Annotated in this window: 54 protein-coding genes; 38 read left to right on the top strand and 16 right to left on the bottom strand. The window is 69.5% G+C overall.

Translation table 11 applies throughout. The features are described 5' to 3' along the window. From HYZ11_03645 to HYZ11_03620, 6 genes are all read left to right on the top strand, one after another. The coding region (locus HYZ11_03645; GenBank protein ID MBI3126680.1) for an alanine--glyoxylate aminotransferase family protein at positions 1 to 726 on the top strand (726 nt) is incomplete at its 5' end. Next, on the top strand, positions 723 to 2315 hold the full coding sequence (locus tag HYZ11_03640; GenBank protein ID MBI3126679.1) for a phosphoglycerate dehydrogenase: 1593 nt from the start codon (positions 723 to 725) through the stop codon (positions 2313 to 2315). The genes HYZ11_03645 and HYZ11_03640, both read left to right, overlap by 4 nt. Then, positions 2290 to 3645: an ATP phosphoribosyltransferase regulatory subunit gene (gene hisZ, locus HYZ11_03635; protein MBI3126678.1), complete on the top strand. Its 1356-nt coding sequence runs from the start codon at positions 2290 to 2292 to the stop codon at positions 3643 to 3645. Before HYZ11_03640 ends, hisZ begins: the two co-directional genes overlap by 26 nt. Beyond that, the gene (locus HYZ11_03630) at positions 3642 to 4970 is read left to right on the top strand and encodes an adenylosuccinate synthase (protein ID MBI3126677.1); all 1329 of its coding nucleotides are present in this window, start codon (positions 3642 to 3644) and stop codon (positions 4968 to 4970) included. The genes hisZ and HYZ11_03630 overlap by 4 nt, the downstream gene beginning before the upstream one ends. Next, the gene (locus HYZ11_03625; GenBank protein MBI3126676.1) at positions 4967 to 5482 is read left to right on the top strand and encodes a hypothetical protein; all 516 of its coding nucleotides are present in this window, start codon (positions 4967 to 4969) and stop codon (positions 5480 to 5482) included. Before HYZ11_03630 ends, HYZ11_03625 begins: the two co-directional genes overlap by 4 nt. Positions 5483 to 5510: 28 nt before the next feature. Beyond that, entirely contained in the window at positions 5511 to 6404 is an 894-nt protein-coding gene (locus tag HYZ11_03620) for a cytochrome c biogenesis protein CcdA (protein ID MBI3126675.1), read from the top strand. Positions 6405 to 6457: 53 nt separating this feature from the next. Here the strand turns inward: HYZ11_03620 and HYZ11_03615 are convergent, their stop codons facing one another. The 3 genes from HYZ11_03615 to tatB are packed head-to-tail and all read right to left on the bottom strand — an operon-like array spanning position 6458 to position 7923. Next, positions 6458 to 6733, bottom strand: a complete 276-nt coding sequence (locus HYZ11_03615; protein MBI3126674.1) for an acylphosphatase — start codon at positions 6731 to 6733, stop codon at positions 6458 to 6460. Between the two features lie 60 nt (positions 6734 to 6793). Then, complete coding sequence (gene tatC, locus HYZ11_03610) at positions 6794 to 7552, bottom strand: twin-arginine translocase subunit TatC (protein MBI3126673.1); 759 nt, start codon at positions 7550 to 7552, stop codon at positions 6794 to 6796. Then, entirely contained in the window at positions 7549 to 7923 is a 375-nt protein-coding gene (tatB, locus tag HYZ11_03605) for a twin-arginine translocase subunit TatB (GenBank protein ID MBI3126672.1), read from the bottom strand. The genes tatC and tatB overlap by 4 nt, the downstream gene beginning before the upstream one ends. A gap of 190 nt (positions 7924 to 8113) precedes the next feature. Between tatB and HYZ11_03600 the strand changes: the two genes are divergently transcribed. The 14 genes from HYZ11_03600 to HYZ11_03535 all read left to right on the top strand — a co-directional run bounded on the left by HYZ11_03600 (position 8114) and on the right by HYZ11_03535 (position 25718). Further along, positions 8114 to 9982 carry a hypothetical protein gene (locus HYZ11_03600; GenBank protein ID MBI3126671.1) on the top strand — a complete coding sequence of 623 codons (1869 nt, stop codon included), beginning with the start codon at positions 8114 to 8116 and terminating at the stop codon, positions 9980 to 9982. Between the two features lie 278 nt (positions 9983 to 10260). Further along, positions 10261 to 11595 (top strand): phenylacetate--CoA ligase family protein, encoded by a 1335-nt coding sequence (locus tag HYZ11_03595; protein ID MBI3126670.1) that lies wholly within the window; start codon positions 10261 to 10263, stop codon positions 11593 to 11595. Positions 11596 to 11620: 25 nt separating this feature from the next. Continuing rightward, on the top strand, positions 11621 to 12985 hold the full coding sequence (locus HYZ11_03590) for a sigma-54-dependent Fis family transcriptional regulator (protein ID MBI3126669.1): 1365 nt from the start codon (positions 11621 to 11623) through the stop codon (positions 12983 to 12985). A 4-nt stretch (positions 12986 to 12989) separates the two neighbouring features. Further along, entirely contained in the window at positions 12990 to 13751 is a 762-nt protein-coding gene (locus HYZ11_03585; protein ID MBI3126668.1) for an NTP transferase domain-containing protein, read from the top strand. A 90-nt stretch (positions 13752 to 13841) separates the two neighbouring features. Continuing rightward, complete coding sequence (locus HYZ11_03580; protein ID MBI3126667.1) at positions 13842 to 15050, top strand: NTP transferase domain-containing protein; 1209 nt, start codon at positions 13842 to 13844, stop codon at positions 15048 to 15050. 1 nt (position 15051) lies between these two features. Beyond that, positions 15052 to 16872 carry a glutamine--fructose-6-phosphate transaminase (isomerizing) gene (glmS, locus tag HYZ11_03575; protein ID MBI3126666.1) on the top strand — a complete coding sequence of 607 codons (1821 nt, stop codon included), beginning with the start codon at positions 15052 to 15054 and terminating at the stop codon, positions 16870 to 16872. Next, positions 16872 to 18827: a hypothetical protein gene (locus HYZ11_03570; protein MBI3126665.1), complete on the top strand. Its 1956-nt coding sequence runs from the start codon at positions 16872 to 16874 to the stop codon at positions 18825 to 18827. The genes glmS and HYZ11_03570 overlap by 1 nt, the downstream gene beginning before the upstream one ends. Beyond that, positions 18824 to 19612, top strand: a complete 789-nt coding sequence (locus tag HYZ11_03565) for a hypothetical protein (GenBank protein ID MBI3126664.1) — start codon at positions 18824 to 18826, stop codon at positions 19610 to 19612. The genes HYZ11_03570 and HYZ11_03565 overlap by 4 nt, the downstream gene beginning before the upstream one ends. Continuing rightward, positions 19609 to 21918, top strand: a complete 2310-nt coding sequence (locus HYZ11_03560; protein ID MBI3126663.1) for a UvrD-helicase domain-containing protein — start codon at positions 19609 to 19611, stop codon at positions 21916 to 21918. Before HYZ11_03565 ends, HYZ11_03560 begins: the two co-directional genes overlap by 4 nt. Positions 21919 to 21945: 27 nt before the next feature. Further along, on the top strand, positions 21946 to 22230 hold the full coding sequence (gene gatC, locus HYZ11_03555; GenBank protein MBI3126662.1) for an Asp-tRNA(Asn)/Glu-tRNA(Gln) amidotransferase subunit GatC: 285 nt from the start codon (positions 21946 to 21948) through the stop codon (positions 22228 to 22230). 16 nt (positions 22231 to 22246) lie between these two features. Then, complete coding sequence (locus HYZ11_03550; GenBank protein MBI3126661.1) at positions 22247 to 23707, top strand: menaquinone biosynthesis decarboxylase; 1461 nt, start codon at positions 22247 to 22249, stop codon at positions 23705 to 23707. Between the two features lie 16 nt (positions 23708 to 23723). Continuing rightward, on the top strand, positions 23724 to 24584 hold the full coding sequence (locus HYZ11_03545; GenBank protein ID MBI3126660.1) for a UbiA family prenyltransferase: 861 nt from the start codon (positions 23724 to 23726) through the stop codon (positions 24582 to 24584). 1 nt (position 24585) lies between these two features. Beyond that, on the top strand, positions 24586 to 25323 hold the full coding sequence (locus HYZ11_03540; protein ID MBI3126659.1) for a ubiquinone/menaquinone biosynthesis methyltransferase: 738 nt from the start codon (positions 24586 to 24588) through the stop codon (positions 25321 to 25323). After that, positions 25320 to 25718, top strand: a complete 399-nt coding sequence (locus tag HYZ11_03535; protein ID MBI3126658.1) for a hypothetical protein — start codon at positions 25320 to 25322, stop codon at positions 25716 to 25718. Before HYZ11_03540 ends, HYZ11_03535 begins: the two co-directional genes overlap by 4 nt. 10 nt (positions 25719 to 25728) lie before the next feature. Here the strand turns inward: HYZ11_03535 and HYZ11_03530 are convergent, their stop codons facing one another. The 5 genes from HYZ11_03530 to HYZ11_03510 form a co-directional block, all read right to left on the bottom strand. After that, positions 25729 to 26217: a diguanylate cyclase gene (locus HYZ11_03530; protein MBI3126657.1), complete on the bottom strand. Its 489-nt coding sequence runs from the start codon at positions 26215 to 26217 to the stop codon at positions 25729 to 25731. A 236-nt stretch (positions 26218 to 26453) separates the two neighbouring features. After that, positions 26454 to 27050 carry a DJ-1/PfpI family protein gene (locus tag HYZ11_03525; protein MBI3126656.1) on the bottom strand — a complete coding sequence of 199 codons (597 nt, stop codon included), beginning with the start codon at positions 27048 to 27050 and terminating at the stop codon, positions 26454 to 26456. Positions 27051 to 27245: 195 nt separating this feature from the next. Beyond that, positions 27246 to 28715, bottom strand: a complete 1470-nt coding sequence (locus HYZ11_03520; GenBank protein ID MBI3126655.1) for a sulfatase-like hydrolase/transferase — start codon at positions 28713 to 28715, stop codon at positions 27246 to 27248. A 24-nt stretch (positions 28716 to 28739) separates the two neighbouring features. After that, positions 28740 to 29936, bottom strand: coding sequence for an acetyl-CoA acetyltransferase (locus HYZ11_03515; GenBank protein MBI3126654.1), 1197 nt, complete (start codon positions 29934 to 29936; stop codon positions 28740 to 28742). 75 nt (positions 29937 to 30011) lie between these two features. Beyond that, positions 30012 to 31412 carry an OB-fold domain-containing protein gene (locus tag HYZ11_03510; GenBank protein MBI3126653.1) on the bottom strand — a complete coding sequence of 467 codons (1401 nt, stop codon included), beginning with the start codon at positions 31410 to 31412 and terminating at the stop codon, positions 30012 to 30014. A 177-nt stretch (positions 31413 to 31589) separates the two neighbouring features. Here HYZ11_03510 and HYZ11_03505 point away from each other — a divergent pair, with 177 nt between their 5' ends. The 10 genes from HYZ11_03505 (at position 31590) to HYZ11_03460 (ending at position 40604) form a co-directional block, all read left to right on the top strand. Beyond that, a complete protein-coding gene (locus HYZ11_03505; protein ID MBI3126652.1) occupies positions 31590 to 32579 on the top strand; it encodes a chromate resistance protein in 990 nt (329 codons plus the stop codon). Between the two features lie 27 nt (positions 32580 to 32606). Continuing rightward, complete coding sequence (locus HYZ11_03500; GenBank protein ID MBI3126651.1) at positions 32607 to 33314, top strand: hypothetical protein; 708 nt, start codon at positions 32607 to 32609, stop codon at positions 33312 to 33314. Between the two features lie 3 nt (positions 33315 to 33317). After that, positions 33318 to 34508 carry an MFS transporter gene (locus HYZ11_03495; GenBank protein ID MBI3126650.1) on the top strand — a complete coding sequence of 397 codons (1191 nt, stop codon included), beginning with the start codon at positions 33318 to 33320 and terminating at the stop codon, positions 34506 to 34508. 48 nt (positions 34509 to 34556) lie between these two features. Next, positions 34557 to 35759, top strand: a complete 1203-nt coding sequence (locus HYZ11_03490; GenBank protein MBI3126649.1) for an MFS transporter — start codon at positions 34557 to 34559, stop codon at positions 35757 to 35759. Between the two features lie 67 nt (positions 35760 to 35826). Further along, the gene (locus tag HYZ11_03485) at positions 35827 to 36891 is read left to right on the top strand and encodes a DMT family transporter (GenBank protein MBI3126648.1); all 1065 of its coding nucleotides are present in this window, start codon (positions 35827 to 35829) and stop codon (positions 36889 to 36891) included. A 134-nt stretch (positions 36892 to 37025) separates the two neighbouring features. Next, positions 37026 to 37205, top strand: a complete 180-nt coding sequence (locus tag HYZ11_03480; GenBank protein MBI3126647.1) for a SelT/SelW/SelH family protein — start codon at positions 37026 to 37028, stop codon at positions 37203 to 37205. 12 nt (positions 37206 to 37217) lie between these two features. Further along, positions 37218 to 37697: an MOSC domain-containing protein gene (locus HYZ11_03475; GenBank protein MBI3126646.1), complete on the top strand. Its 480-nt coding sequence runs from the start codon at positions 37218 to 37220 to the stop codon at positions 37695 to 37697. A 3-nt stretch (positions 37698 to 37700) separates the two neighbouring features. Beyond that, positions 37701 to 38489, top strand: coding sequence for a PhzF family phenazine biosynthesis protein (locus tag HYZ11_03470; GenBank protein MBI3126645.1), 789 nt, complete (start codon positions 37701 to 37703; stop codon positions 38487 to 38489). A 488-nt stretch (positions 38490 to 38977) separates the two neighbouring features. Next, a complete protein-coding gene (locus HYZ11_03465) occupies positions 38978 to 40174 on the top strand; it encodes a pyridoxal phosphate-dependent aminotransferase (GenBank protein MBI3126644.1) in 1197 nt (398 codons plus the stop codon). 148 nt (positions 40175 to 40322) lie between these two features. Continuing rightward, a complete protein-coding gene (locus HYZ11_03460; GenBank protein ID MBI3126643.1) occupies positions 40323 to 40604 on the top strand; it encodes a GIY-YIG nuclease family protein in 282 nt (93 codons plus the stop codon). A gap of 170 nt (positions 40605 to 40774) precedes the next feature. Here the strand turns inward: HYZ11_03460 and HYZ11_03455 are convergent, their stop codons facing one another. From HYZ11_03455 to HYZ11_03420, 8 genes are all read right to left on the bottom strand, one after another. Then, positions 40775 to 41122, bottom strand: coding sequence for a DUF86 domain-containing protein (locus HYZ11_03455; protein MBI3126642.1), 348 nt, complete (start codon positions 41120 to 41122; stop codon positions 40775 to 40777). Next, positions 41119 to 41409 (bottom strand): nucleotidyltransferase domain-containing protein, encoded by a 291-nt coding sequence (locus HYZ11_03450; GenBank protein ID MBI3126641.1) that lies wholly within the window; start codon positions 41407 to 41409, stop codon positions 41119 to 41121. The genes HYZ11_03455 and HYZ11_03450 overlap by 4 nt, the downstream gene beginning before the upstream one ends. Positions 41410 to 41504: 95 nt before the next feature. Next, entirely contained in the window at positions 41505 to 41855 is a 351-nt protein-coding gene (locus tag HYZ11_03445) for a phosphomannose isomerase type II C-terminal cupin domain (protein MBI3126640.1), read from the bottom strand. An 11-nt stretch (positions 41856 to 41866) separates the two neighbouring features. Continuing rightward, positions 41867 to 42526 carry a CbtA family protein gene (locus HYZ11_03440; protein ID MBI3126639.1) on the bottom strand — a complete coding sequence of 220 codons (660 nt, stop codon included), beginning with the start codon at positions 42524 to 42526 and terminating at the stop codon, positions 41867 to 41869. Between the two features lie 16 nt (positions 42527 to 42542). Beyond that, positions 42543 to 42737, bottom strand: coding sequence for a CbtB-domain containing protein (locus tag HYZ11_03435; GenBank protein ID MBI3126638.1), 195 nt, complete (start codon positions 42735 to 42737; stop codon positions 42543 to 42545). A gap of 84 nt (positions 42738 to 42821) precedes the next feature. Continuing rightward, positions 42822 to 43595: a cyclase family protein gene (locus HYZ11_03430; protein MBI3126637.1), complete on the bottom strand. Its 774-nt coding sequence runs from the start codon at positions 43593 to 43595 to the stop codon at positions 42822 to 42824. Positions 43596 to 43656: 61 nt separating this feature from the next. After that, positions 43657 to 44184, bottom strand: coding sequence for a carboxymuconolactone decarboxylase family protein (locus HYZ11_03425; GenBank protein ID MBI3126636.1), 528 nt, complete (start codon positions 44182 to 44184; stop codon positions 43657 to 43659). Between the two features lie 36 nt (positions 44185 to 44220). Next, positions 44221 to 44592, bottom strand: a complete 372-nt coding sequence (locus HYZ11_03420) for a cupin domain-containing protein (GenBank protein ID MBI3126635.1) — start codon at positions 44590 to 44592, stop codon at positions 44221 to 44223. Between the two features lie 272 nt (positions 44593 to 44864). On the opposite strand from HYZ11_03420, the gene HYZ11_03415 reads away from it, so the two are divergent. From HYZ11_03415 to HYZ11_03380, 8 genes are all read left to right on the top strand, one after another. Next, positions 44865 to 45725, top strand: coding sequence for a hypothetical protein (locus HYZ11_03415; GenBank protein ID MBI3126634.1), 861 nt, complete (start codon positions 44865 to 44867; stop codon positions 45723 to 45725). A gap of 293 nt (positions 45726 to 46018) precedes the next feature. After that, complete coding sequence (locus tag HYZ11_03410; GenBank protein ID MBI3126633.1) at positions 46019 to 46783, top strand: c-type cytochrome; 765 nt, start codon at positions 46019 to 46021, stop codon at positions 46781 to 46783. Positions 46784 to 46954: 171 nt separating this feature from the next. Beyond that, positions 46955 to 48235 (top strand): carbohydrate porin, encoded by a 1281-nt coding sequence (locus HYZ11_03405; GenBank protein ID MBI3126632.1) that lies wholly within the window; start codon positions 46955 to 46957, stop codon positions 48233 to 48235. Positions 48236 to 48446: 211 nt separating this feature from the next. After that, positions 48447 to 49496, top strand: a complete 1050-nt coding sequence (locus HYZ11_03400) for a DUF481 domain-containing protein (protein MBI3126631.1) — start codon at positions 48447 to 48449, stop codon at positions 49494 to 49496. 789 nt (positions 49497 to 50285) lie between these two features. Further along, a complete protein-coding gene (locus tag HYZ11_03395) occupies positions 50286 to 50765 on the top strand; it encodes a purine-binding chemotaxis protein CheW (GenBank protein MBI3126630.1) in 480 nt (159 codons plus the stop codon). Next, entirely contained in the window at positions 50765 to 52213 is a 1449-nt protein-coding gene (locus HYZ11_03390) for a tetratricopeptide repeat protein (GenBank protein MBI3126629.1), read from the top strand. The genes HYZ11_03395 and HYZ11_03390 overlap by 1 nt, the downstream gene beginning before the upstream one ends. Then, complete coding sequence (locus HYZ11_03385; protein ID MBI3126628.1) at positions 52210 to 52839, top strand: purine-binding chemotaxis protein CheW; 630 nt, start codon at positions 52210 to 52212, stop codon at positions 52837 to 52839. Before HYZ11_03390 ends, HYZ11_03385 begins: the two co-directional genes overlap by 4 nt. Positions 52840 to 52860: 21 nt before the next feature. Further along, positions 52861 to 53800, top strand: a 940-nt coding sequence (locus HYZ11_03380) for a methyl-accepting chemotaxis protein (protein MBI3126627.1), incomplete at its 3' end; no start/stop codon positions are given.

The following is a 53800-nucleotide window of genomic DNA, read 5'->3' as shown; positions in this document are numbered from 1 at the left end:
TCGACGGGCGCCAAGCACGACGTCCAGGCCCTGGGCGCGCTCCTCCGGAAGAAGGCCCCGGACACCCTCCTCGCCGTGGACGCCATCACGGCCCTGGGGGTCTACGATCTCCGCCCGGCCGAATGGGGGATCGACGTGCTGGTGAGCGGCAGCCAGAAGGCCATGATGCTCCCGCCCGGCCTCGCCACCCTGTGGCTGAGCGAGCGCGGCTGGGCGGCCGCGGCGAAGTCCCGCAGCCCGCGCTATTATTTCGATCTGCGCATCGAGCGGAAGGTGCAGGCCAAGAACACGACGGCCTGGACTCCCGCCATCTCCTTGATCGTGGGCCTCAAGGTGGCCCTGGAGATGATGCGGGCGGAGGGGCTCCCGGACATCTTCAAGCGCCACTCCAGGCTGGCGGCGGGCGCCCGGGCCGCCGCCGAGGCGCTGGGGCTCGAGATATTCCCCAAGGACCTGCGCAGCGAGAGCGTCACCGCGATCAAGGTTCCCGAGGGGGTGAACGGCAAGGCCATTCCCGGCCGGATGCAGGACGTCTACGGCGTCACCATCGCCGGGGGGCAGGGGGAGCTCGCGGGCAAGATCTTCCGCATCGGCCACCTGGGCTACGTGGACGAATCCGACATGCTGACGGCCGTGGGCGCGCTGGAGAGCGTCCTGGCCGACCTGGGCCGCCGCGTGGAGCCGGGCGCCGGCGTGGCCGCCGCGCAGAAGGCGTTCCAGTCATGAGCGAGAGCTGCCGGATCCTGATCTCGGACCAGCTTTCCCCGCGGGCGGAGGATATCCTGCGCGCCCAGCCGGACTTCGAGGTCGTCAACAAGCCCGGCATCCCGCGCGGGGAGCTCCTCCGCCTCATGCCCGAGGTGGACGCGCTCCTCGTCCGCAGCGCCACCCAGGTGGACGCGGAGGTGCTGGGGGCGGGCGAGCGGCTCAAGGTGGTGGCGCGGGCGGGCATCGGGGTGGACAACGTGGACCTCGACTGCGCCAGCCGGAAGGGCATCCTCGTCGTGAACGCGCCGGACGGGAACGTCATCACCACGGCCGAGCACACCGTGGCCCTGCTGTTCGCCCTGGCGAGGAAGCTCCCGGCCGCCGTCTCCTCGGTGAAGGGCGGCAAGTGGGAGCGCAACCGCTTCGTCGGGAGCGAGCTCCACGGCAAGACGCTCGGGGTGGTGGGCCTGGGCCGCATCGGTTCCACCGTGGCTCAGCTCGCGCGCGGCATCGGGATGAACGTGATCGCGTACGACCCCTACATTTCCTCGGAGGCCGCGGCCAAGCGCGGGGTGAAGCTCCTGTCCTTCGGCGAGGTGCTCGCCCAGGCGGACTACGTCACCCTCCACGTGCCGAAATCCCCCGAGACCGAGAGCCTCATCGGGACGGAGGAGATCGCCCAGATGAAGAAGGGGGTGCGCATCATCAACTGCGCGCGGGGCGGGCTGGTGGACGAGGCGGCGCTCGCCGCGGCCCTCGATTCGGGCAAGGTGGCGGGGGCGGCGATGGACGTTTACACGAAGGAGCCTCCCGATCCGGGCAACCCGCTGGTCGGGCGCGAGAACGTGGTGTGCACGCCCCACCTCGGCGCCTCCACGGCCGAGGCGCAGGAGAATGTGGCCATCAGCGCGGCGGAGCAGGTGGTGGCCTATCTCACCAAGGGCGTGGTGCGCCACGCGGTCAACCTCCCGGCGCTGGGGCCCGACGTGCTGGAGCGCATCGGCCCCTACCTCCAGCTGGCGGACCGGCTGGGCTATTTCCTCGCCCAGTTGGTGGAGGGGGGCGTCCGGCGGCTCGAGGTGAGCTACGGCGGCGCGCTGGAGGTGCCCATCGGGCCCCTCTCGGCGTCCGCGCTCAAGGGCTTCCTGGGCAAGTTCCTGAGCGGGGCCCGCGTCAACCTCGTGAACGGCCCGCTGCTCGCCAAGGAGCGGGGCATCGAGGTGGTGTCCTCCACCCGGAGCGAGACGGAGAAGTACACCAACTTCATCGAGCTCCGGGCGGCGACGGACGACGGGGAGCGCTCGGCCGGGGGCGCCATCGTGGGGGAGGAGCCCCGCATCGTGCAGATCGACCATTTCAGCGTGGACGTCACGGCGGAGGGCTACAAGCTCGTCTTCACCAACGAGGACCGCCCCGGCATGATCGGCGTCATTGGCACCCTCCTCGGCAGCCACAACATCAACATCGCCGGGATGCAGCTCGGCCGCGCCAAGATGAGCGCGCGCGCCGTGGCCGTCCTCGCCCTCGATGACCCCATCCCGGACGAGGTGATGGAGAAGATCCGCTCCATCCCCAACATCTATGACGCCAAACTCGTCCGCCTCTAATAAGAAGTCCGGGTCCGGCGAGAGCCTGCGGGGAACCGAGCGCATCCTCGCCTACAAGGCGATGCCGGCCGGCTCGAAGGTGTTCCTTCCCGAGCAGGCGCGGCGCAAGCGCCTCCTAGAGGAGCGGCTTCTCGCGGTCTTCGGGCGGTGGGGCTTCAGCGAGATCGTCACGCCGGTCTTCGAGTTCTACGTCCCGAGCCCGGCGGGGGAGGGCCGGGACGCGGAAACCTTCCGCCAGGTGGATCGCGAGTCGGGCGAGCTGCTGGCGCTCCGGGCCGACATGACGCCCCAAATCGCCCGGGTGGCGGGCACCCTCCTGGCCGACCAGCCCCGCCCCCTCCGGCTGTGCTACATGACCAACGTCTTCCGCCACGCGCACGTGGCGGGGCTGCTGCAGCGGGAGTTCTGGCAGGCCGGGGTGGAGCTCATCGGCCTCATCTCGCTCGAGGCCGACGCCGAGACCATCGCCATCGCCGTGGAGTGCCTGCGGACGGCCGGGGTGGAGAACTTCCGGATATCCCTGAGCCACACGGCCTACCTGCGCGGCATCCTGGACGCGCTGGGACTCGAGGGAGCGCGCCGCCGCGAGGTGCTCGACGCCGTCGCGCGCCGGGACGCGGCGGGCCTCGACGCCCTGCTGCGCGGCCTTCCGGGGAAGCGGGAGGACGCCCGGCGGCTCCTCGATCTCCCCTCCCTATTCGGCGGGAAGGAGGTTCTGGACCGGGCGGCGAAGGGAGTGCGGAACGCCTCCTCCCGGCGCGCCCTCCGCGAGCTCGCGCGCGTTCTCCGGCTGCTGGATTTCTACGGGCTGGCCGACCGGGTGCTCCTGGATCTGAGCGATTTCCGGGATTTCGATTATTATACCGGGGTGATCTTCGAGGGCTTCGTCGAGGGTTCGGGCTATCCGATCTGCGGCGGGGGGCGCTATGATCGCCTCCTCGGCCTGTACGGGACCGACGGCCACGGCACGGGCTTCGCCCTGGACCTGGACCAGCTCCTGCGCATCGCGACGTTGAACGGCTCCGAGCCGGGCGGGGCCGACTTCCTGGTGATCGATTTCACCCAGGAGAAGCGCATCGGCGTCACCCTGGCCCGGGATTTGCGCGCGCGGGGCTGGCGCGTGGCCCGGGACATCATCCGCCGCGACCTCGCCGCCTCGCTCGACTACGCCCGGCGCGCGGGGGTCCACCGCTGCGTGGTGGTGGACGCGCAGGAGTCCCGGACCGGCCGCGTGCGGCTGCTGGATTCCTCGGGGAAGGAACTGGACCGGTGCAAGGCCTCCGAGCTGGCGGCCCGCATCGGGGAGCGGGATCGAGAGGAGCGCTCATGAGCGTGGTGGCGGTGCTCGGCGGCCAGTGGGGCGACGAGGGGAAGGGCAAGGTCATCGACTGGCTCGCCGAGCGCGCGGACGTCGTGGCCCGCTACCAGGGAGGCGCCAACGCGGGCCACACGGTGGTCGTGCGGGAGAAGCAGTACGTCCTGCACCTGGTTCCGACCGGGATCCTGCATCCCAACGTCCGCTGCATCATCGGCTCGGGCGTGGTGGTGGACCCGCTCGCCCTGGTCGAGGAGATCCAGTACCTGCGGTCGCAGGGCGTCGAGGTGAACGACAACCTGGCGGTGGGAAAGCGCGCCCACCTCATCATGCCCTACCACAAGGTGCTCGACGCCCACATGGAGGACCTCCTCGGCGTCAACCGCATCGGGACGACCGGCCGGGGCATCGGCCCGGCGTACTCCGACAAGGCCGCCCGCCTCGGGGTGCGCGTCTCGGACCTGCTGGACGAGAAGGTGCTGACCGAGCGCGTCCGGGTGAGCCTGGCCCTCAAGCGGCGCATCCTGGGCGACATCCCGCTGTCGAAGGAGGAGGCGCAGGCCCTCGACGAGGGCTACAACCTGGAGGTGTGCCGGAGGGTGCGCGAGATCCTGGCGCCCCACGTGCGGAACACCGACACCGAGATTCACGCCGCGCTGGAGCAGGGGAAGCGCATCCTGCTCGAGGGCGCCCAGGGCGTTCTCCTCGATCTCGACATGGGCACCTACCCCTACGTCACCTCGAGCAACACCGGGGTGGGCGGGGCCTTGAGCGGGCTGGGCCTGCCCTACGGGAAGCTGACCGCCGTCCTGGGGGTGATGAAGGTGTACTGCACCCGGGTGGGGCAGGGGCCCTTCCCGTCCGAGATCCACGGCGAGGAGGGCGAGCGCCTGCGCTCGGCGGGGGGCGAGTTCGGGGCGACCACCGGCCGCCCCCGGCGCTGCGGCTGGTTCGACGCCGTCGCGGCCCGGCACTGCGTCCAGGTGACCGGCCTGGACGGCCTGGTGATCACCAAGCTCGACATCCTCGACAACCAGAAGACCATCCGGGTCTGCGTGGGCTATGAGCTGGACGGGAAGCGGCTCGGCGCCTTCCCGGCCGAGACGGGCATCCTCGACCGCTGCAGGCCGGTCTATGAGGAATTCCCCGGGTGGCTGAGCGCGACCTCCGGGTGCCGGGACTGGAACGCCCTCCCCCAGGGCGCCCGGAACTACCTGGGGGCCCTGGAGCGCCTGGCCGGGCGCAGAATATGGCTCATCTCCACCGGCCCGGGCCGGGAGGACACCATTGAGATGCGGGACCCCTTCGCCGCCGGGGCTGGAAAGGAGTCCGGGTCTTGAAGAGGGGCACGGCGCGGAGAGGGAATATACGGTGCGGGCTGCTTGTTCTGGCATGGTGCGCGGCCGTCGCCTGGAGCGGCGCCGCCCTGGCCGCCGAGCGCTCGGGCTCCCCGAGCCTGAGGCCCCCGGCGGCCACGCGAACTCCCCCGCCGGCGGAGCGGCCGCCCGCGGACGCCCAGCTCCCGGGCTTCGGGAAGTTCCACGTGGTGCGGATCGACCGGGACGGCATCACCCCCCGCGAAGTCCGCGTCGAGAAGGGGAGCACGGTGATCTGGTTCAACGCGACGCCGGGCTACTCGTCCGTGATCTTCAACGAGGGAGAGACTCTCCTGAAGTCCACGCAGTCGCCCACGCTGTTCTTCCTCGCGCCGGACGGCACCTACGTGAGCGCCGCGTTCGGGCCGGGCGCCTCGGCCAGCACCGCTTTCACCCGCGCGGGGACCTACAACTTCTTCGTCACGGGCCTCCCCCTCGCGGAGCGGAACGCCTTCGCGCGGGTGGTGGTCGAATGATCCGCCGCCGGAATCAGGACGAGCCGTCATGACGGAAAGCGTCTCCCTGGGGCTGGCCTTCGGGGCCGGGCTGCTGAGCTTCCTCTCCCCCTGCGTGCTGCCCCTCTTCCCGAGCTATCTCTCGTACATCACGGGCCTCACCTACGAGGACATCCAGGCGCGCGGCCACACGCCCGGCATCCGGTCGGCCGTGATGCTCAACTCGCTTTTCTTCATCGCCGGCTTCACCGCCGTCTTCGTCGCGCTGGGCGCGAGCTTCTCCTACATCGGGAGGCTCCTCTTCGACTACCAGAACGTCATCCGCATCGCGGGGGGCGTCCTCATCACCATGTTCGGCCTCTACGTCGGGGACCGCGCCGTGGGCTTTAGGCTCCAGCAGAGCCTCCTCAAGCGCCCCGACTGGCTCGTGGGCGGGCTGGCCAGCCTGCTGCTCCTGGCCGGGCTGGCGGGCATCCGGGCGGGATCGCCGACGCTGGGCGGGGTGGCCTCGGCCGCGGCCCTCTACGCGCTGGCGGCCGTCTTCCTCCCCGCCCTCTCCCAGGAGCGGCGGTTCCACATCCGGAGCAAGCCCGCGGGCTGGGCCGGGAGCCTCCTCGTCGGCGTGACCTTCGCCGCCGGCTGGACCCCCTGCGTGGGGCCCATCCTGGGGAGCATCCTCCTCTACGCCGGCACCCAGCAGACGGCCGCGACGGGCATCTTCCTCCTCCTCGCGTACTCCCTCGGGCTGGGCGTCCCCTTCCTGCTGAGCGGCTTGGGGGTGGGCTACTTCTTCCGCTACTACCAGGGCTTCCGCGCCTGGTTCCGCACCATCGAGCTCGGCAGCAGCGCCATGCTCCTCGCCGTGGGCCTTCTCCTCATCTCCAACTACCTCAGCATCCTCTCCTCCTACCTGATCCAGTGGACGGGCTACACGGGGGTGTAAGCGGAATTCGGAAGGTTCTTGAATGGTTCGCCGGCGGCATATCCACCGAGCCCCTACCTCACCTCGAACCCCTCCGCCTCCCCCGTCGCCTCTCCCCGCTCGATCTGGATGTCGTCCACGCGGGCGAGGGTCGGCCCCTTCCAGCACCAGGCGATGAGGGCGTCGAGGGCCCCGGAGGGGCCTTCGGCCGCGAGCTCGACGGCGCCGTCCGGAAGGTTGCGCACCCAGCCGGAGAGGCCCAGGCGGCGGGCCTCCTTCCCGGCGCTTGCCCGGTACCAGACGCCCTGGACGCGGCCCCGGATGACGAGGTGGACCCGCTCGGCCGCCACGGGGGCCTCAGGGGGAGTTTTTCGAGGCGGCCCCGGCGTGGGGGAGGGAAGCGGGCGGGGTCACGGCGAGGCCTCCTGGCCCTGGGCCTCTTGCTCCGCCGCGCGCCGCGCCCTGCGCCGCTCGATGACCCGCCCGATGAGGATGCTGATCTCGAACAGGACCAGCAGGGGGCCCGCGAGCAGGATCTGGTTGAACATGTCGGGCGTGGGCGTCAGGACGGCGCCCATCACGAAGGCGGCGATGACGACGTAGCCCCGGTTCGAGGTGAGGGTCTTGGTCGAGAGCACCCCCATCTGGACGAGGAGGATGACGAGGATGGGCACCTCGAACACCAGGCCGAAGGCCAGCATGAGCTGGAACACGAAGGAGATGTAGTAGCCGATGGAGATCTGGGGCTCGAGGGTGGGGGAGCCGAAGCTCAGGAGGAACTCGAGCCCGAGGGGGAGGACGACGTAATAACAGAAGAAGGCCCCCACGGCGAAGCAGAGGCTCGAGGCGATGACGAACGGCGCCACATAGCGTTTCTCGGTTTCCAGCAGCCCGGGCGAGCAGAACTTCCATACCTGGTGGAACGTCACCGGCAGGCTCAGAAAGAACGCCACGTAGAAGGCCACCTTGAGGTGGGCGAAGAAGGCCTCCGTGGGGGACAGGAAGATCAGCTTGTGCGGGCCGATGGGCCGCTGCGCGAACGCCAGCAGGTAAGCCGAGAAATAATACGTAACGAGGAAGATGATCCCGATCGCCGAGAGGATGACGACGATGCGTTTTCGGAGCTCGGCGAGGTGCTCCGTGAGCGACATGCCCTGGTCTTGGCTCACGCGGGACGGCTCCCTTCGGGCGGTTCCGCCCTCTCCGCGGGCGCGGCGCCCTCCCCGTTCTTCGGGCTCTCACCGGCCGCTCCGGGGGCCTTCGCCTCGGCCTCAGCCGGCCCGGGCGCCCCGGGCCCCTCGGCCCCTTCCCGGTCCTTCGCCGCGTCCTTCTCGCTGACGGGGGCTTGGCCGGCGCGGGGCTCGGTTTCGAACTCCTCCTCCAGATTGAAGCTGCTCTGCAGATCCGAGGCCGTGCGCCGGAGCTCCCGGAGGGTGCGGCCCAGGGTGCGGGCCATCTCGGGCAAGCGCTGGGGCCCGAGAACCAGGAGGGCCACGATGAAAATGACGACCAGTTCGGGAAATCCGATACTTCCGAACAAGGGGGGCTCCCTCTTTCCAGCGGCACCTTGAAAGAGGGGTTATACCAGAAGCCCGGCGGGGGAAAAACCGGCTCCAAGGAGAGGGGATCGGCGATAGTCTTTGAAATATCCTTCGGATTTTGCTAGGATTCCGCCGCCCTGCCCAAAGACAACCTCCGGCCCTGCGGCCTGCGATGGAAAATTCGAGCTTATGGCACACAGCATGCATCGGCTGCAGGACGGGGACGGCAAGCCTCTTCCTTATTCCACGCTGGCCCGGCTTCTCCTCGACGCTGGCGGCCTGAGCGAGAAGCATTCCCAGACCATCCTCGATCCCCTTCTCGAGGCGAGCCCCCTGGCCCGCCGCGACCCCCTAGGGGTGTGGGAGATCCCCGAGACCTGCCTCTCCGGCAACTTCCTGCCTCAGGTCACCTTTGCCGTGGTGGACATCGAAACCACCGGAGGGCGCCCTCCCCAGCACCGGATCACCGAGCTGGCCGCGATCAAGGCGCAGGCCGGGAAGCTGACGGGGAAGTCCTCCGCCCTGGTGAACCCGGGCCGCGAGATTCCCTGGAGCGTGGTTCGCCTTACGGGCATCTCGGACGCCATGGTGGCCGACTGCCCGGACCTGATGGAGGTCCTGCCGGGATTTCTCGATTCCATCGAGGGCTGCGTGTTCGTGGGCCATTGCGCGAACTTCGATCTTCACTTCATCCGCTACTTCGCAGGGGAGTTCCTGGGCAGGGAGTTCAATCCCCCCGTCCTATGCACCTTTAAGCTGGCCCAGCAGCTGCTTCCCCAGGTCGAGCGCTACAACCTGGGCGAGCTGGCGGCCTACCTGGGCATTCCGAACGGGGCCGAGGAACGTCACCGGGCCCTGGGCGACGCGCGGGCGACGGCGGAGATCCTCCTGCGCCTGCTCCGGATGCTGCAGCTCCTCGGGGTGGAGACGCTGGAGGAGACGCTCGCCCGCCAGGAGGCCCCGCAGAAGGAGGCGCCCGCGCTGCTCGAGGGAGCCCTCATCGACCCGGGCGCCGTCGACGCGCTCCCTGCCGAGCGGGGCGTCTTCCGCCTGCTCGACGGCAAGGGCCGCACCGTGTACGCCGGCCGGGCGCCGGACATCCAGCGAGCCGTGCGCGACCTGTTCTTCCCGCGCAGTCGCTCGGCCGCCCGCTTTTCCCAGCGTCTGAGGAGCGTGACGGGAGTCGAGGCGCAGGCCCTCGAGAGCGAGCTCGGCATGAACCTCCGCGCGGCGCGCCTTGCCCGGGACTGCTACATCGTGAACGGGACGGCCGCCGCTGGCGGGGCGGGCTTCCTGAAGGTCGGCACGGCCAGCCGGTTCCCGCGCGTTTACCCGGTGAGCCGGCTCCAGGCCGACGGATGCGCCTATTACGGTCCCTTCCGGAAACAGGCCCACCTGCAGGACCTGGTCGGGGCCATCCACTCGGTGTTCCCTCTGCGGCGGCTGGCGAAGATGCGGGAGGACGAGCCCGCGGCCGAGGAACTTCCGCCTCCGCCCGATCTCTCGCCTCGCCTGTACGGTCAGTTGATTCAAGGCCTTCAGGCGATGCTGGAGGGCCGCCTGGCCGCGGAGGAAGAACAGGGCCTGCTGGGGCTCATCGAGCAGGCCTGGAACGGCAACGGCCCGGCGGCTTCCCGGCTGCGGCGCCAATTCGGGCGCCTGCGCCATCTGATGCACAGCCAGGGCCTCGCCGGCCCCTCGGTCGAGCGGCGGAACCTCGTCATCGTCGAGCCGGGCGAGACGCGCCGCCGGCGGGTGGCGTATTTCGTGCGCCGGGGGCTGCTCGCGGGGGAGATGGAATTCGAGCGATCCTCTCCTCCCGCGGGGGAGTTCGACGCCAAGCTGCGGGAAATTTATTTTTCCGAGGAAGGCGAGCCTTTCGCTCCCTCCAAGGAGCAGATCGAGGAGGCGGCCATCATCGCCGCCTGGCTGCGGCGCGAGCTGATGGACGGCTTCATCCTGGAGATCACGCCCGGCTGCACGGCCGATCAGATCCGCTTCGCCATGCTCAAGAGCCTGCAGGAGCCCCGCGCCGCCGGCACCATCATCTCAGTCTGATTCAATTTCCGGCCTTGCCTTCCCTTCCCGCGCGAAGTGAATCTTCTTGCGCGGGTCCCGGCGCTGTGCTAGCGTTTCGAGGCTTGCCTACTGGCCTTGGTTTCTTTCGCATGACGCGATCCGAAATCACTCCGCGCGCGTGAGGCGCGTTATCCAAACCGGACATTGAATGCGGCCCGGGCGCTGGGGCGTTCGGTTCCGCTTTTCCTCGGCTTTAGCGTTCGTTGTTCGCCGTGCGGCGATGGTCCGATCGCTTTCATATCGATGGCAGACGTGTCATGGCACAGCCGCCCAAGAGGGATTACTGGGACGAGCGCATCGAGTGCATGGGCCGCGACGAACTCGCCGCCCTGCAGCTCGAACGTCTCCAGTGGCAGGTGCGCCGCTGCTACGAGGGCTCCCCCTTCTACCGCGAGCGCCTCGACGCGGCCGGGGTGGGACCCGACGGCATCCGCACCCTCGACGACCTGCGCCGCATCCCCCCCGTCACCAAGCAGGAGCTTCGCTCCGAGCAGGTGGCCCATCCTCCCTTCGGCCGCTACACCGTGGCGCCCCCCGAGGCGTGGGGGGAACTTCATCCCTCCACCGGGACCACCGGCGTGCCCGTCAGCACCATCTGGAACCGGCGGGACGTCGAGCACATCGCCGACTTCACCGCCCGTACCATGTGGAGCTTCGGAGTCCGGCCGGGCGATATCGTGCAGAACGCCTTCAGCTACGGCCTGTGGGTGGCCGGCATGAGCGTCCACTACGCCACCCAGAAGATCGGCTGCTTCGTCATCCCCATCGGCGCGGCCATGACCGACCGCCAGATCTTCTACATGCGGACCATCGGCTCCACCATTCTCCTCAGCACCCCCAGCTACGGCCTCTACATCGGGGAGAAGCTCCGCGAGGCGGGCCTGGGGCCCGGCGATCTCCCGCTCCGCATCGGCGCATTCGGCGGGGAGGCCGGGGCGCAGAACCCGGCCACGCGGGCCCGGCTGGAGTCGGCGCTGGGCGTGGACGCCTACGACTATTTCGGCCTGGGGGAGATCGGCCCCACCTTCGCCAGCGAGTCGGAGGCCAAGTCGGGGCTCATCTGGGCCGAGGACCACCACATCATCGAGGTCCTGGATCCCCAGACCCACAGGCCCGTTCCCGAGGGGCAGGTCGGCATTCTGGTCATCACCCACCTGACCCGGGAAGCCACTCCCATGCTCCGCTACTGGTCCAATGATTTTGCCCTGGTCGACAGCCGGCCCAGCCCCTGCGGGCGCACCCACCTCCGTTCCCCGGGCGGCATCCTGGGGCGGCACGACGACCTCGTCATCTACAAGGGGGCCAAGTTCTACCCCATTCAGGTGGAGGAGGTGGTGCGCAGCTTCCCGGACCTCAGCAACGAGTTCCGGATCGAGCTGCACCCCGACCCGGCGACGGGGCGCGACCTGTGCGTGGTGGTGGCCGAGGCCGCGGCGGGCGAGGCCTCCCCTCAGCTGCTGGAGAAGCTCCGGGAGCGGCTGCGCGACGCGCTGCTCGTGACTCCAGAGGTCAAGATCCTCCCCCAGGGGTCCTTCGAGCGGACGACGTTCAAGGCGAAGCGCTTCGTGGACCTGCGCGAAGCGGCGAAGTAGGCGCGGAGGCAAAGGTGGAAGCGCGATGGCCGGCTTGAGCGGCCTTCTCTTCGTGGGCGCCCTCTCCCCCGGGCGGAGGCACATGCTCGATGGGCTCGAGGAGCTCGGGGTGCGGGTCGAGGCCGCGGCGGAGCCCGGGCGGGCGTGGGAGTGCGTGGAACGCTGCGGCGTGGTGCTGCTGGCGCCGGGCTCTCCGGCGGACATCCCCCTCATCCCGCGCTTCGAGGAGCAGGGGAAGCCCGTGGGCATGGTGCTGCGGGCGGGCGACAAGGGCCTGGCGCCCCACGGCCTGAAGGCGGGCGCGCGCTCGGTGTTCGTGGACGAAGTCCATCCGGAGGAGGTCCTGGGCTTCGTGCGCTCGGTGACGGAGGAGGGCCTGCTGCGCCGCGAGGTGCGCTGGTTGCGGGCCGAGGTGCGCCAGCAGGCGGGCGCGGGGATACTGATCGGGGGCAGCGCCCCCTCCGAGCGGCTCCGGCGGTCCATCCGGGAGGCCGGGCCCCGGCACCGCGCCATCCTCCTGCGCGGGGAGAAGGGAGCCAGCTTCGCCGCCGTGGGCCGTGCCCTCCACGCGCGCCATCCGGGCCAGCGCCACCCGCTTATCCAGTTCCAGGCCCGGCAGCCGGCGTTCGAGAAGGCGCTGGCGCGCCTGGAGAAGGGCAAAGGGTCCGAGGGGGAAATCCTCGAGCTGGGCGGCACGCTTCTCGTCGAGGAGGCGCAGCTCCTCCCGCGGGAGCTCCAGGTCCGCCTCGCCGCCGCGGCGCTGGGCGGCCCCGCCTGCCCGGAGTTCCGACTCATCGTGTGCGAGACGATCGACCCGGAGCGCCTGATCCAGGATTCGCTCATTCCCTCCTTGTGCGACGAGGCGCGGTGCCTGCCGGTGCGCATCCCCACCCTGCGCGAGCGCCGCAAGGACCTGCCGGAGCTGGCGGAGGCCGTCCTGCGGGATTTCGCCGAGCGGTTCGGCCTCGAGCCGCACGTTCTCACTCCGGGCGCGGTGGAGGCGATCCAGGAGCGGCCCTGGTGGGGGAACGAGTCGGAGCTCGAGATGAGCCTTTGCCGGGCCGTTCTTCTCTCCGGAGGGCCGGCCATCTCGGTGGACGCCTTCGCGCCCGACCCCTCCGCGCGCCGCCGGGGCGAGATGGAGGAGTTCTTCCGCGAGCGGCTCGCCCCCATCGTCGGCGTCCTGGGAAAGGGGGGGGGCAGCGACTTCTACGAGCACACCATCCGCAGCGTGGAGAAGCCCCTGCTCGAGCTCGTCCTGCGCGAGAGCGGCGGCAATCAGCTCAAGGCCGCCCAGCTCCTGGGCATGAACCGCAACACCCTCCACCGCAAGCTCCAGGAGCTGAACCTCACTCCTCCGGCGGGCCGCCGGGGGCCGCGCCGGAAGTGACTCCGTGAACGCGCGACCGCCGCTGGCGGCCGTCATCCTCGCGGCGGGCCAGGGCAAGCGCATGGGCTCCCCCCTGGCCAAGGTGCTCCATCCGGTGGGGGGGAGGCCCATGGTCCGCCACGTGGCGGAGAGCGCCCGCGCCGCCGGCGCCTCGTGCATCGTGGTCGTCGTGGGCCACCAGGCCGAGGCAGTCCGCGCCGCGTTCGGCCCGGAGGAAGCGGACATCCGGTTCGCGCTGCAGGCCGAGCAGCTCGGGACGGGGCACGCCGCGGCGGCGGGCCTGGCGGCGCTCGGCCGGAGCGAGGGCGAGGTCCTCCTTCTCTGCGGGGACGTGCCCCTGCTTCGCCCGGACACCCTGCGGGACCTCCTGGAGCGGCGCCGCGAGGCGGGGGCGGCGGCGGCCGTGCTCACCGCGGTGGTGGAGAATCCCGCGGGCTACGGGCGCGTGCTGCGCGCGGCGGGGCCGGAGAGCGCCTTCCTCCGCGTGGTCGAGGACGCCGACGCCACGGAGGAGGAGCGGCGGGCGCGGGAGATCAACACCGGCACCTACGCCTTCGACCTCCCGTATCTCGCGTCCGCGCTGCCCCGCCTCAAGGCCGAGAACCGCCAGGGGGAGTATTACCTGCCGGACGTGCTCATCCTCGCCCTGCGCGAGGGCCTCGCCGTGGTGGCCCATCTGGTCCGGAATGCCGAAGAGGCGCTCGGCGTGAACACGCCCCAGGAACTCAATCGGGCAAATACCTTATGGAAAGCGCGTAAGATTTGATTCCCCCTTTTGAGCCGTCCCAGATTATAATATTCACGCGGATGTGATGTTTTTTTCGCCTTTGCTCAATTGTCGCCAGGAAGGTTCGCCTTGAGAGCGCTCATTCTCGCCGCTGGCCGAGGCGCCGGCCTCTATCCCTTCACCGAAACCCGGCCCAAGGCGATGCTGCCCGTCGCGGGCGGGATGCTCCTCGAGATGGCGCTCCCCAAGCTGCGGGCGGCCGGCGTGAGCGACGTGGTCATGGTGGTGGGGCACTGCGCCCAGAAGATCATGCAACACTTCGGGCAGGGCGCCTCCTTCGGCATGACCATCCAGTACGTCCACCAGAAGGAGCCCTCCGGCATCCGGGAGGCCATCCGGATCGCGCGCGGGCACTTCCAGCCGGGCGAGAGCTTCCTCCTCGTCTACGCCGACGTCCTCACGCCGGGCAACATCTACCGCCACGTCACCCAGACCTTCGGCTCCTTCAACCAGCCCGTCGCCGCTATCTGCCACACGCCCCAGGCGCAGGACTTCGGGACCGTCTACCTGGGAGCCGACATGCAGATCACCCGGCTGGTGGAGAAGCCCACCGAGCGGGAGATGGGGAACTACGTCCTGGCCGGGGTCTTCGTGATGCCCTACCGCCTGTTCGATCTCCTCGAGAAGAAGGAGATGGATGTCGCCCTCAACGATCTCATCGCCACGGACGGCCTGCGGTCGGCCATCTGGGAGGACCCCTGGCTTGATCCAAAGCATCCTTGGGATTTGCTCCGGGGGAACCGCATCGTGATGGACACCTGGCGGGAGGCGGTGGTGGACGGCAGCGTCCAGCTCCGGGGGGCGGTCCAGTTCCGGGGGCCGGTGCGGATCGAGCGCGACGTGGTGATCGAATCGGGCGCGTCCATCTTCGGCCCCTGCTTCATCGGCCAGGGGTCCTTCATCGGGAACGGCGTGCTCGTCCGGCCCTACACGGCCATCGGGGCCGAGGCCATGATCGGCTTCGGCGTCGAGCTCAAGAACTGCGTCCTGCTCGACGGAGTGCACGTGGGGCGGCTCTCTTTCGTCGGCGACAGCGTGATCGGCGAGAGGGTGCGCGTCGGCTCGGGGGTGATGACCCTCAACCAGAACCTCGATCAGGCGCCAATCTGCCTCGGCTTGAAGGAGGATCAAGTGAACTCGATGATGCAGAAGCTCGGCTCCTTCGTCGGAGACGGAAGCCAGATCGGCGCCTCGAACACGCTGGCCGCCGGCACGGTCATCGCGCCGAAGACGGTGGTGCCCAATCACTACACCTATCCGCCGCGCGGAGATTCCTGAGATGTGCGGCATCGCTGGGGTCGCGGGCTCCTCCAACATCGCGCAGCGCCTCTTCCGGGGCATCGCCGCCCTCGAGTACCGGGGCTACGACTCCTGCGGAATGGCGGTGCAGCGCAACGGCAGCCTCGACATCCGGAAGAACATCGGGACGGTCGAGGCGGTCAACCTCCACGAGCGCCTGAGCGACATGAAGGGCCTCGTGGGCATCGCCCACACCCGCTGGGCCACCCACGGCGGGGTGACGCGGGAGAACGCCCATCCCCACTCCGACAACGACGGCCGCATCGCGGTCGTCCACAACGGCATCATCTCCAACTACCGCGACCTGCGGGAGCGCCTGGCAAAGGCGGGCGCCATATTCCGCTCCGAGACCGACACCGAGGTCATCGCCCACCTCATCGCCCACCATCTGCGGCAGGGCGGGGAGTTCGAGCGGGCCTTCGTGGCGGCGCTGCGCGAGCTGGAGGGCACCTTCGCCCTCGCCGTCATCTCGGTGGTGGCGCCGGGAACGATCTTCTGCTGCAAGCGGGAGAGCCCGCTCATCATCGGGCTGGGAGACGACGCCAACTACGTGGGCTCCGACTTCAACGCTTTCATCGAGTACACCCGCCAGGCCGTCATCCTGGACGACGGCGAGTACGCCGTCGTCACCCGGCAGGCGTACGGGGTCAAGAACCTCCAGACGGGGGAGCCCGTCTCGAAGGAGGTGACCGAGATCGAGTGGGACGTCGAGATGGCCCGGCGGGGTGGTTATCCCCACTACATGCTCAAGGAGATCTACGATCAGCCGGCCACCGTCCAGGCGGCGCTGCGGGTCCCCCGCGCGGAGCTGGCCCAAGTCGCCCGGGTCATCCACGGCTCCCATCACGGCTTCCTGTGCGGGGTGGGCACCACCTACTACATGGCCTGCATGGGACAGTACTTCTTCAGCCGCTACGGAGGCCGCTACCTGCCGGCCGTCAGCACGGACGAGTTCCCCCACCTGGCCGAGGTGGACGCGGACGACTCCGTGCTGGCCATCAGCCAGTCGGGCGAGACCTACGACACGCTGTCCGCCATCCGGCACGCGAAGAGCCGGGGCGCCAAGACGGCCGCCATCGTGAACGTCATGGGCTCGAGCCTGGTCCGCGCGGTGGACATCCCCATCCTCCAGGGTTCCGGGCCGGAGATCTGCGTCATCAGCACCAAGGCCGCCATGAGCCAGGCCGTCCTGCTCCTGCTGTGCGCGCTCGAGCTGGGCGCGCTGAACGGGCGCCACCGGGAGGAGGACGTCGTCCGCCTCCGCGGGGAGGTATCGGCCCTCTCCGACCGGATTTCCGAAACCTTGAACGAGCGCGCCGGCTTCCTGCACGCGGCGGCCCACCGGCACCAGCGTATGAAGAACTGGCTCTACCTGGGCCGGAGCATCTATTATCCGGCGGCCCTGGAATGCGCCCTCAAGATGAAGGAGGTCACCTACCTCCACGCCGAGGGTATGAGCGCCGGCTTCCTCAAGCACGGGACCATCTCCCTGATCGACGAGAACATGTACACCATCGTCCTCATGCCCGCGCCCGAGGAGAAGGAGCTCCACGCCCTCACCCGGAGCAGCGCCGAGGAGGTCCGGGCGCGGGGGGGCTTCGTCCTCGGCTTCCGGTTCGAGGGCGACGAGGCCTCCAAGGGCCTCTTCAGCGAGGAGATCGTGCTCCCGCGCGTCTCCTCCCTGCTCGCCCCCTTCCTCCACCTCGTGGCGGGCCAGCTTCTGGCCTACTTCCTCGCCGTGGCCCTCAAGCGGGACGTGGACCGCCCCCGCTCCCTCGCGAAATCCGTGACTGTGGCCTAGTGGCGGTGGAGCGAATGGAGGGGGCGAGGTTCCAGGGCACGGACGGCGTGCGCGGGCTCGCGGCCGGGCCGGATCATCCGCTCCTGCGGGGGGAGGAGGATCCGCGGGCGGCCTTTCTCAAGCTGGGCCTCTTCACCGAGCCCTTCGCCGAGCATTACGCCTACGCCGCCGCGGGCTGGCTGCGCGAGCAGGCGGGCGAGGAGCTCCTCGCGCCCTCGGCCGTCCTCCTGGCTTGGGACCCGCGCGATGCGGAAGGCCGCTTCGCGGGGGCCGTCCTGAGGGGCATCCTCCGTGCCGGGGCCGACGCCCTGGCGGCGGGCGTCCTTCCGACCCCGGCCGCCGCCGCCTACCTGCAGGCGTCCGGGGCGGCGGGGGCCATCCTCCTCACGGCCTCCCATAACCCGGCCGATCAGAACGGCATCAAGCTCCTCCGTTCCCCGGGCGCGCGGAAGCTCCTTCCGGAGGAGGACGACGAGGTGAGCGCCCGCGTCTGGGGCGTCTCCTGGAAGGAGATCGAGGACGCTCCGGAACGGGGGCGGTGCCTGGACGCGGCCGCCGAGGCTCGCGCGTTCTACCTCGGCCACATGGGCCGCCTGCCCAACCGCTGGCTGCGGGAGGGAGATCTCGCGGGCTGGTCGGTGGTGCTGGACGCGGCTCGGGGCGCCTGGAGCGGGTTGGCCCCCGAGGCGGTGGCCCCGGCCGGGCCCCGGGAGCTCCGCGAGGTGAACCGGCTGGGCGAGGGGCCGGTCAACGAGGGAGGCGGCGTCGTCGCCCTCGAGGGAAGGCGCGAGGTCGCGGGCGGAGAGACGGGCCTCATCCAGGCCCACGCGGGGCTGCGGGCGCTCTTCGAGGCCGGCCGCGCGAGAAGGGATGAGCTCCAAGCCGGAAAAGGATTCGCCGCGGGGGGGGTCTTCGACGCCGACGGCGATCGCGCCTACACCCTCGTCTACGATCCCTTCGAGGACGCGGCGCGGGTGCTCGGGGGGGACGAGGCCCTGGTCCTCCAGGCCCGCTTCCTGGCGGCGCAGGGCGAACTGCCGGAGGGGGGGAAGGCGGTGCTCACCATCGAGAGCGACGCGGGCGCCGCCGCCGCTCTGGCCGAGGCGGGCCTGGGCGTGGTCTTCGCTCCGGTGGGGGACAAGTGGATCCTCCGCGCGGCGGAGCGCTGGGGCGACCGGTTCGCCCTGGGAGGCGAAGAGTCGGGCCACACGGTGGTGCCGGGGCTCCTCGCCGACGCGGAGGGGCGGGTGGCGCGCCTCGCCGTGGGGGACGGCCTCAAGAGCTTTCTCAACACCTGCGCCTCTATCCGGTGGCTGGGGGAGGCGAAAGGAGTGAAGGAAGCCTATGCTGTCCTGGCGGAGCCCTTTCCGCGCGGCTACAAGAAGTCGCTGTACGCCTATCACGTGGACCGCTCGCGGTTCGCCCCCGGGAGCGAGGCGTGGGAGGCGGTGGCGGCAGCCGTCTGGGGGGAGATGGAGAAGTCGGCCCCGGACGCTACTGTCCCGCGCTGGAGCCCCCTGGAGGACGATCCGGGCGTCCTGTACTTGATGATGGAGGGCGCCGGAGGCCAGCCCCTCGCCACCATCGCCGTCAGAAACTCCGGGACCGAGAGCCGGATCGGGGTCTCCCTCCGGGGTCCTTCCCGTTGGGAAAAGGCGCTCAAGGAAGCCGGCGAGGCCGCCCTCAAGGAGATCCTGGCGCGGATGAAGGACGCCTCCGACCCCTACGCCCGGGCGGAGGGAGCCCTCCTGCGGAGCCTGGCGCAGGGGCCGAAGGATGCCGGCTCCCTCGACGCTGGGCTCGTCCGGGAGGCCGAGGCGCGGTTCGGGGCCCCAGTCCTCCCCGAGCGTGTCCGCAAGGAGGCCTTGCGGGGCGGGCTCGTCCGGGAGGCAGATGGAGAATGCTCGCTCACCGGCCTGGGCCGCTGGTATCTGGAGACGGGAAAATGTCCATGACGGCTCCAAAGGATTACTTCCTCCGCCTGGCGGAGTTCCCCCACCGCGATCTGTTCGACGGCGTCGCCCACGTGTGGGAGGCGATCCGCGACCTGGAGGCCTGCGTCCAGAGACTGGTGGAGGAGCCGGGCCTCCCTGAGGGGGAGGCCGCAGACCTGAAGGGGCTCCGCGTCGAGGACGGCCTCGTGGCCAGCGAGGGGCTTTTCTTCGCGAAGCGCCGCTTCCGCATCGCACGGGCCGGGGTGCGGATCGAGCCGGGGGTGCGGATCGAACCGGGCGTGGTGGTGAAGGGGCTCTCGGTTCTCTGCGCGGGAGCCGAACTCCGCCACGGGGCCTATCTGCGGGGGAGCTGCCTCATCGGCCCCGACGCCATCGTGGGCCACGCCACCGAGGTCAAGAACAGCCTCTTCCTGAACCACGCCGAGGCGGGCCACTTCGCCTACGTGGGGGACAGCCTCCTCGGCGCCCACGCCAACCTCGGCGCCGGCACCAAGCTCGCCAACCTCCAGCTCCGCACCGAGGAGGAGAAGGCGGGGAAGTCCAAGTCCCGCAGCATCCGCCTCCACGTGGGAGAGGTGACCCTCGACACCGGCCTCCGCAAGTTCGGGGCCGTGGTCGGGGACGACGCCGAGATCGGCTGCAACGCCGTCACCTCGCCCGGCTGCCTCCTGGGCCCGGGCTGCTGGGTGACCCCGAACGCCAACGTCCCGAAGGGCATCTATCCCCCGCGCCACCTCATCCGCTCCCCGGCCTCGCGGGTGGAGGTGGCCCCCCGCTCCCGATGAGGGGAGCGGCCTCCTCCCTCGAAGGGCTCAACCCGCAGCAGCGCGAGGCGGTCCTGGCGCCGCCCGGGGCGAGCCTCGTCCTGGCCGGGGCAGGCTCGGGCAAGACGCGCGTCATCGTCCATCGAATCCTGCGCCTGCTGGAGGAGGGCCTGCGCCCCGAGGAGGTGCTCGCCATCACCTTCACCCAGAAGGCGGCGGGCGAGATGCGCGCCCGCCTGGGCGCGGCCCTGGGCTCCGGGGGTCGGGGGTTGTGGGTGGGCACCTTCCATGCCGTCTGCGCCCGCATCCTGCGGGCCGAGGCGGAGGCAGCGGGGCTCCCGGCCGAATTCGTGGTCTGCTCGCGCGGGGAGTGCCTGACCCTCCTGAAGCGCGAGATGGCCGCCTTGAACGTGAGCCCCGAGCGCTATGCGCCCAAGGCGATCCTCGAGCGCATCGGCTTCCTCAAGACCTCGGGCGCCCCCGCGGCGGAGGCCGGGCTTCCCTTCAGCCTGGACGCCGTGGCCGCGCGGGTGGCCCCCGGCTACGCGCGCGCCCTGCGTGCGGCGGGGGCGGTGGACTTCGACGACCTGCTCTGCCTGCCCATCCGCCTCTTCGAGCGGCATCCCGAGATACGGGAGCGCTACCAGCGGCGCTTCCGCGAGGTGCTCGTGGACGAGTACCAGGACACGAACGCCGTCCAGAGCCGCCGCGTGGCGCGCTTCGCGGGGGGGCACGGGCGGGTGTTCGCCGTGGGGGACGACGACCAGAGCATCTACCGCTGGCGGGGCGCCGAGGTGGAGAACATCCGCCGCTTCGAGAGGGATTTCCCGGGAGCGCGCGTCTTCTGCCTGGAGGAGAACTACCGCTCGAGCCGGCGCATCCTGGCGGTGGCGGGGGCGCTGATGGCCGGGGCGCGGGGGCGGCGGGAAAAAAGACTGTTCACCCAGAACCCTCCGGGCGGCGCCGTGGCCTTCCTCTCCGCGCCGGATCCCCAGGTCGAGGCCCAGATGATCCTCGAGCGCCTGGCCGCGTTCGGGGCGGGGAGCGCCTTCCCCTGGGGCGAGGCGGCCGTCTTCTACCGGACGAACACCCAGTCGCGCCCCCTGGAGGAGGAGGCCCGGCGCCGGGGCATCCCCAGCCAGGTGGTGAAGGGAGTGCGCTTCTTCGACCGGGCCGAGGTGCAGGACCTGGCGGCCTACCTGCGCGTCGTCCTGCGCCCGGGGGATGCCCCCGCCTTCTCGCGCATCGTGAACCGACCTTCCCGGGGGCTCGGGGTGGAGCGCCTCAAGGCCATCTCCGGGGAGGAGAACGCCCTCACCCCGGCCCTGGCGCGCCGGGCGCTGGAGGAGGGCAGGCTGCGCGGCCAGGCCGCCGAAACCCTGGCCGGGCTGCTCCAGGCCCTCGGCTCCCTCTCCGCGCTGCGCCTGGGGCCCGCCGCGCTCCTCAAGCTCATCCTGGAGCGGACGGGCTACCGGGCGTGGCTGAAGGAATCGGCGGAGAAGAGCACATCCTTCGAGCGCCGCCGGGCGGCCGCCCAGGCCCTCGAGGGGGTGGCGGAGTTCGTGGCGGCGGCCGAAGCCTTCGAGGAGCGGGTCCGGGAGGAGGAGGGGATACCGCCGGAGAGCCGGGAGGCGGCGGCGCTCTTCCTGGAGGAGCTGGCGCTGATGGGGGAGGCGGACGAGCTGGAGACGGAGGGCGGCAAGCTCTCCCTCATGACCCTCCACGCGGCGAAGGGCCTGGAGTTCCGGGCGGTGGCCATCGCGGGGGTGCAGGAGGGCCTGCTGCCCCACGGCCGATCCGCCGAGGACGCCGAGAGCCTGGAGGAGGAGCGGCGGCTGCTCTACGTGGGGATGACGCGGGCGAAGGAGCACCTTGTGCTCGCCTGGGCGCGGGAGCGCCGCCCCGAGGGGCCGGAGGCGGGGGGGTCGTGGGCCTCACGCCCCAGCCGCTTCCTGGCCGGGCTGGGGGAGGACCTCCTGGCGCGCGAGGGAGATCATTCCGCGCGGCCCGAGAGGACGCGGGGAGGGGAGAGGGCCGGCTTCCGCTTCTCCCCCTGGCGGGAGGCTCCCGCCCCGCGCCTGGCAACGGCGGCGGAAGGGGAGATATCCGCCCCGCCGCCGGCCGCCCTGGGGCCCTTCCACCCGGGCGCCGAGGTGGAGCACGACAGGTTCGGCCGGGGGAAGATCACGGCCCGGGAGGGTACGGGCGAGCGCACCATCGTCACGGTGAGGTTCGAGCGGGTGGGGGAGAAGAAGCTCGTGCTGGGCTTCGCCAGCCTCCGGCCCGCGAACGGCGGCGTTGACGCCGGGAAGAGCCCGAAGGTATAAGGGGCGCACGAAGGAGGACCGTCTCCAATGGCGATTTCCCGGCAGGATGTCCTTCACGTCTCGCGGCTGGCGCGCCTCCGGCTCTCCGAGGCCGAGGTGGAGAAGTTCACCGCCCAGCTCGGGAACATCCTGGACTACATCTCCAAGCTGAACGAGCTCGACACGCGGGACGTTCCCCCCACCTCCCACGCGCTGGACCTCGCCAATGTATTTCGCGAGGACGAGGTCGCCGACCCGCCCGTCGAGAACCTGGAGGGGATGGCCCCGAGCTTCTACAAGGGCCATTTCCGCGTCCCCAAAGTCATCGAATAGCGCCCGGCCTCCCCCGATGTATTCCTCCCTCGCCGATTTCGTGCAGGCCCTGGAGCGCGCAGGGGAGCTGCGCCGGGTGAAGGTGCCGGTGGCGGTCGAGCTCGAGATCAGCGAGATCGCCGACCGCTGCGTGAAGGATGGCGGCCCCGCGCTCCTGTTCGAGCGCCCGGTCGCGCCGGACGGGAAGGAGTACTCCATCCCGGTCCTCATCAACGCCTACGCCTCCGACAAGCGGATGCACCTGGCGCTGGGCGTGGACAGCATGGACGCGGTGGCCGAGGAGATCGCCGAGCTCCTCGAGATCAAGCCTCCCGAGGGGCTGATCGAGAAAGTGAAGATGCTGCCCAAGCTGGCGCGCATGGCTTCCTTCTCGCCCAGGGCGGTGAGTTCCGCCCCCTGCCAGGAGGTGATCGAAACCGGGCGGCCCGATCTCTTCTCCATCCCCGCGATCAAGTGCTGGCCCGGGGACGGAGGCCGCTACATCACCTTCGGCCACATCTACTCGCGCAACCCCCGCACCGGCCGCCGCAACGTGGGCCTCTACCGCGTGCAGCTCTTCGACGAGAAGACGGCCGGGATGCACATGCACCTCCACCACGACGGGGCGCAGAACTTCCTGGAGAGTACCAAGCTGGGACGACGGATGGAGATGGCCATCGCCCTGGGGGGCGATCCGGTGCTCCTCTACGCGGCGAGCGCGCCGCTCCCCCCGGGGATCGACGAGATGAACCTGGCCGGCTTCCTCCGGCGGCGGAGCGTCGAGATGGTGAGGTGCCGGACGGTGAACGTCGAGGTCCCGGCGGACTCCGACATCGTGGTGGAGGGCTACCTCGATCCGGGCGAGCTGCGGCGCGAGGGGCCCTTCGGGGACCACACCGGCTGGTACTCCCTCGCGGACGATTATCCCGTCTTCCACGTCACGGCCATCACCCGGCGGCGGAGCCCCATCTATCCCACCACCATCGTCGGCAAGCCCCCGATGGAGGACTACTGGCTGGGGAAGGCCACGGGGCGCGTCTTCCTGCCCCTGATGAAGATGCAGCTCCCCGAGATCGTGGACGTGCACATGCCCCCCGAGGGAGTGTTCCACAACATGGTCATCGTCTCCATCCGCAAGTCCTACCCCTACCACGCGCGGAAGGTGATGTACGCCCTGTGGGGGATGGGGCAGATGGCGCTGGCCAAGGTGATCGTCATCGTGGACGAGGACGTGGACGTCCACAACGTGAGCGAGGTGGCCTGGAAGGTGCTCGGGAGCATCGACCCGCGGCGCGACCTCGTCTTCGTGGACGGCCCCGTGGACGCGCTGGAGCACGCCTCGTTCCTCCCCCACGTGGGCAGCAAGGTGGGGGTGGATGGCACCAAGAAGTGGGCCTCGGAGGGCTTCGCGCGGGAGTGGCCGGGCGAGATCGTGATGAGTGAGGAGATTCGGGAGCGGGTGGCCCGGCGCTGGCGGGAGTACGGCCTTGGCGGCTGATCGCGCAGGAGGGGGAGTGCCGGCAAGCCTAGGCATGTTCCTCCGGATGGTGAAGTTCGAGCACACCGTCTTCGGCCTGCCCTTCGTCCTGATGGGCGGGGTGCTCGCGGCGGGGGGGCTTCCCACCGCCCGGACTCTCTTCTGGATGGTGATGGCGGCGGCCGGCGCCCGGAACTTCGCCATGACCCTCAACCGCTTCGCCGACCGCGACATCGACCCCAAGAACCCCCGCACCCAGGACCGCGCCGAGTTCCAGGGGCTCCTGGCCTCGGGGCGGGTGTGGGGGATGATGGCCGCCTTCCTCGGACTCTTCCTCCTCTCGGCCTGGATGCTGAATCCGCTGGCCTTCGCCCTCTCGTTCGTGGTCGTGGGCGCGACCGTCTTCTACAGCTACTCCAAGCGCTTCACCTCCTGGACCCATCTCTTCCTGGGCTTCGTGCTGGGCTGCGCCCCGGCGGGAGCCTGGGTGGCGGTGCGCGGGGAGCTGGGCTGGGCGCCCGTCCTCCTCTTCGCCGGGGTGACGCTCTGGGTCGGGGGCTTCGACATCATCTACGCCTGCCTGGACGTGGAGTTCGACAAGGCGGAGGGCCTCCACTCCCTGCCCCGGCGGCTGGGCCCGGGGCCCGCCCTGGCCCTCTCGGCGCTGGCCCACGCGGGGACCGTCGCCTGCTTCGCCGCGGCGGGCTGGCGGCTCGGCCTGGGGCTTCTCTACTGGCTGGGGCTGGCGGGGGCGGCGGGGCTCCTGGCCTGGGAGCACTGGATCGTCCGCCCGGACGACCTGCGCCGGGTGAACCTTTCCTTCTTCAACCTGAACGCGTGGGTTTCGGTGATCGTCTCGGCGGGCGCCATCCTGGACGTTTTCCTTCCGGTGGGCTGACGTGGCCGCGCGCATCGAACGCCGGGCGGTCCAGCGGATGTTCTCGGACATCGCCCCCACCTACGACCTCCTGAACCGCCTCCTGAGCCTGGGGATCGACCGCGGCTGGCGCCAGGCGGGGGCGCGCATCCTGATCGAGGCCGTGGAGGGCAGGGAGCGGGGCCTCCTCCTCGATCTCGCGGCCGGCACGGCGGACGTGGCCCTGGAGGTGCGGCGCCAGCTCGGCCCCCGCGCCCGGGTGCGCCTCCTGGGGGCGGATTTCGCTTATCCCATGCTCGTCCGGGCGAAGGAGAAGGCGGCGCGCCGGGGGGCGGACATCCGCCTCCTCCAGGCTGACGCCCTGGCGCTGCCCCTGCGCTCCGGCGCCCTCGACGGCCTCATCATCGCCTTCGGCCTCCGGAACCTGGAGGACCGCCGGGCGGGGCTCGCCGAGATGGCGCGCGCCCTGCGCCCGGGGGGGAGGCTGGTGATCCTCGAGTTCGGAAGGCCCGCCGGCCTCTTCGGGGCGGTCTTCCATTTCTATTTCCGGTTCCTCCTCCCGGCCGCGGGGCGCCTCGTCTCGGGCCACCCGACCGCCTACCGCTACCTCCCCGAGACGGTGGGGGAGTTCCCCTCCCCGGAGGCGCTCTCGGCGATGATCCGGGCGGCGGGCTTTGGGAAGGTATCGGCCAAGCCCCTCACGGGGGGGATCGTCCAGCTCCACAGCGGGGTGCGCCTCCCGGATGGGGCCGCGCGGTGAGCGATTTCCTGCCCCTGGCCGTGGTGGGGGCCCACCTGAGCGGGATGTCGCTGAACGGGGAGCTCGCCCGGCTGGGGGCGTGCCTCCTCAGGGCCTGCCGCACGGCGCCCCGCTACCGGCTCTTCGCCCTGCCGGGTGGGCCGCCCCTCCGCCCGGGCCTATTGCGGGTCGGGGAAGGGGAGGGCGCGGCCGTCGAGGTCGAGGTGTGGGAGATTCCCCGCGCCGCCTTCGGCGCCTTCATGGACGGGGTCAAGCCCCCTCTCGCGATCGGAACGTTCATGCTCGAGGACGGCTCGGAGGTCAAGGGCTTCGTCTGCGAGCCCTATGGGATCGAGGACGCCGAGGACATCACCCGCTTCGGGGGGTGGCGGGCCTACATCCGATCCAGGGGATGAGCCGGAGGGATCAGCGCGAGGCGACGAGCCGATCGTGGGCGAGGAGGGGGAGGTCCTCCGGGTAGCGGAGGCGCTCCGCGTCCTCGGGCAGGCCCGCCTCCCCGGCTCGGAGGGAGACGGCCCACCCTTCCGCCAGGGCGGGCGGCGCGGCGTCCAGCCGGCCCAGGATCTTCTCCAGACAAGCTCTCGCGCCCTCGCGCCCGGTGCTCGGCGCGACCAGCAGGAACTCCCCCTCCGACCACCGCCCGAGGATATCTCCCTCGCGCACCCCCAGCAGGAGGAAGCGCCCCAGGGAGCGGACGGCGCCGGCCGGGAGCTCGCGCATCTCCTCGAGTCCCCTCCACCACGTCGCCCGGAAGAGCGCGCACGCGAGCGGCCCCCCGTAGCGCCGCGCGCGGGCGAAGGCCTCGGTGAGGAAATGGACGAGGTGGAGGCGGTTGTAGAGGCCGCTCTCCGCGTCGATCAGGTTCACCCAGGCGGGTGAGGTCCCGCAGTGCATCCCGTCCCCCTCCCCTCGGCGGGTGAATGAATCGTCCGGAGCGGCCGGGTCTCCCAGCCGCGGGAGAATAAGTGCAATCCACGTGCCGGGAAAAACCGGGTGGCGGGTTTGGTTTCGGGCGTGAAGGCGGGGAAAACTGACAATTTGTCCGGAAAAAAATTCCCGGCGCCGGAAATTTGACTGGCGGGAGAGGGCGTCAAGAAAACGGACGGCGCGAGCCCGCCGGCCGCGGAGCGTCAGCCAGCGGCGCGGGCGGGCCGCAGGGGCGGCTTGGCGCGGTAGGGGTAGTCCATCTGCGCGGCGATCTTGTCCCGGGCCTCGGCGCCCGCCAGGCGCTCGCAGAGGTAGAGCCCGAGGTCGATGGAGGTGGAGACGCCCCCTCCCGTGATGACGTCCCCCTCGTCCACCAGCCGCTCGCGCGTGGTCTTGGGGGTGTACTCGGCGAGGAGGCCGTAGGCGGTCGGGTGGGTGGTGGCGGTCTTGCCCTCGAGGAAGCCCGCCGCGCCCAAGAGGAGCGAGCCCGTGCAGACCGAGACCTTGAGGGGGCAGGCGCGCGCCGTGCGGAGCCAGCCGACGAAGCCCTCGTCCTTGCGGAGGGCGCGGCTGCCCATCCCGCCCGGGAGGAAGATGAGGTCGAAGCCCTCGAGCGTGGGCGGCGCGGCGTCGGCCCGGAGGCGGAGCCCCGCGCCGTCCCGCACCTCGGGGGTCCGGGCGCAGACGGTCCATTCGAGGTCCGGCCGGAAGCCCATGCCCTTGAGGCGGGTCACGGCGTCGTAGAAGCCCACGAAGTCCAGCACGGTCAGGTCGTCGTACAGGATGAACGCTATCTTCATGGGAGCCTCCCTCCGCTAGTTGCTCCGAGCACCAAGGCGCGCCGTCATTCTGAGGGAGCGCAGCGACCGAAGAATCTGCTTCTGTCTTCGGTCATCCAAGCAAAAGCAGATTCTTCGCTTCGCTCAGAATGACGGCCCAAAAAGTTCGAAATGACAGCTTTTTCCGCTGGCACACCGGCCCATCACCGGGCTCTCTCAGTCCGGCTTGGTCCGCTCGGCCTTCTCGCCGGGGGCTGGGCTCCAGGTGTGGGTGCCCCGGCTGATGATGGCCTCGCGCCCCCCGTGCCTCGCCACGAGCGCCGCCTGGTCGCGCTTCGCCCGGCGGTCCGTCTCCTCGGGGTCGAGGATGCTCCGCAGCAGGGCCTCGAACTCCTTGAGCGTCCCCTGGTGAGCGGGCTCGGGAGCCAGGTCGCGCAGCTCCTCCGGGTCGGCCTCCAGGTCGAAGAGCTCGGGCCGGAAGCCCACATAGTGGATGTACTTGAACCGTCCCCTTCGGAGCATGTAGGCCGCGCTCTTGGCGCCCCCCGCGTGGTACTCGCTGAAGACCCAGCGCCCGGGCTCGTCGGGCCGCGCGAGGGTCTGGAGGAGGGAGCGCCCCGGCAGATCGGCGTCCTCCGGGCCGGGCGCCGCGCCCACGCACTCCAGGATGGCCGGGTAGCCGTCCACGAGGGAGACCGGGGTCCGGCACACCCGCCCCGCCTCGACCCCCGGCCCGGCCACGATGAGGGGGACGCCGGCCGACTCCTGGTAGAGGTTGGACTTCCCCCAGACACCCCGGGCGCCCAGGCTCTCCCCATGGTCGCTCGCGTAGACGACCCGGGTGGTCCGGTCGAGCCCCGTCTCCCTCAGCGCGCGGAGGACGCGCCCCACGTTGTCGTCCACGAAGCTGACCAGGGCGTAGTAGGAGGCGACGGCGAGGCGCCTCCGGCCGTCGTCCGCGAAGAAGTCGTCGTAGGCGTAGGAGCCCCTGAGCGCCCGGATCCAGGGGTGGCGCGCCTCGTCCGGCATGTCGTGGAGCTTGGGGAGGGGCATCTCCTCCGGGGGGTACATGGCGCAGAACTCGGGTGGGGCGATGAGCGGGAAGTGGGGGCAGACGAAGGAGACGTAGAGCATCCAGGGATCGCCCGGCTTCTCCGCCGCTCGCCGCTCCAGCCACTCCCCGGCCAGGCGGGCGATGTCGCGGTCGTAGCGGTTGTAGCTCGACTCGCCCGCGCCCACCTGCTCGGCGTACTTCTTCGAGGCGTGGCGGTAGGGCAGCTCGTCCCGGATGGAGCCGAGGAGGTCGCCGACGCCATCCACGACGTGCATGGGCTGGAGCTGCTCGTCGAAGCCGGTCGGGTCGAGGGCGTTGCGGAAGTGGAGCTTCCCGATGGCCGAGACGCGCCGTCCGGCCCCCTGGAGCCGGTGGCCCCAGCCGGGCACCCGGCCGTCGTAGGGATGGGCGTTGTCCCAGTGCCCGATCTGATGGATCCAGCGCCCGGTGGAGAAGCTCGAGCGCGAGGGGACGCAGATGGGGCTGTTGCAGTAGGCGTCCGGGAAATAGGCCCCCGAGGCGGCGAGGGCGTCGAGATTCGGGGTCCGGACGATGGGGTGGCCCGCGCAGCCCAGCGCCTTGGGGCTGTGCTCGTCCGTCATGATGAAGAGGAGGTTGGTGGGCCGTGCCATCCTCTCTCCGCCGCCGGCAGGGTTCTAGTTCTTCGCCATCACGAACACGCTCGACACCGCGCCGGGGCCTCCCAGGGTGTGGCCGAGCGCCCGCTTGGCTCCCTTCACCTGATGCTTCCCGCTGCGGCCCAGGAGCTGGTTCGTGAGGTGGGCCACGACGCGCGCCCCGGTCGCCCCGATGGGGTGGCCGCAGCTCTTGAGGCCGCCCGAGGTGTTGACCGGCAGCTCCCCGCCCAGGCGGCTGGAGCCTCCCTTCACGAAGGCGGGGGCCTCCCCCTTCCCGCAGAAGCCCAGGTCCTCGTAGTTCAGGAGCTCGGTGATGGTGAAGCAGTCGTGGACCTCGGCCAGGTCGAGCTGCTCCCGGGGGTTCGTGATGCCCGCCTGGGCGTAGGCCTGGCGGGCGGCCTCGCGGGTGGCCTCGAAGCCCAGGAAGTCGAAGCGCGGGTTGAAGGCGGTGGTGATGTAGCCGGTGGCGCAGGAGAGGCCCATCCCCTCGATGAGGACGTAGTCCTTCTTGCCGAAGCGCTTCTCGGCCAGGTCGGCCCGGCAGAGCACCACGGCGGCCGAGCCGTCGGTGGTGGGGCAGCAGTCGAAGAGGCCCAGCGGTTCGGTCACCATCGGGGCCTTCAGCACCTGCTCCTTGGTGATCTCCTTGCGGAAGTGGGCCTTGGGGTTCAGGGAGCCGTGGTAGTGGTTCTTCACGGCGACCTCGGCCAGGTCCTCCTTCGAGGCCCCGTACTCGTTGAAGTAGCGCGTCGCGAGCACCGCGAAGCTGCCCGGCGCGGTGCGGCCCTTGGCGTACATGGGGTGGAGCTTCTCCACGTGCTGGGCCACGAGGCTCCCGCGCGGGGGCACCTCGCGCATCTTCTCGGCGCCCACGGCGAGCACCACGTCGTAGAGCCCCGACGCCACCGCCATGGCGCCCATGCGGACGGCTTCCATCCCGGTGGTGCAGTAGTTCGCCACGCGGGAGACGGGCTTGGGGTAGAGGTTCAGCGCCTCGGCGAGCGAGGGCCCGCCCGTGCCGTCGAAGCCCCAGCCCAGGGGGAGGTAGGTGCCGAGCCAGGCGGCCTCGACGTCGTCCCCTGTGATGCCCGCGTCCTGGTAGGCGTCGAAGACGGCCTCCACCACGAGGTCGTTGTAGCTCTGTTCGAAGAGCTCCCCGAACTTCGTGATGCCCGCGCCGATGATGGCCACCTTGCCCGAGATGTTCTTGGTCATGGCGATCCCCTTTGGCCGATGTATCCGCAGGGGCGGTTCGCGAACCGTTCCTACGGGCGTCCTTGGCCGCGGATGTTAGGCGGGCCGCAGCTTCCAGAAGTAATTGTAATACCCATCCCCCCGGTGGAGAAGCCTGAAGACGAGCTCCACCTCCGCCCCCACCTTCACCCATTTCTTGTCGTGGTCCGTCATCTGGGCGTAGAAGCGGCCTCCGCCGTCGAGGTCCGCCGTGGCCATGCTGATATAGCCCTCGGGCGAGGGAGGGAGGTAGTCGTGGGTGAAGGTGTAGATCTTGCCCCGCCGGGAGAGCTTCTTCTCGTCCCACTGGTCCTTGGTCCCGCAGCCGTTGCACACCCGCTGGCGGGGGTACTGGACCTCCCCGCACTTCCGGCACTTCCCGGCCCGGAGGCGCATGCTCGCCCGGCTCTCCTTCCACAGGATGCTCGGGGAGCTGAAGGGGCGGATCTCCTCCTCGGGCCCCATCCCCCGGAAGCGCAGCCACTTGCCGTAGGAGGAGAGGGGCCTCGCCCGCTCGAGGGACCACGCCACCCCGCGCGCGGCGCGCAGTTGATGAACTTTCTCCGTCGCCCGGAGGAGGAGGGCGTCCCCCCCGCTCCCGTGCCCCGCGACCAGGATGTGCTCGCCCGGCTCGGCCCCCTGGAGAGCCTCGACCAGGGCGAGCAGGGGTGCCGCCGCCCCCGCGTCCCCCAGGCGAGCGACGAGGGGGCGCTCGGGGTAGGCCCCCTGCGGGAAGCCCAGCTTGGCGCAGATGCCGGCGTGGGTGCGGGCGTCCGGGGCGTAGACGAGGACGCGGGCGATGTCCTCCCGCGTGGCGCCCGTCTTCTTGAGGAGGCCCTCCACCGTCGCCGCCGTCTGGCGGATGTAGCCGTAGTCCTGGATGAACTTGGCGTCCCCGGCGAGGACCTCCCCCTCGCCCGGAATCCGCCAGCGATCGATGAAGTCCTCCGTCCAGGAGTGGACCGCCTCGACCTCGGCGGCGACATCTTCCCCCTGGCCCACGATAACGGCGGCGGCGGCGTCGCAGAAGGCGAGCTCGTCCGGGCCTCCCGGCCGCGCGGGCCTCACCTCGGAGGCCACCACGGCGGCGCGCTCGGCCGAGCCCGCTTTTACGGCGTCGAGCGCGGCGAGCAGGGCCGAGGTCCCGGCCCGCAGGGAGCCCGTCAGATCGGCGGCGTAGAGGGTCTCGGGCAGGTCCGCCGCGGCGGCGAGGACGGCCGCGTTCGACTTCTCGGCGTAGGGGAGGCTCGTCGAGGCGAGGTAGAGGGCGCCGACGGGAGCCTCCCCCCAGCCCGCCGCGTTGATCAGGGCCTCGACCCCCAGGGTGATGGCGTCCTCGTCGAAGCCCGCCACGGGACGGGAGGCCTTGGCGTCCCCCGCTCCCCACACCGCCCGGACCGCCTCCCCTCCCAGCCGGTAGAAGGGCACGTAGGCCCCCACGCTGACGATGCCCGCCATTTTCCCTCCAGGATTGGAATTATCGAAGAAAGGCCAGGGCCATGATTGACGCGAACCGGGGGGCAGTCAAGGACGCCGGGGTCTCCTTTGCGCCGCCTCCGCGGAGAATCCGGGAAAAATGATATTGCAGTTGCTTTATAGGTAAGATACAGTTGTTCTATCAAGCAAGGAGGTGGTATGGACCGGACTGCGGAAGGCAATTGGCTTCTCCTCATCCATCGCATCCCGCCGTCGCCTGCCTATTTCCGCGTCAAGATTTGGCGCCGGCTGCAGGGCCTGGGGTCGGTGGCCATCAAGAACTCGGTCTACGTCCTCCCTCGGACCGCCCAGACCACGGAGGACTTCCAGTGGGTCGTCCGGGAGATCGTCCAGGGGGGAGGGGAAGCCTCCCTCTGCGAGGCGCAGTTCGTGGACGGCCTGACGGACCAAGAGGTGCGGGCGCTCTTCCAGGAGGCCCGGGGCGCCGAGTACGCCGAGCTCGCCCGGGAGGCCCGCGCGGCGCAGGAGGCCCTGGCCGCGGGAGGGGAGGGAGGCAAGCGCGAGAACGACGGCGCGGCACTTGCCCGGCTGCGGAAGCGCCTCCACGAGATCGCGGCCCTGGACTTCTTCGGGGCGCCGGGCCGGGAGACCGCCGAGGGCGCGGTGGCCGCCCTGGAAAGCGCGCTGCGCCCCGCCGGGCGGGCCGAGGCCGGGCCGGAGGCGGCCCGCCGGCGGGCGGACCTCCTGGAAGGGGCCGAGGGCCGCACTTGGGTCACGCGGCGGGACGTCCACGTGGACCGGATGGCGAGCGCCTGGCTCATCCGGCGCTTCATCGACCCCGATGCGCGCTTCCGCTTCGTGTCCTCCAATATCCATTCGCCCGGGCCGGGCGAGATCCGCTTCGACATGTTCGAGGCCGAGTTCACGCACGAGGGGGACCTGTGCACCTTCGAGGTCCTGCTGGAGGGCGCCGGACTGGACGACCCGGCCCTTCGGACCATCGCCGAGATCGTGCACGACATCGACATGAAGGACGGCAAGTTCGGCCGCGAGGAGGCGCCCGGCCTGGCGCGCCTCTTCGACGGCATCGCGCTGAGCCAAGCCGGCGACGAGGATCGCCTCAAGAACGCGGCGGCCGCACTGGACGGCCTGTACGCATACTTCAAGGGGAAGCCCATCGCCCCGTGACGGCGGGGCGGGGAGAAAGGAGTCTTCATGCTGAGCGGCATCGAGCGGATCAAGGCGGGCGCGGTGCGGACGGTGGCCGAGCTGTGCGCGGCGGCGGCGGTGACGGCGCCCAAGTCGGGCGGGCAGCTCTTCCTCAAGGGGAGGCCCCTCTTCATCGAGACCGTCATCGTGGACGACAAGCCCACCCTCAAGCGCCTGGCCGAGTGGATGCGGGCGCGGGGGCGGGAGCGGCGGCAGGAGATCTGGTTCCGCGACGCGGCCATGGCCGAGCGCATCGACGCCGTCCTCTTCATCGGGCTCAAGGACTGGTATCCCCCCATCTACGACTGCGGCATGTGCGGCTACGCCACCTGCGCCGAGTTCATGGAGGCGGCGAAGGCGCTGCGCGAGAGGAGCGCGGACCTGGAGTTCATGGGCCCCCAGTGCAACCTCCGGAACGTGGACCTGGGGATCGCCGTGGGCTCGGCGGCCAAGGCGGCGAGCCTGAATAACGTGGACAGCCGCTGCCAGACCCGCATCGCCGTGGCCGCGCGCAAGCTCGGCCTGATCCAGGCCGAGGCGGCGGTGGCGCTCTCCCTGAGCGTGACCCACAAGAACCCGGGCTTCGACAACCGGATGCCCCCCGTGGACTTCGAGGCCGAGCCGGTGCGCTCCCTCCCCGGGACGGGCACCCGGCCGGTCAAGACGCCCCAGGGCCGGTGGGAGCACCTGCCCCATTACGTGCCCGAGGAGTAGGCCATGCAGCCCTTCATGGCCATCGTGCTCGCGGGGATGGTCTCCCGCCTGGGCTACCAGATGGCGCGGAGCCCGGTGCTGCCCCGCTTCGCCCAGGACCTGGGGGCCGCCCCCGAGCTCCTGGGCCTCATCGTGGCGGCCTCGACCGTCACCGGCATCTTCGTCAAGCTCCCGGCGGGCGCCCTCTCGGACGTGCTGGGAAAGAAGCGCATGATGCTCCTGGGCTGCCTCTTCTTCGCGCTTCCGCCCTTTCTTTACCCCTTCGTGACGGGGCCCTACTCGCTCCTCCTCCTGCGCTTCCTGCACGGCTTCGCCACCGCCATCTTCTCGCCGGTCGCCTCGGCCTACGTGGCCTCCCTGGCGGAGGAGGGGAGGGGGGCCAAGCTGGGCTGGTTCGCCTCGGCCACCGACATCGGGGCGACCGTGGGGCCGCTCGCCGGAGGGCTGGTGCTCTTCGCCACGGCGGGCTCCTACACCGCCACCTATCTCCTGGTGGGGGCGCTGGGCGTGCTCCCCCTCCTCATGGTGCTGCGCCTGCCCGAGCGGGAGGAGGAGAAGCCGGCCGGGGACACCCTCTCCTCGCGCTCGCGCCGCTTCCGCGAGGGGGTGGCCGAGGTGCTCTCCAGCCCGCCCATCCTCATCGCGTCCTCCCTCGAAGCTATGATGTACGTGGGCTACGGGGCCTTCCTGGGCTTCCTGCCGATCTACGGCAAGGCGGAGGGGCTGAACGACGCCCAGATCGCCCTCGTCCTTGGGGTCAAGCTCGCCACCGCGACGGCGGTCAAGCCGCTGACGGGCGGGCTCTCGGACCGGGTGGGCCGCAAGCCGGTCATCCTGGCCGGGCTGGTGCTGTGCGCCGCGGTGCTCCCGCTCCTCTTCCGGGCGGCGGGGTTCTGGCCCCTGATGGGGCTCTCCCTCCTGCTGGGGCTGGGCGTGGCCGCCGTGACGCCCTGCACCACCGCCCTGGTGGCGGACCTCGTGAAGGCGGGCCGGATGGGCTCGGCCATGGGCGTCTTCGGCACCATCTGGGACATCGGGGAGTCGGCGGGGCCCATCCTCGCCGGCTTCCTCATCGCCCGGATGGGGTACGGGAGCGCCTTCGACCTGATCGCCCTCCTCATGCTGGGAGCGGCGGCCGTCTTCGCCCTCGCCGTGCGGGATCCCGCCCCCCCGGCGGGGGGGCCCTCCGCTTGACGAAAAGGCGGCCGGGCTCGCCCCGCGTCCGCCCGGGCCGGGAGTTTCATGCGCGATAGGACGATCATCTACTGCACCGCCTTCCTGCGCAGCATGGGCATCGGCATGGCGAGCGTCCTGCTCGCCCTCTACCTGGTGAAGACGGGCCACGGCGCCTTCCAGGTGGGGCTGGTCGTCGCCTCGGGGCTGGCTGGGATGGCGGCGGCCATGCTCTTCGTGGGCCTCTTCGCCGACCGGCTGGGCCGCCGCGCGGTGCTGTCCGGTCTCTCCCTTCTCGCCTTCGCGGGGAGCTCCCTGGTGATCGCCGGGAGCTCGCTCCCCGCGATCGCGCTCGGCGCCTTCCTCGGGATGCTGAGCGGCTCGGGGATGGACCGGGGCGCCATCTACACGCTCGAGCAGGCCATCCTCCCTTCGACCGCGCCGGACGAGAAGCGCACCATCGTCTACGCCGGGCACGGGATCGCCCTCGACACCGCCCACGCCCTGGGGGCGCTCCTGGGCGGGGCGCCGCCCCTCCTGCGGGCCTGGGCGGGGATGGATGAGGCCCTCTCTTTCCGCTGGGTGCTCGCCGTCTACCCGGCCATGAACCTCCTCTCGGCCTTCCTTTTCCTGCGCCTCTCCCCGGCGGTGGAGGAGGCGCCCGCCCCCGGCGGAGCGTGGGGCTGGAGGGTGAGCCCGCGCTCGCGGCGGATCATCTTCCGGCTGGCCGCCCTCTCCGGCCTGGACAGCGTGGGCGGGGCTTTCATGCCGGGGGCGCTGTTCGCCTACTGGTTCTTCCGCCGGTTCGGGGTGGAGGAGGGCGCCATCGGGGTCCTCTTCGCGGCGAGCCATGTGCTCTCCGCCTCCTCCTATATGGCCGCCGCCTGGATCTCCCGGCGCATCGGGCTCCTCAACACCATGGTCTTCTCCCAGCTCCCCTCGAACCTCCTCCTTGTGCTGCTGCCCCTCGCCCCCTCGTTCCAGGTGGCGGTGGCGACCTACCTCCTCCGGGAGTTCATCTCCCAGATGGACGTCCCCACCCGGCACTCCTACATGGTGGCCATCGTGGGCCCCCGGGAGCGATCCGCCATGACGGGGATGACCAACCTCGCCCGGGGGGTGGCCCGGATGACGGGACCCTCCCTCTCGGGCTACCTCATGGGCTTCGTCTCCCTCTCGGCCCCGCTCTTCATCTCGGCCGGCATCCGCATGGCGTACAACTACCTCCTCTGGCGCGAGTTCCGCGCCATCAAGCCCCCCGAGGAGCGCTGAGCGCGGCGGCCCAAACGGATATACTGGAGCCGCGCGCCAGGACCCCGCCGGGAGAATCGTCTTGGAGATGATTTCCGCTGAACGGAAGGGAGTCTCCTTCGCCGTCGGCGCGGCCCTCCTGTTCGGCCTGAGCACTCCCCTCGCGAAAATCCTGCTGGGAAGCGTTTCGCCCCATCTCCTGGCGGGGCTCTTCTACCTCGGATCGGGAATAGGCCTGGGCATGGTCCTGCTCGGCCGGACCATGCGGTCCGGCACGGGCGGGGCGAGAGAAGCCCCTCTGCGCCTGCCGGACCTGCCCTGGCTCGGGGGCGCCATCCTGAGCGGAGGGATCGCGGGGCCGGTGCTCTTGATGGCGGGGCTGTCCATCACCCCTGCCTCGGCGGCTTCGCTGCTGCTCAACCTGGAGGGAGTGTTCACGGCGCTTCTGGCGTGGTTCGCCTTCCGGGAGAACTTCGACCGGCGAATCGCCCTGGGCATGGCGGCCATCGTGGCCGGCGGATGTCTCCTCTCCTGGGATGGTGCGCCCGGCTGGGGCGGGCTGGCCGGGCCGCTCGCCATCGCGGGCGCCTGCCTTGCGTGGGGGATCGACAACAACCTCACCGGACGTATCTCGGGCGGGGACCCGGTCCAGATCGCCTGCCTGAAGGGCCTCGTGGCCGGATTGGTGAACGGGGGCCTTGCCTGGGGGAGTGGCGCATCTCTTCCGGGGCTGACAACGCTCGCCTCCGCGCTCATCGTGGGTTTCTTCGGCTATGGGCTGAGCCTCGTCCTCTTCGTCCTTGGGTTGCGCCATCTCGGGACCGCGAGGACGGGGGCGTATTTCTCCTTGGCCCCTTTCATCGGTTCGGGCGTGGCCCTTCTCCTCCTGCGGGAGCCTCTCTCGGCCTCGTTCATCGCGGCGGCGCTTCTGATGGGCGGGGGGATATGGCTTCACTTGACCGAGCGCCACGAACATCCCCACGCGCACGGGGAGATGGAGCACGAGCACTGGCACGAGCACGACGCGCACCACCAGCACGGGCATCCGCCCGGCATGGACCCCCGGGGGCCGCACAGCCACCCGCATCGCCACGAACCCCTCGTCCACAGCCATCCCCATTATCCTGACCTGCACCACCGCCACCGGCATTAGGAGCGCCCTTGCCTCCTTCCGCCCCGGGTGCGAGGATGCTCCGGCGGCGTCGCCCGTTCCACAGCGAGAGGACCGGCATGAAGCTCCACGTCGAGTACTGCCAGAGGTGAAACTACCAGCCCCAGTTTGAGCAGTTGGCTCAAGCGCTGAAGAGGAAGTTCCCCCGGCTCGAGATTGCCGGGAACGAGGGCGGCAAGTTTCGCGTGGGCGCCTTCGAGCTCACCCTCGAGGGCAAGCTCCTCTACTCGAAGCTCCAGACCCACCGCTTCCCGAGCGAGTCGGAGGCGGAGAAGCTCATCCGGAAGCACCTCTAGGAGGACAATTCGATGGCCCGGAACGCGGCGGCCCAGGGCGTGGTGGAGGGCATCTTCCTCGCCTCGATCGGCAAGGAGCCCATGGAGGGCGTCCTCGCGGCCGAGGCCCTGGTGGGCAGGGGGCTGCGGGGGGACCGCTACTCCGAGGGCGCGGGCACCCACTCCTCCTCCGACCCGGGCTGCCAGATCACCCTGATCTCGGCCGAGGCCCTCGAGGCCATGGCCCGCGACAGCGGCATCGCGCTCCGCCCGGAGCACAGCCGCCGCAACCTCGTCACCCGGGGCGTGGACCTCGGGCGCCTCGTGGGCAGGCCCTTCCGCATCGGGGGGGCCCTCCTGCGCGGGGTGCGCATCAACCAGCCCTGCCTCCACCTCGAGGGTCTCATAGGAATTTCCGGCCTCAAGGCGGCGCTCGAGGATCGCTCGGGCCTGAACGCCGAGATCCTCGAGGGCGGGACCATCCGCCGGGGCGACCCGGTGGAAGAGGCCTGACGCATGCCCTGTCCCCTCCTCCAGGTCGACGCCTTCACGGCCGTCCCCTTCGCGGGGAACCCGGCCGCCGTCTGCCTCCTCGGCGCCCCGGCCGACCCGGAGTGGATGCAGCGCGTCGCCCGCGAGATGAATCTCTCGGAAACCGCCTTCCTCGCGAAGCGCCCGGACGGCTGGGGCCTCCGCTGGTTCACCCCCACCGTCGAGATCGCCCTGTGCGGCCACGCCACCCTCGCCAGCGCCCACGTGCTCTGGGAGGAGGGCCTCCAGAAGCCCTCCGAGGAGATCCGCTTCCACACGAAGAGCGGCCCGCTCGCCTGCCGCCGCGCCGGGGACTGGATCGAGATGGACTTCCCGGCCACCCGCGAGGAGCCCGCCCAGCCGCCGGAGGGACTGGCCGAGGCGCTGGGCGCCACGCCGAGGTACGTGGGGAGGAGCCGGTTCGACTTCCTGGTCGAGGTGGACTCCGAGGAGACCCTGCGGGCCCTCGCGCCGGACCACGCCCTCCTCCGGGCCCTGCCCGTGCGCGGGGTGATCGTCACCTGCCGCTCCGAGAGGCCCAAGTACGACTTCGTCTCGCGCTTCTTCGCCCCCGGCTCCGGCATCGAGGAGGACCCCGTCACCGGCTCGGCCCACTGCTGCCTGGGGCCCTTCTGGGGGAAGCGCCTGAAGAAGACCGAGATGACCGGCTTCCAGGCCTCGGCGCGGGGAGGGGTGGTGCGGGTCACGGTGATGGGCGAGCGCGTCCTCCTCGGGGGCCAGGCCGTGACGGTGCTCAGGGGCACCCTGCTGTAAAAGGATACAGTCGACCGCCCCTCCTGTTTTTTGATGCGCTTTTCCCCTCAATATCCGTTATTAACCGTTACTAGCGTGTCGGGGCCTCCTATTTTTTGATGCGCTTTTCCCCTCAATTCCCCTCAATTCGCGAGACGGCCTGCGGCGGGGGCGTCCGGCGCGCCGGGATCCGTAGGGGCGGGTTTCAAACCCGCCCCTACAGGCATGCCCCGCCCCCCGGAAAGATACCTCCTCCCGCCGCGCCGCCCGCTACCGCAATTTCGCGCAAATCGCAGCAATTTCGTGCTTCGGCCCGATCTGGGGCGGGAATCGGCTGCAGGGCGGCCCCCTGTGGCCGCCCTACCGCGCGGGTAGGCCGAGCGGTCCCGAGCCAGGGGCCTGCCCCGGCGGGCGGATACCCCCTCCCCGCCTTGCGCGGCCCGGCGCCGCGCTATATAAGAGCCGCTTCCGGCCCACCCGGCGCAATTCATCCGCAGGAGGCGCTCCGCATGAACGCGAGATTCGACCCGCAGGCCGTGGCCGCCCGGCGGCTGAAGGAGGTCCCCTTCTCGGGCATCCGCAAGGTGTTCGACGCCGTGACCAAGCTCGAGGCGGCGGGGCGGGACGTCATCCACTGGCAGATCGGGCGCACCGACTTCGACACCCCGGCCCACGCCAAGCAGGCGGCGGCCGAGAGCCTCGCGCGCGGCGACGTGCACTACGCCCCCAACGCGGGGATAGCCCCCCTCCTCAAGGCCATCGCCGCCCGCACCGAGATCGACACCGGGGTGGAGACCAAGCCCGAGCAGGTCATCGTCATGGCCGGGGCGAACGAGGGCATCCTGGTCTCCATGCTGGCCCTCGTGAACCCCGGCGACGAGGTGCTCGTCTCCGACCCCAACTGGCACCACTACAAGTCCTGCGCCTCCCTCGCCGGGGGCGTGCCGGTCGAGGTGCCCACCCGGGAGGAGGACAGCTTCGCGCTGCGCGCCGAGGAGGTGGAGAAGCGCATCACCCCGCGCACCAAGATGCTCTGCATCACCTCCCCGGGGAACCCGACGGGCACCACGGTCTCCCTCGATGAGCTCAAGAAGCTGGCCGCCGTGGCGGTCAAGCACAACCTCGTCGTGATGTCGGACGAGATCTACGCCCGCATCTACTTCCCCGAGCCCTGCGCCCCGAGCATCTACTCGCTGCCGGGCATGGCCGAGCGCACCGTCATCATCAACGGCTTCTCCAAGGTGTACAGCATGGACGGCTGGCGCCTCGGCTGGACGGTGGCGAGCCCCGAGATCACCCGCCACCTCCTCAAGGTGCGCCAGTACACGACAGTCTGCGTCAACACCTTCATCCAGCACGGGGCGGCCAAGGCCCTCACCGCGAGCCAGGACTGCGTGGAGGAGATGCGCCAGGCCTTCGGCGCGCGGCGCAGGGTCATCACCGAGGGGCTGCGCTCCATCGAGGGGGTGACCCTGGCCGAGCCCACGGGGGCCTTCTACGCCTTCCCCAACGTGAAGGTCTTCGGGAAGACCTCGGGCGAGGTGGCGGACAAGCTCCTCAACGGGCACGCCATCGCCACGGTGGACGGCGCCGTCTTCGGCACGAGCGGGGAGGGCTACCTGCGCCTCGCCTACTCCTGCTCCAAGGAGGAGTGCGAGCGCGGCGTCGAGCGGCTGGGCAAGGCGCTGGAGGGGATGAGGGGGTAGGGGAAAATCCTTACCGCCATCTTTCTGGAGCAGGTTTTAATGGTGTCATTCCGAGCGAAGCGAAGAATCTTCGTGAATGGCGGCGATCGGCTAACGGCGCTCCGGCCAGGAAGATAGCCGATGGGTTCTTGTCTTGCGCGAGAGAAGCATGAGCAAGAGTTACTTCGTCTACATCGTGGCGAATTACTCGCGGCGGCTCTACGCCGGTATCACGAGCAACTTGACGCGAAGGGCTTTTGAGCATCGCAACAAGACGAAACCCGGATTTGCTTCAAGATACGACATTGGACGCCTGGTCTATTTCGAAGAAACGAACGATGTAGAGGCGGCCATCGCCCGTGAAAAGCATATCAAGGGCTGGAAGCGAGAGAGGAAGATCGCGTTGATCGAATCGGTCAATCCGGGGTGGGCGGACCTGATGCGGGGGTAATTCCCGAAGATTCTTCGCTTCGCTCAGAATGACACCCAAAGAGCGAATCAGGCAATTCCGAGGCCCACACGTTCCTTCCCCCTACTTTATCCCGTAGTCGTCCTCTTTGCGCTCGATGCCGCTTTTGCTATATCCCGAGCCTTTCATATTCCCTGCGAGTCTATCTCGGCTCATATTCCCTGCGAGTCTATCTCGGCCAGGATTTGTTGCACCTGCCGCTTGAAGGGGGGCAAGTGCACGGTTGCGGCTTTCCATATCTCTTCGAGATCAAGGACGAAGTACTGGTGCACCACCACGTTCCGCAAGGCGATGGCCGCTCTCCATGAAGGTTGGGGGTGGCGCGCCCGTAATTCCTGGGAAAGTCCCGCCGCGACCTCGCCGATGATTTGAAGGTGGTGGAGCATCCAGACCTGGAGGAACTCATCCCGGAGGAAAGCTTCCCTGCCTTTGGCGGCATGTTCCTCGATGCGCGCGGCGGCTTCAAGGATATCGAGAAACCACAGCCGGTCGTCCCTCACAGCGGCACGGCGTCCCGCATCACATTCTCTCGGACACGCGGGCGCAGACCCCGCGCGCTGATGAGGTGGACCTTCCGGCCCAGGAGTTCTTCCAGTTCCATTTCGAGTTCCGCGTGGGTGAAGGGGCTCATCTCGGGGCCCGGATCGATGAGCAGGTCAATGTCGCTCTTCTCGTCGGTCTCGCCCCGCGCCACGGAGCCGAAGATGCGCACGTTCCGCGCGCCGTAGCGCTCCACGGCCCGGAGGATTTCCGCGCGCTTCTGCTTGAGGAGGTCGTCCGGCTTCATGGCGTGATCCCTCCACCGCCGGGGCGGCGAACAGGAAAATCATATCATAGTGGAGGAGGGGTAGGGCTCCGGTACGGAAGGAATGGAATCCCGCCTCACTTCCTCCCGTAGTCGTCCTCTTTGCGCTCGATGTCGTCCTCGCCGAAGTAGCTGCCGCGCTGCACCTCGATGAAGACGAAGGGCAGGGCCCCCGGGTTGCGCACCCGGTGCCAGGCCCCCTGGGGGATGTCCACGGCGTCCCCGGGGAGCATCGGGATGTCCTCGCCGTCGAGCGTCACGACGCCCTCGCCCGAGACGGCGTACCAGTGCTCGCCGCGCTTCTGGTGGCGCTGGAGGCTCAGGCGCTGGCCCGGGTCCACGGTGATGCGCTTCACCTTGTGGTCGGGCTCGTCGGCGAGGACGAGATAGCCGCCCCAGGGGCGGCGGTCCCACTCTCCCGCGGGCATGGCGGCCTCCTTTAGGCGCGCGCGAGGCGCCGGTAGAAGAAGCCCGAGAGGGCGCCCAGCAGGAGCCAGAGCAGGGCCGAGGCCGCGAGCGAGGCGGCGGCGAAGGCCCTCTGGAGGGACTCGGGCGCCGGGCCCCCCGGCCCGGGAGGGTGGGGGGCGCCGATGAGATGGGGCAGGGCGAGGAGCGCGGCGCCCAGGAACTTCCAGGCGTCCCCGCTGGCGAAGACGAGGAGGGCGAGGCCTCCCGCCGTGGAGAGGGCGGCGAGGGCCCACCACATCTGGCGCAGGGCGAGGGGCGCGGCGAGGGTGCCGGGCGGCTCGGGCGGAAGCCCCAGCGCGGGCGCCAGGCTGAAGGAGGCGAAGCCCCCGAGCCCCCAGAGGAGGCCCTCCTTCCAGCCGATGCCGGCCCCCCCGCGCAGGGAGAAGGCCGCCGCGAGGAGGAGGCCGAAACCCATGGCGGTGAGCACGTTGGCCACGGCGGTCAGGGCGAGGCGGCCGGGGCCGTCCAGGACCCGGGCGGCCTCGGGCCGCTCGCCCCCGGCGGCGCGCTCGTAGGTCTCGGCCTGGAGGATGAGCGGGAGGACGCGCTGGGAGTGGAAGGCCGTCGCGGCGAGGCCGGTCAGCAGCCCCGCCAGGGCGGCGGTGAAGAGGATGCGGCGGAAAACCGGCATGCCCGTCCGCCCCCCTTTAGTGGCAGGGGAAGCCGAGGGCGTGGCGGGAGTCGTGGGCCGCCTCGTGCAGGGCCTCGGGGCCCGCGAAGCCGGCGCCCGCGATGAGGGCCGCGCCGAGCAGGATGGCGGCCAGGGCGGGGGCGAGGGCCTTGCGGCCCGAGAGCGCCAGCTCCGGGGCGTGCGGTAGAGCCGATTCGTTCCGCTGCTCCATGGTGAGTCCTCCGGGAATGTCCGCGCGGGGGGGCCGACCCCCGCCGCGTCCATTATACCGCAGGTTCGGTTCCCCGCCGCGGCGTCAATTCTCGAGGATCGCCACCGCGCGGATCCAGGCGCCGCTGGCGCGCTCGATCCGGATCGGGAACATCGAGACGGCGAAGCCGAACTCGGGGATCTTGTCGAGGTTCACCAGCTTCTCGGCGTGGATGTACTCCTTCTTGCGGCCGAGATAGTGGCTGCCGAAGAAGTCCTTGGGGTTCCCCTTGAGGCGCTCGGCGACCATCTTGCCGACGGGCATGTCGAAGCCCCAGGCGTCGATTCCCATGACCTTGATGCCCTGGTCCACCAGCCACTCGGTGGCGTCCACGCTCATGCCGGGATGGGTCTGCTCGAAGTCGTGGCTGTAGAGATGCTTGGTCGTGTGGTCGGTGCGGATGAGGACGATGTCCATGGGCTTGAGCTTGCGGCCCTTCGCCTCGAGGGCCTTCACCTTGGCCTTGGTCTCCTCGACGGTGATGTTGTGGCCGCGCGGGGCGTCGTGGAAGTCGAGCACCACGCCGTCGCCGTAGAGCCACTCGAGCGGCACCAGGTCGATGGTCTTCGAGGGCTTCCCCTCGCAGGTGGGGCCGTAGTGGAACGGGGAGTCCAGATGGGTGCCGCTGTGGGTGGAGAGCGACACGTCCTCGGTCGCGCAGTGCATGGAGTCGGGGAAGTAGCTCACGTCCGGGAACTTGTAGGCCTTGGCGCGGCTGCGGCCCAGCTCCAAGTGGGGGATGTACCGGATGTTCGTCGGGTTGGCTTCCATCGGGGCGTTCTGGAGGGGGATGCTGAGATCCACGAGTCTGCGGCCCATCGCGTGTGGCTCCTTCTTCGTCTCGATTCCGTGCGCAGCGGTTGCGCGGATGAATGCCTCGTCAGCGGATTGTCCGTTTGGGCCGCCCGGGGCGCCGGGCGGCCTTTGGGCGAGCGGGCTTCTTCCGGGCCGCATTCTTCGCCGCCTTCGGGGCGGCGGCGCCCGTCCCCGCCGGGGCGAGGGACGCCTTCTGCCCCTTCTTGAGGTGGGGGAAGACGTCGTGCCGGGCGAGCCGGGCGGCCTGGAGCATGTAGGGCGCGCCGCAGTAGGTGAGCATCTGGAGGATGACCTCCATGATCTCGCGCTTGCTGGCCCCGCAGTTCCAGGCGGCCTGGATGTGGGTGCGGAGCTGGGGCAGGGCGTTCGCCATGACGCAGGCGGCCACGGCGCACAGCTCGCGCGTCTTCTGGGGGAGCACGTTCCGGTCGTAGAGGCCGCCGTAGCAGAAGTTCATGAAGATCTCCATGAACTCCCGGCCGCCCCAGTCCTCCATGTCGCGGGCGACGCGCTCGGTGAACTCCTTGCTCCAGAGCATGGTCGCGCGCTTGAGGGCGCGCGGGGGAACCTTGACGCTTCGCGTGGCGGCCAATGCGCTCTCCTCGAATCGGATTCCGGGCGGACCGGCTCAGCCCCCCGTGGCCGAGGGGTGCTGGGACGCCACCACCTTCAGGGGCTTGTCGTAGGGGTTGGTCATCTTGTGGCAGGACCAGGCGGGCGAGAAGACGGCGTCGCCCGTCCCGCACTCGATGGACTTGGGCCCGTCGGGCTCCATCACCCAGTAGACGCCGTTGCCCTCGATGATGGTGGCCACGGTGTCCTTGTCCTGGTGGTCGTGCCAGGGCTCGCCGCAACCGGGGGCGAACTCCACGGTGCTCAGGGAGAGCCGGGCGCCGTGCTTGGCCTGGGTGACCAGCCGCCGGGCCCGGATGCCCGGATGGAGCTCGAAAGGCTGCACTTGGCTGCCCTCGACGATGATCGGACGGATGGGGTTGGTCATTGCCCCGGGCTCCTTGCCTGCGGTCGGTTCGAAAAATGCCAGGAAATTCCGGCTCTTGCTATCACGCGCCCCCGGCGGGTGTCAAACCTCGGAGGCCTCCCGGGGCGGCACGGCCGGGCGGGGCCTCCGCTTTTAACGCCCAGGAAATTTCAGTGAAACCCCCCCGAAACATTCCTCGGGATAATAGCCGCTCATGTCGCGCCCGGCCGCCGAACGGGGGAGCCCCGGCGTGGCTTCGGGGAGCTTCCACTTTTCAAGGAGGAAGGGCAGCCATGAAGAAGAAATTCACCTCGTTCCTGGCCGTCGCCGCGTTCGCCGCCCTGGTGGCCTCGGGGGAGGGACTGGCGCCCTCGCCCGCACGCGCCGCGGAGGAGAAACCGCCCCTCTTCTCGCTCTCGGGCGGGATCGATTTCCCCACGGCCTATTTCTTCCGAGGGATTCAGCAGCAAGACGAGGGCGTGATCTACCAGCCTTACGCCAACCTCTACTGGAACGCGTACAAGGGCAAGGACTTCAGCATCACGCCCTGGGCCGGCGTGTGGAACAGCATTCACGAGGAGAAGGGCGCCGGGAACAAGAAGCACTACGAGATCGACTACCTTGCGGGAGTGGACTTCGGCGTGGGCCCCCTGACCATCGGCGCCGGCTACACCCTCTATCACTACCCCTCCGACGTCTTCGAGGACATCCACGAAGTCCAGCTCAAGTTTACCTTCGACGACGGCGACCTGATCAAGATGACGCGGTTCCCCTTCAAGCTGAGCCCCTACGTCATGTTCGCCTGGGAGACCAAGGACAAGGGCGGCACCGAGGACGCCTACTGGGAGATCGGCCTCCGCCCCTCCTTCGAGGGGAAAATCGGGGCCGTCCCCTTCACCTTCGGCGTCCCGGTGACGGTCGGGTTCAGCGGGGATGACTACTACTTCAAGAAGAACGGCAAGGAGGCCAACCTGGGTTTCGTCTCCGTGGCGGCCACGGCCAGCATCCCGCTCCCCATGCCCAAGGAGGCCGGAAGCTGGTCGCTCGGGCTCAAGGTCGAATACCTCTACCTCGACGCCTTCAGTGCCCGCGCCTCGAACAACGGGCGCACCGACGAGGTCATCGGCATGGTGGGATTGGCCGTGGCCTTCTGATCGGCGGGGGGCTCGCCCGCCCCGTTCGCCTCTTCAGCCGTCCCGCCTGAAAGGGTCCCTTCTCGGGGGCTCTTTCTTTTCCGCGTTCACATCCCTGAGGCACGAAGGCCTGGCCCAAAAGGGCTATCCGGCGGGTAGCCCTCTTTTTTCCGGAATAGCCCGCTTGGATGATTCCGCGGGGGGAAAAGCGCAATATATACGAATATGGGATTTGAGGGTCTTGCAATCATAAATTCGGCCGCGCTGCTCCCGAAGGAGCGGGCATGGTCCGCGCTCGAATGGAGGGATGTGAGATGAGGATAAGGTGCACCTGGGTTGCCGCGGCGCTGGTCTGCTTTCTCGGTGCCGGTTTCGGGTCCGTCACGGCCGCCGTCGCGCAGGCTCCGTCGCCGGGCGCCATCGCCCTGGGCGGCAGGCTCTATGACAAATGGTGGAAGGCGGTGCCCGGGGCGAAGGAGCCCTCAGGGGACCATCCCCTGTGGGCGCTCCAGACCACCAACAAGCTGAAGGGCCCGGCCACATGGCGGTGCAAGGAGTGCCACGGCTGGGACTACCGCGGCAAGGACGGCGCCTACGGCTCCGGCTCCCACCGCACCGGCTTCACGGGACTCATGGCTGTCCGGGCCAAGAGCGTGGACCAGATCAAGGACGCCCTGAAGGGCGCCGCCAACCCCAAGCACAACTTCTCCGCCGGCCTGGATGACGCCGCGCTGACGAACCTCGCCATCTTTTTGAAGCACGGACTGGTGGATCTGGCTCCGGCGATTGACGCCAAGGCGAAGAAACCCCTCAAGGCCGACTCGGCCCGGGGGCAGCAATTGTCCGCCATGTGCGCCGCCTGCCACGGGCCGGACGGAAAGAAGCTGAACTTCGGGAAGCCGGACAAGCCGGAGTATGTGGGCACCGTCGCCAAGGCGAACCCCTGGGAGTTCGTGCACAAGGTCCGCACCGGCCATCCGGGGGCGGAGCCGCCCATGCCCGCCGGGGTGGAGCTCGGGTGGAACCTGCAAGACGCGCTGGATATCTTGGCCTACTCCGCCACCTTGCCCGCGAAGTAAGTCCGTCGGGGACCGGGGGGACGGCCGGCGCGGCACGGCCGCACCCCCGCCGGCCGGATATCGGCCCCGCTCCGTCCGGAGGCCGTGAATTCAGTTTCCCATTCCGGTATCGTGGCGCGATTTGCGGGCCCCCATCCACCGGAAGAGGAGTTACGTGTGAAAGGCTCGAGAATGCCGAATGTGCTCGGCGCGGCCCTGCTCTGTGCCGCCGTCGTGTCCTGGCCGCCGCCCGCCGGGGCGCAGCCGGCCGAGGCGCTCCAGGAGCGCATCCAGAGCCTGGAGCGGCAGCTCAACGCCCTCAAGGAGCAGCTCCAGGCCGTCCAGGAGGAGCAGAAGGCCCGGAAGGCCCAGGCCGAGCGGCAGGAGAAGCAGCTCGCGCCCCTGGCCGACCTCCGGAAGTCGGTCGAGGCGCTCTCCAAGATCGAGATCTCGGGCGGAGCCACCGGCACCCTCCAGTCCACCTCGGGGGCCCCGCGCTCCCTGGGCGGGGACGAGAGCTTCGCCGGCGGCTCCTTCGATCTCATCCTGACCTATAAGCCCCTGAACAACGTCCGGCTGGTCCTGGACCTCGAGGCCATCGGCGGCAACGGCCCGGACGATCGCTTCCCCACCCTCGCGGGCCTGAACGGGGACCTGGGCACCACGAACGACACGGTGACCATCCTCGAGGCCTACATCGAGGCTGCCTTCCTCGGGGAGCGCCTCGTCCTCACCGCGGGCAAGATCGACCTCACCAACTACGTGGACACCAACGCCTACGCCAACGACGAGACGCTCCAGTTCCTGACCGGCGCCTTCGTGAACAACGCCATCCTGAGCAACCCCGAGAACGGCCCGGGCGCCCGCATCCGCTATGAGGTGATCCCCGAGTGGCTCTACGTCGAGGCCGGGTTCCAGAACGGCGACCGCGACCGGGACGCCCGGACCACCAACCGCTTCTTCGAGGACGTCTACGGCGTCGTGGAGATCGGCGTCACGCCCAAGCTCCTCGGCCGGCCGGGCGGCTACCGCGTCTGGGCCTTCGCCGACGGCGCGGGGCAGCGGGCCCGCGAGTCCGGCGGGCTCCGCCGCTACACCGCCCACGGCGCGGGCGTGAGCCTCGACCAGGAGCTCGCCGGCTGGCTGGGCGCCTTCTTCCGCATCGGCTACCGCGACTCCGCCAACGTGAACTACGACACCCAGGCCGCCTGGATGGCCGGCTTTCAGATCATGAAGATCCTGCCGGGGCGCCCGGAGGACGCGCTGGGCCTGGCCTACGGCGAGATCAAGCCGGCCAAGCGGGCCGCCCCCGCCCGGCCGGTCCGAAACGAGAAAGTGTACGAGGTCTACTACCGCTGGCACTTCACCGATAAGTTCCACCTGAGCCCCATCCTCCAGGTGGTGGACGACCGCGCGGGCGAGCGTGAGGACCTTTTCTGGGTGATCGGGGCGCGGCTCCAGGTGGATTTCTAGCGGCGCCCCGTCCTTTCCGGTTTTCAGAAGGCCTCCCTGCGGGGGGCCTTCTTTTTTTGCCCTCTGTTCGGTCAAGAGGCGGGCTCCGGCGTCGCAATTCCCCTCCCGCTGTGACAGAATCCGATCCGATTTTCCGCGGTTGAAACCCGGCTACGCCGCCTGAACACCCCAACTCTTAAAGCCGCTCCTTCGCCCAGTTCCGGAGGTGTCCATGCCGTTTCCGCGTTTCACGATGCGCGCGCATATCCTCGCCTTGTGCCTGGCGCTCCTCGCGGCCCTCGCGGCGGCCGGCCCGGCCCGCGCGGCCGAGCCGGGGACGCCGGCCCGGATCTACCTGAAGAACGGGGACCTGCTCACCGGCCGCATCATCGACATCGACAGCAAGGCGGTCGTGGTGGAGACGAAGCACCTGGGCAAGGTCTGGGTGGCGCGGGAGGGGATCGACCGGTTCGAGCCCCCGCTGCCCTCCCGGGCCATCCTGAAGACGGGGGAGGAGCTGGAGGGAGAGGTCGTGGGCGTCACCCCGGACTCGGTCACCTTCCGGCAGGGGGAGGTGTCCCGGAAGATCGCGAACGAGGCCCTCTGGCGGGTGCGGGTGCGGGGCGTGGAGGCGCCCCTGCTGACCGGTTCGCTCGGCGGGGGGCTCTCCATGAAGCAGGGCAACTCGGACTCCCTCGGCTACAACATGCGGGGGCGCCTCATCCGGGAGACCTACCGGAGCGAGTTCCGGCTCAAGGGCGCCTACCTTTTCGAGGAGCTGGACGGCAAGGCCACGGCCGACAAGTCCGAGGGGGACCTGCACTTCTCCCATTTCTTCGCCCGTCCCTGGTACTCCTTCTTCCGCGAGAGGCTGGAGAACGACCAGATCGCGGACATCAGCCTCCACTCCGAGACCAGCGCCGGCCTGGGCTACCGGATCATCGATTTCGGGGAGACGCGCCTGGATCTCGAGTCGGGCCCCGGCTTCCAGCTCACCCGCTTTCAGGGAGGCCGGAGGGACGAGCAGCTGAACGTCCGGGCGGGCACCTTCTTCCGGACCATGTTCCCCAGGGGGATCCGCCTGGAGGCCAGCGCGGAGTACATCCAGGGCCTCGAGGCCGGGGACGACTTCATCGCCCGTGCGGAGGTGGCGCTGCGGGTCCCCCTCCGGGCGAACCTGAGCTTCGTCTTCTCGGGACAGGATCGGTTCGACAACACCCCCGCCCCCGGAAGCGAGCGCAACGACTTCACGCTCCTCTCGAACCTGGAGCTGACGTTTTAGGGGCGGAAGAGACGCGGCGAATCATGGGGATCCTTGGCCTTATGGCGCTGAGGAGAAACGCCCCGCCATCGATGCCTTGCGCCCGGGAGAAGCCGCCGGGCCCAGATTCTGTAAAATCCCCGCAAAATCACGCGGAAACCCTTTTTTGCCCGGCCATTTCGCAAATGACAAATGTAATTTACGAAATGATTTGGCGGATTTTTCGGTTCAAATTGGCCGAAAATGCCCGTAAAACTCCGTGAAAAAGCGGAAATTCATAGCAAATCGGCGCAAAATACCATGATATGAGAAAAAGCGTGAAATTCCGTGAGGTCAAGGTGGGAGGAGTTTGCGATAGCAAAAATTCTAAAACCGTAGCTGGCAGATTCAGGGAATCCTATGGCGGATGGGCAAGGGCTACGGAAGTGAGTGGAACTTGGCGCGGCACCTGGGCCACCGCTGCGGGGAGCTGGACGCCGCCGTCGCCCGGGGGGCCGGAGGGCGGCTTATCAGGTGGCTGGATGCCCGTGGACCGCCGGACGGGGAGACCCATCAAGGAATGGGAATATAGTTGATATTCAGAAATTAAACTTTCATATAAGAATGGAAGAGGCGCCGTTAACGGGCTGACACGCACTGCAAAGCCATGGTGGGGATTAGCGTGGCCTCGTTGTCAATGTCCCGAAATTGATTTTTCTGATATTTTGTCTTTCGGAAGAATCGGCCCATGTTTCCATCCCATGGTGTTCTGAAAGCGAGTTATTTCTTGTGGCTCACCGATGGTAGTCTCTATCGCTGAGGGACGTGGGCATGGTTTCCCAAGTTGCCGATTCTCTCATCCGGCTGGTCGCCTTTCTCATCGACGGGAATCGTTACGGTCTCCCCTTGGAGCGGGTCGATCGCGTTCTCCCGCTCGTTGCGGTCTCTCCCCTTCCCAAGGCCCCTGCCTCGGCCATGGGGGTCATCAACCTTCACGGGCAGGTCGTGCCTGTCTTGGATGTCCGGCGGCGCTTCGGCTTCCCGCCCCGCGGCTACGGCCTGTCGACGCACTTGGTGATTGCGCGTTCCACCCGCCGGGTACTGGCGTTGCCCGTGGATGAAGCGCTCGGCGTGGTGGAGGCGAATGCCGACGCTGTCAAACCTCCGGACTCCATCCTCCCCGGGATTGGCCACGTCGCGGGGGTCGTTGCCCTGCCGGACGGTCTTCTTCTCATTCACGACCTGGACGCTTTTTTCTCCCTGGAGGAAGAGCGGCAGCTGACCGAGGCTCTCGAAGGGGAGAAGACGTGATGCTGGCGCCTGACGTCGGTTCCCGGGCACGAGAGTTGGCCGCCAGCCGGCTGGGCCTGGATTTCCGGGAAAGACGCCAGGCGGATCTCGAACAAGGTCTCGTGCGGGCTTGGAAGACGTCGCCGCTCCCGACGCTGGAGGCGTATCTGGCGTGGATTGAGACCTTGCCCGACGAGAGCCAGGAATGGGGCCGGCTGGCCGGCTGGCTTACGGTGGGGGAAACCTACTTCTTCCGCGACCGTGCCAGCGTCGAGGCGCTTGAACAGGATGTCCTTCCCGCCCTCATCGCGGCCCGCCGGGCGGAGGGGGTCTTTCGTCTTCGGCTCTGGAGCGCCGGGTGTTCCACCGGGGAGGAACCCTACACGCTCGCCATCCTGCTGGATCGCCTCCTCCCCGACCGATCCGCCTGGTCCCTGACCGTCCTGGCGACGGACATCAACCTGGAGGCCCTCGAATCCGCCCGCCGGGGGCTCTACCGGGAATGGTCCCTCCGCGAGACCCCGCAGTGGATCCGGGACAGGCACTTCCGCCGGCGGGATGCCCAGACCTTCGAGCTGGACCCGGGGATCCGCCGGATGGTCGCCTTCGCCCCCCTCAACCTGGCGGCGGACGTCTATCCCTCCCTGCTGACCAACACGTCCTCCATGGACTTGATCCTCTGCCGGAACGTCCTCATGTACTTCACCCGCGGGGCCCAGCGGGCGGCCACGGCCCGGCTCCGGCGGGCGCTCGGAGCCGGGGGATGGCTCGCGGTGAGCCCCGCCGAGGCCTCCACGGAACTCTTTCACCCGCTGGCCCCCGCCAACTTCCCGGGGGCCATCTTGTACCGCAATGGACCCGCATCCATTCCGCCGCTTCCGCGCGCTTGGGAGGAAGAGCCTGCCGAACCCGCCTGGCCGGACCTGCTCCTCCCCATTGAAGCGCCACCGGTCACCATCACCCCCGTTGTCCCGCTCCAGAGCGCCCTTTCCGAAGAAGAGGCGCCGGAACCTGCGCCCGGGACGGAAACCCTCCTCCAGGAGGCCCGGACGCTGGCCGGGCGGGGAGAGCTGGAGAAAGCGCGGCAACTGTGCGGGGCCGCGCTGGCGCAGGAGCGGCTCAATGCGGAGGCCTATCTCCTTCTCGCTGAGATCTGCCAGGAGCAGGGAGAGATCTCCGCCGCCCTGGAAGCCCTCCGCACGGCCATCTACCTGACGCCGGATTCCGTCCCGGCTCACTTTCTCCTGGGCGGCCTCCTCCTCCGGCAGGGGGATCATCGGCAGGGGCGGCGGGCCATGGAGACGGTGGTGCGTCTGCTTGAGCCGGTCCCGCACGACGAGGTGGTTCCCGGCTGCGACGGCCTGACGGCGCGGAGGCTTCGGGAAACGGCGAGGGCCTGTCTTGAGCTGCAGGCGATGGACGGCCAAAACGGAACGCAGCGCGTCCCGCGGCGGGAGAGGGTCCGGTGAAGCCAGACAAGGGAAGCCCAATCCCCGAAGCGGCGATCGATTGGAGGGAAATCCACGCGCGCCTGGAACAGAGCCGCCGCGCCCTTGAGGCGGGCGGCGAGCTTCCGCCGCAGGAGGTGAAGCGGATTCTGCGGGAGAGGGCCAAACGCTTCGCCCAGCCCCGGGAAAAGGCACCGGAAGTCACCGCGACCCTGGACCTTCTCGTTTTTGCCCTCGGGGGGGAGCGGTACGGAATTGAAACGGAGCATGTTGTGGAGGTGATCCCCGTCCAAGACTTGGTGTCCGTCCCCTGCACGCCGCCCGTCATCCTCGGGGTGGTGAACCACCGCGGCCACGTCCTTCCGGTCCTGGATATCCGGAGGTTGTCCGGGTTTCCCGGGCAGGCGGCCGGGGAGGGGGGCCGCGCCGTGGTGGTGAAGGCGGGCGGGATGACCTTGGGGATTTCCGCCGACGCAGTCGATGGGACCGTACGGGTCGGGGCAAACGAGCTGTCACCTCCTCCGGCGGTCCTCGCCGGCGGCCGCGAGGAATTCATCCGTGGGGTGACGAGAGAGATGGTGGGGGTTTTGGATTTGGACGCCTTGGCCCGGGATCCCCGGATCATGGTGAACGAAGAAGTCGGCTGACCCGGTGATAGGGGGACGACCATGAAATGGTTCCTGAATATGAGCACGCGAGGGAAGCTCGTCGTCGGCTTCGGGATGATGGTTCTCTTGCTGGTCATCGTGAGCAGCGCGTCATACGTGGCCGTCACGGGGATGCGCTCCTCTCTTGAAAATCTCTACCGGCTTGACCTGGCGAACGTGCACGACCTCAAGGACATCCGGGCCAATCAGAATGGCATCCGGGCCGAAGTCCTGGAGATGCTGTCCCGCCCCAGGGGCGCGGCGTTCGATGACTCGCATCAAGAGATCAAGGAACGCCACAAGGAGAATTCCGAGAAAATCCCGAAGCTCCTCGATCGGAACAAGCACATCCCCTCGCTCCTCGCGAAGCTGAATGAATTTGTCTCCGTCCAAAAAGAGTTCTCAGAGACCCGGGACGCGAAGATCATCCCTCTCCTCTATGAAGGCAAAAGCGAGGACGCAAGGCAGCTGATGCTCGGAATCCAGGATCAGCAGAACAGAAAGATGCGGGCCATCGTGGGGCAGATGACAAATGAAGTGGAGGCCCAGGCCCGAGTCGCCGTCGCCCAAGCCGAGGAAAGGGCCGATCAAGCGATTCGTTTGATTTTGATCTTTGGGCTGGCCGCAGTCGTGGCAGCCGTGCTGGCCGTGGGGGGGATGGGCCGGGTTATTGCAAACCCCCTCAAGGAGATTTCGGGCGTGGCCGAGCGCCTGGCCGCCGGGGACTTGACCGTCGGCGTATCCGCCGACGGCCGCGCGGACGAGGTGGGGGTCCTGCAGCAGACGTTCCGGAAGATGGTAGAGAACCTTCGGCAGTCGACCCGTGATCTTCAGGAGGGTGTGAACGTATTGGGTTCCTCGGCGGGGGAGATCCTGGCGGGGACGACGCAGGTGGCCTCGGGGGCGGCGGAGACGGCCACGGCGGTGGCCGAGACGACGTCGACGGTGGAGGAGCTGAAGC

It is taken from the genome of Candidatus Tectomicrobia bacterium, assembly GCA_016192135.1.
In the GTDB taxonomy this organism is placed as follows: domain Bacteria; phylum UBA8248; class UBA8248; order UBA8248; family UBA8248; genus 2-12-FULL-69-37.
Note: the sequence above shows the minus strand (reverse complement) of the source record. Positions and strands in the feature narration are given on the sequence as shown.

Excerpts from the sequence above, each read along its gene's own strand:
- HYZ11_03640 (MBI3126679.1), top strand. The coding sequence starts at position 723 with ATGAGCGAGAGCTGCCGGATCCTGATCTCGGACCAGCTTTCCCCGCGG.
- hisZ (MBI3126678.1), top strand. The coding sequence starts at position 2,290 with ATGACGCCAAACTCGTCCGCCTCTAATAAGAAGTCCGGGTCCGGCGAG.
- HYZ11_03630 (MBI3126677.1), top strand. The coding sequence starts at position 3,642 with ATGAGCGTGGTGGCGGTGCTCGGCGGCCAGTGGGGCGACGAGGGGAAG.
- HYZ11_03620 (MBI3126675.1), top strand. The coding sequence starts at position 5,511 with ATGACGGAAAGCGTCTCCCTGGGGCTGGCCTTCGGGGCCGGGCTGCTG.
- HYZ11_03600 (MBI3126671.1), top strand. The coding sequence starts at position 8,114 with ATGGCACACAGCATGCATCGGCTGCAGGACGGGGACGGCAAGCCTCTT.
- HYZ11_03595 (MBI3126670.1), top strand. The coding sequence starts at position 10,261 with ATGGCACAGCCGCCCAAGAGGGATTACTGGGACGAGCGCATCGAGTGC.
- HYZ11_03590 (MBI3126669.1), top strand. The coding sequence starts at position 11,621 with ATGGCCGGCTTGAGCGGCCTTCTCTTCGTGGGCGCCCTCTCCCCCGGG.
- glmS (MBI3126666.1), top strand. The coding sequence starts at position 15,052 with ATGTGCGGCATCGCTGGGGTCGCGGGCTCCTCCAACATCGCGCAGCGC.
- HYZ11_03565 (MBI3126664.1), top strand. The coding sequence starts at position 18,824 with ATGACGGCTCCAAAGGATTACTTCCTCCGCCTGGCGGAGTTCCCCCAC.
- HYZ11_03560 (MBI3126663.1), top strand. The coding sequence starts at position 19,609 with ATGAGGGGAGCGGCCTCCTCCCTCGAAGGGCTCAACCCGCAGCAGCGC.
- gatC (MBI3126662.1), top strand. The coding sequence starts at position 21,946 with ATGGCGATTTCCCGGCAGGATGTCCTTCACGTCTCGCGGCTGGCGCGC.
- HYZ11_03550 (MBI3126661.1), top strand. The coding sequence starts at position 22,247 with ATGTATTCCTCCCTCGCCGATTTCGTGCAGGCCCTGGAGCGCGCAGGG.
- HYZ11_03530 (MBI3126657.1), bottom strand. The coding sequence starts at position 26,217 with ATGCACTGCGGGACCTCACCCGCCTGGGTGAACCTGATCGACGCGGAG.
- HYZ11_03525 (MBI3126656.1), bottom strand. The coding sequence starts at position 27,050 with ATGAAGATAGCGTTCATCCTGTACGACGACCTGACCGTGCTGGACTTC.
- HYZ11_03520 (MBI3126655.1), bottom strand. The coding sequence starts at position 28,715 with ATGGCACGGCCCACCAACCTCCTCTTCATCATGACGGACGAGCACAGC.
- HYZ11_03515 (MBI3126654.1), bottom strand. The coding sequence starts at position 29,936 with ATGACCAAGAACATCTCGGGCAAGGTGGCCATCATCGGCGCGGGCATC.
- HYZ11_03510 (MBI3126653.1), bottom strand. The coding sequence starts at position 31,412 with ATGGCGGGCATCGTCAGCGTGGGGGCCTACGTGCCCTTCTACCGGCTG.
- HYZ11_03505 (MBI3126652.1), top strand. The coding sequence starts at position 31,590 with ATGGACCGGACTGCGGAAGGCAATTGGCTTCTCCTCATCCATCGCATC.
- HYZ11_03500 (MBI3126651.1), top strand. The coding sequence starts at position 32,607 with ATGCTGAGCGGCATCGAGCGGATCAAGGCGGGCGCGGTGCGGACGGTG.
- HYZ11_03495 (MBI3126650.1), top strand. The coding sequence starts at position 33,318 with ATGCAGCCCTTCATGGCCATCGTGCTCGCGGGGATGGTCTCCCGCCTG.
- HYZ11_03490 (MBI3126649.1), top strand. The coding sequence starts at position 34,557 with ATGCGCGATAGGACGATCATCTACTGCACCGCCTTCCTGCGCAGCATG.
- HYZ11_03485 (MBI3126648.1), top strand. The coding sequence starts at position 35,827 with ATGATTTCCGCTGAACGGAAGGGAGTCTCCTTCGCCGTCGGCGCGGCC.
- HYZ11_03475 (MBI3126646.1), top strand. The coding sequence starts at position 37,218 with ATGGCCCGGAACGCGGCGGCCCAGGGCGTGGTGGAGGGCATCTTCCTC.
- HYZ11_03470 (MBI3126645.1), top strand. The coding sequence starts at position 37,701 with ATGCCCTGTCCCCTCCTCCAGGTCGACGCCTTCACGGCCGTCCCCTTC.
- HYZ11_03465 (MBI3126644.1), top strand. The coding sequence starts at position 38,978 with ATGAACGCGAGATTCGACCCGCAGGCCGTGGCCGCCCGGCGGCTGAAG.
- HYZ11_03460 (MBI3126643.1), top strand. The coding sequence starts at position 40,323 with ATGAGCAAGAGTTACTTCGTCTACATCGTGGCGAATTACTCGCGGCGG.
- HYZ11_03450 (MBI3126641.1), bottom strand. The coding sequence starts at position 41,409 with ATGAAGCCGGACGACCTCCTCAAGCAGAAGCGCGCGGAAATCCTCCGG.
- HYZ11_03445 (MBI3126640.1), bottom strand. The coding sequence starts at position 41,855 with ATGCCCGCGGGAGAGTGGGACCGCCGCCCCTGGGGCGGCTATCTCGTC.
- HYZ11_03440 (MBI3126639.1), bottom strand. The coding sequence starts at position 42,526 with ATGCCGGTTTTCCGCCGCATCCTCTTCACCGCCGCCCTGGCGGGGCTG.
- HYZ11_03435 (MBI3126638.1), bottom strand. The coding sequence starts at position 42,737 with ATGGAGCAGCGGAACGAATCGGCTCTACCGCACGCCCCGGAGCTGGCG.
- HYZ11_03430 (MBI3126637.1), bottom strand. The coding sequence starts at position 43,595 with ATGGGCCGCAGACTCGTGGATCTCAGCATCCCCCTCCAGAACGCCCCG.
- HYZ11_03420 (MBI3126635.1), bottom strand. The coding sequence starts at position 44,592 with ATGACCAACCCCATCCGTCCGATCATCGTCGAGGGCAGCCAAGTGCAG.
- HYZ11_03415 (MBI3126634.1), top strand. The coding sequence starts at position 44,865 with ATGAAGAAGAAATTCACCTCGTTCCTGGCCGTCGCCGCGTTCGCCGCC.
- HYZ11_03410 (MBI3126633.1), top strand. The coding sequence starts at position 46,019 with ATGAGGATAAGGTGCACCTGGGTTGCCGCGGCGCTGGTCTGCTTTCTC.
- HYZ11_03405 (MBI3126632.1), top strand. The coding sequence starts at position 46,955 with ATGCCGAATGTGCTCGGCGCGGCCCTGCTCTGTGCCGCCGTCGTGTCC.
- HYZ11_03400 (MBI3126631.1), top strand. The coding sequence starts at position 48,447 with ATGCCGTTTCCGCGTTTCACGATGCGCGCGCATATCCTCGCCTTGTGC.
- HYZ11_03395 (MBI3126630.1), top strand. The coding sequence starts at position 50,286 with ATGGTTTCCCAAGTTGCCGATTCTCTCATCCGGCTGGTCGCCTTTCTC.
- HYZ11_03390 (MBI3126629.1), top strand. The coding sequence starts at position 50,765 with ATGCTGGCGCCTGACGTCGGTTCCCGGGCACGAGAGTTGGCCGCCAGC.